At 63.7% G+C, this 56,233-nt stretch carries 51 protein-coding genes (2 of these 51 running past the window's edge); 28 read left to right on the top strand and 23 right to left on the bottom strand.

Translation table 11 applies throughout. The features are described from left to right. Both glmS and AC54AF_RS12330 read left to right on the top strand, forming a co-directional pair. Positions 1-1,596 carry the 3' portion of a glutamine--fructose-6-phosphate transaminase (isomerizing) gene (gene glmS, locus AC54AF_RS12335; protein ID WP_496636772.1) on the top strand. 234 nt of this gene lie to the left of the window's left edge, so the window shows 1,596 of its 1,830 coding nt (coding positions 235-1,830); its start codon lies off the left edge, out of view; the stop codon is at positions 1,594-1,596. 173 nt (positions 1,597-1,769) lie between these two features. Further along, the gene (locus tag AC54AF_RS12330; RefSeq protein WP_496636771.1) at positions 1,770-2,927 is read left to right on the top strand and encodes a serine hydrolase domain-containing protein; all 1,158 of its coding nucleotides are present in this window, start codon (positions 1,770-1,772) and stop codon (positions 2,925-2,927) included. Between the two features lie 33 nt (positions 2,928-2,960). On the opposite strand, the gene AC54AF_RS12325 is transcribed toward AC54AF_RS12330, so the two are convergent. Continuing rightward, the gene (locus AC54AF_RS12325) at positions 2,961-3,896 is read right to left on the bottom strand and encodes a LysR family transcriptional regulator (RefSeq protein ID WP_496636770.1); all 936 of its coding nucleotides are present in this window, start codon (positions 3,894-3,896) and stop codon (positions 2,961-2,963) included. A 128-nt stretch (positions 3,897-4,024) separates the two neighbouring features. On the opposite strand from AC54AF_RS12325, the gene msuE reads away from it, so the two are divergent. The 3 genes from msuE to AC54AF_RS12310 all read left to right on the top strand — a co-directional run bounded on the left by msuE (position 4,025) and on the right by AC54AF_RS12310 (position 6,700). Next, entirely contained in the window at positions 4,025-4,603 is a 579-nt protein-coding gene (gene msuE / locus AC54AF_RS12320; RefSeq protein WP_496636769.1) for an FMN reductase, read from the top strand. A 66-nt stretch (positions 4,604-4,669) separates the two neighbouring features. Continuing rightward, positions 4,670-5,650 (top strand): DUF1852 domain-containing protein, encoded by a 981-nt coding sequence (locus AC54AF_RS12315; RefSeq protein WP_496636768.1) that lies wholly within the window; start codon positions 4,670-4,672, stop codon positions 5,648-5,650. A 24-nt stretch (positions 5,651-5,674) separates the two neighbouring features. Then, on the top strand, positions 5,675-6,700 hold the full coding sequence (locus AC54AF_RS12310) for a methionine synthase (RefSeq protein ID WP_496636767.1): 1,026 nt from the start codon (positions 5,675-5,677) through the stop codon (positions 6,698-6,700). On the opposite strand, the gene AC54AF_RS12305 is transcribed toward AC54AF_RS12310, so the two are convergent. Continuing rightward, positions 6,697-6,981, bottom strand: coding sequence for a hypothetical protein (locus tag AC54AF_RS12305; RefSeq protein WP_496636766.1), 285 nt, complete (start codon positions 6,979-6,981; stop codon positions 6,697-6,699). The two genes, AC54AF_RS12310 and AC54AF_RS12305, sit on opposite strands and share 4 nt — an antisense overlap. Positions 6,982-7,318: 337 nt before the next feature. Here AC54AF_RS12305 and AC54AF_RS12300 point away from each other — a divergent pair, with 337 nt between their 5' ends. Continuing rightward, positions 7,319-9,778, top strand: coding sequence for a DUF3772 domain-containing protein (locus tag AC54AF_RS12300; protein WP_496636765.1), 2,460 nt, complete (start codon positions 7,319-7,321; stop codon positions 9,776-9,778). Here the strand turns inward: AC54AF_RS12300 and AC54AF_RS12295 are convergent, their stop codons facing one another. Then, a complete protein-coding gene (locus tag AC54AF_RS12295) occupies positions 9,779-10,267 on the bottom strand; it encodes a DUF2938 family protein (protein WP_131686906.1) in 489 nt (162 codons plus the stop codon). 63 nt (positions 10,268-10,330) lie between these two features. Here AC54AF_RS12295 and AC54AF_RS12290 point away from each other — a divergent pair, with 63 nt between their 5' ends. From AC54AF_RS12290 to AC54AF_RS12275, 4 genes are all read left to right on the top strand, one after another. Then, complete coding sequence (locus AC54AF_RS12290; protein WP_496636764.1) at positions 10,331-10,975, top strand: ArsR/SmtB family transcription factor; 645 nt, start codon at positions 10,331-10,333, stop codon at positions 10,973-10,975. Next, complete coding sequence (locus AC54AF_RS12285) at positions 10,975-11,487, top strand: ClbS/DfsB family four-helix bundle protein (RefSeq protein ID WP_131686908.1); 513 nt, start codon at positions 10,975-10,977, stop codon at positions 11,485-11,487. The genes AC54AF_RS12290 and AC54AF_RS12285 overlap by 1 nt, the downstream gene beginning before the upstream one ends. Positions 11,488-11,596: 109 nt before the next feature. Beyond that, positions 11,597-13,312, top strand: coding sequence for an NAD+ synthase (locus AC54AF_RS12280; protein WP_496636763.1), 1,716 nt, complete (start codon positions 11,597-11,599; stop codon positions 13,310-13,312). Then, on the top strand, positions 13,309-14,364 hold the full coding sequence (locus AC54AF_RS12275) for a bifunctional nicotinamide-nucleotide adenylyltransferase/Nudix hydroxylase (protein ID WP_496636762.1): 1,056 nt from the start codon (positions 13,309-13,311) through the stop codon (positions 14,362-14,364). The genes AC54AF_RS12280 and AC54AF_RS12275 overlap by 4 nt, the downstream gene beginning before the upstream one ends. Positions 14,365-14,385: 21 nt before the next feature. Here the strand turns inward: AC54AF_RS12275 and AC54AF_RS12270 are convergent, their stop codons facing one another. Together AC54AF_RS12270 and AC54AF_RS12265 are read right to left on the bottom strand one after the other, a co-directional pair. Further along, on the bottom strand, positions 14,386-15,213 hold the full coding sequence (locus AC54AF_RS12270) for a hypothetical protein (RefSeq protein ID WP_131686911.1): 828 nt from the start codon (positions 15,211-15,213) through the stop codon (positions 14,386-14,388). 114 nt (positions 15,214-15,327) lie between these two features. Further along, entirely contained in the window at positions 15,328-16,227 is a 900-nt protein-coding gene (locus AC54AF_RS12265) for a LysR family transcriptional regulator (RefSeq protein WP_496636761.1), read from the bottom strand. Between the two features lie 127 nt (positions 16,228-16,354). On the opposite strand from AC54AF_RS12265, the gene AC54AF_RS12260 reads away from it, so the two are divergent. Both AC54AF_RS12260 and AC54AF_RS12255 read left to right on the top strand, forming a co-directional pair. Continuing rightward, positions 16,355-17,776: an MFS transporter gene (locus AC54AF_RS12260; protein WP_496636760.1), complete on the top strand. Its 1,422-nt coding sequence runs from the start codon at positions 16,355-16,357 to the stop codon at positions 17,774-17,776. Further along, the gene (locus AC54AF_RS12255) at positions 17,773-18,171 is read left to right on the top strand and encodes a DUF4440 domain-containing protein (protein WP_496636759.1); all 399 of its coding nucleotides are present in this window, start codon (positions 17,773-17,775) and stop codon (positions 18,169-18,171) included. The genes AC54AF_RS12260 and AC54AF_RS12255 overlap by 4 nt, the downstream gene beginning before the upstream one ends. A 1-nt stretch (position 18,172) precedes the next feature. On the opposite strand, the gene AC54AF_RS12250 is transcribed toward AC54AF_RS12255, so the two are convergent. The 5 genes from AC54AF_RS12250 to AC54AF_RS12230 form a co-directional block, all read right to left on the bottom strand. Beyond that, on the bottom strand, positions 18,173-18,748 hold the full coding sequence (locus tag AC54AF_RS12250) for a DUF1349 domain-containing protein (RefSeq protein WP_496636758.1): 576 nt from the start codon (positions 18,746-18,748) through the stop codon (positions 18,173-18,175). A gap of 26 nt (positions 18,749-18,774) precedes the next feature. Beyond that, the gene (locus AC54AF_RS12245) at positions 18,775-20,163 is read right to left on the bottom strand and encodes an efflux transporter outer membrane subunit (RefSeq protein WP_496636757.1); all 1,389 of its coding nucleotides are present in this window, start codon (positions 20,161-20,163) and stop codon (positions 18,775-18,777) included. Beyond that, positions 20,160-23,252 (bottom strand): MexW/MexI family multidrug efflux RND transporter permease subunit, encoded by a 3,093-nt coding sequence (locus AC54AF_RS12240; protein WP_496636756.1) that lies wholly within the window; start codon positions 23,250-23,252, stop codon positions 20,160-20,162. The genes AC54AF_RS12245 and AC54AF_RS12240 overlap by 4 nt, the downstream gene beginning before the upstream one ends. A 15-nt stretch (positions 23,253-23,267) precedes the next feature. After that, positions 23,268-24,368: an efflux RND transporter periplasmic adaptor subunit gene (locus AC54AF_RS12235; RefSeq protein ID WP_496636755.1), complete on the bottom strand. Its 1,101-nt coding sequence runs from the start codon at positions 24,366-24,368 to the stop codon at positions 23,268-23,270. A 68-nt stretch (positions 24,369-24,436) separates the two neighbouring features. Continuing rightward, a complete protein-coding gene (locus AC54AF_RS12230) occupies positions 24,437-24,916 on the bottom strand; it encodes a DUF2165 family protein (protein ID WP_496636754.1) in 480 nt (159 codons plus the stop codon). A gap of 123 nt (positions 24,917-25,039) precedes the next feature. On the opposite strand from AC54AF_RS12230, the gene AC54AF_RS12225 reads away from it, so the two are divergent. Then, the gene (locus tag AC54AF_RS12225) at positions 25,040-25,699 is read left to right on the top strand and encodes a helix-turn-helix transcriptional regulator (RefSeq protein ID WP_496636753.1); all 660 of its coding nucleotides are present in this window, start codon (positions 25,040-25,042) and stop codon (positions 25,697-25,699) included. Here the strand turns inward: AC54AF_RS12225 and AC54AF_RS12220 are convergent. Further along, positions 25,696-26,958 (bottom strand): MFS transporter, encoded by a 1,263-nt coding sequence (locus tag AC54AF_RS12220; protein WP_496636781.1) that lies wholly within the window; start codon positions 26,956-26,958, stop codon positions 25,696-25,698. The genes AC54AF_RS12225 and AC54AF_RS12220 overlap by 4 nt on opposite strands. 110 nt (positions 26,959-27,068) lie before the next feature. Between AC54AF_RS12220 and AC54AF_RS12215 the strand changes: the two genes are divergently transcribed. Next, positions 27,069-27,968, top strand: a complete 900-nt coding sequence (locus AC54AF_RS12215) for a LysR substrate-binding domain-containing protein (RefSeq protein WP_496636752.1) — start codon at positions 27,069-27,071, stop codon at positions 27,966-27,968. Here the strand turns inward: AC54AF_RS12215 and AC54AF_RS12210 are convergent. Further along, on the bottom strand, positions 27,965-28,717 hold the full coding sequence (locus AC54AF_RS12210; RefSeq protein WP_496636751.1) for an SDR family oxidoreductase: 753 nt from the start codon (positions 28,715-28,717) through the stop codon (positions 27,965-27,967). The genes AC54AF_RS12215 and AC54AF_RS12210 overlap by 4 nt on opposite strands. Before the next feature lie 117 nt (positions 28,718-28,834). After that, positions 28,835-29,866: a methyltransferase domain-containing protein gene (locus tag AC54AF_RS12205; RefSeq protein ID WP_496636750.1), complete on the bottom strand. Its 1,032-nt coding sequence runs from the start codon at positions 29,864-29,866 to the stop codon at positions 28,835-28,837. A 128-nt stretch (positions 29,867-29,994) separates the two neighbouring features. On the opposite strand from AC54AF_RS12205, the gene AC54AF_RS12200 reads away from it, so the two are divergent. Continuing rightward, complete coding sequence (locus AC54AF_RS12200) at positions 29,995-30,888, top strand: helix-turn-helix transcriptional regulator (RefSeq protein WP_496636749.1); 894 nt, start codon at positions 29,995-29,997, stop codon at positions 30,886-30,888. 55 nt (positions 30,889-30,943) lie between these two features. Continuing rightward, on the top strand, positions 30,944-31,348 hold the full coding sequence (locus AC54AF_RS12195; RefSeq protein ID WP_496636780.1) for a VOC family protein: 405 nt from the start codon (positions 30,944-30,946) through the stop codon (positions 31,346-31,348). A 28-nt stretch (positions 31,349-31,376) separates the two neighbouring features. Here the strand turns inward: AC54AF_RS12195 and AC54AF_RS12190 are convergent, their stop codons facing one another. Next, positions 31,377-34,247: an insulinase family protein gene (locus AC54AF_RS12190; RefSeq protein WP_496636748.1), complete on the bottom strand. Its 2,871-nt coding sequence runs from the start codon at positions 34,245-34,247 to the stop codon at positions 31,377-31,379. Between the two features lie 284 nt (positions 34,248-34,531). Here AC54AF_RS12190 and AC54AF_RS12185 point away from each other — a divergent pair, with 284 nt between their 5' ends. The 9 genes from AC54AF_RS12185 (at position 34,532) to AC54AF_RS12145 (ending at position 42,800) form a co-directional block, all read left to right on the top strand. Further along, on the top strand, positions 34,532-35,944 hold the full coding sequence (locus AC54AF_RS12185; RefSeq protein WP_496636747.1) for a HAMP domain-containing sensor histidine kinase: 1,413 nt from the start codon (positions 34,532-34,534) through the stop codon (positions 35,942-35,944). Next, the gene (locus AC54AF_RS12180; protein ID WP_496636746.1) at positions 35,941-36,486 is read left to right on the top strand and encodes a hypothetical protein; all 546 of its coding nucleotides are present in this window, start codon (positions 35,941-35,943) and stop codon (positions 36,484-36,486) included. Before AC54AF_RS12185 ends, AC54AF_RS12180 begins: the two co-directional genes overlap by 4 nt. Beyond that, a complete protein-coding gene (locus AC54AF_RS12175) occupies positions 36,483-37,850 on the top strand; it encodes a sigma 54-interacting transcriptional regulator (protein WP_496636745.1) in 1,368 nt (455 codons plus the stop codon). Before AC54AF_RS12180 ends, AC54AF_RS12175 begins: the two co-directional genes overlap by 4 nt. A gap of 277 nt (positions 37,851-38,127) precedes the next feature. After that, positions 38,128-38,490, top strand: coding sequence for a BON domain-containing protein (locus AC54AF_RS12170; RefSeq protein WP_070223276.1), 363 nt, complete (start codon positions 38,128-38,130; stop codon positions 38,488-38,490). Between the two features lie 207 nt (positions 38,491-38,697). After that, positions 38,698-39,711: a bile acid:sodium symporter family protein gene (locus tag AC54AF_RS12165; RefSeq protein WP_496636744.1), complete on the top strand. Its 1,014-nt coding sequence runs from the start codon at positions 38,698-38,700 to the stop codon at positions 39,709-39,711. A gap of 107 nt (positions 39,712-39,818) precedes the next feature. Next, positions 39,819-40,586 (top strand): molybdate ABC transporter substrate-binding protein, encoded by a 768-nt coding sequence (gene modA, locus AC54AF_RS12160; RefSeq protein ID WP_496636743.1) that lies wholly within the window; start codon positions 39,819-39,821, stop codon positions 40,584-40,586. A 15-nt stretch (positions 40,587-40,601) separates the two neighbouring features. Continuing rightward, positions 40,602-41,273 carry a molybdate ABC transporter permease subunit gene (modB, locus tag AC54AF_RS12155; protein WP_496636742.1) on the top strand — a complete coding sequence of 224 codons (672 nt, stop codon included), beginning with the start codon at positions 40,602-40,604 and terminating at the stop codon, positions 41,271-41,273. An 8-nt stretch (positions 41,274-41,281) separates the two neighbouring features. Further along, entirely contained in the window at positions 41,282-41,992 is a 711-nt protein-coding gene (locus tag AC54AF_RS12150) for a sulfate/molybdate ABC transporter ATP-binding protein (RefSeq protein WP_496636779.1), read from the top strand. A gap of 40 nt (positions 41,993-42,032) precedes the next feature. Beyond that, entirely contained in the window at positions 42,033-42,800 is a 768-nt protein-coding gene (locus tag AC54AF_RS12145; RefSeq protein ID WP_496636778.1) for a TOBE domain-containing protein, read from the top strand. Between the two features lie 67 nt (positions 42,801-42,867). Here AC54AF_RS12145 and AC54AF_RS12140 read toward each other — a convergent pair whose 3' ends face one another. Beyond that, the gene (locus AC54AF_RS12140) at positions 42,868-45,942 is read right to left on the bottom strand and encodes a response regulator (RefSeq protein WP_496636741.1); all 3,075 of its coding nucleotides are present in this window, start codon (positions 45,940-45,942) and stop codon (positions 42,868-42,870) included. 239 nt (positions 45,943-46,181) lie between these two features. Here AC54AF_RS12140 and fnr point away from each other — a divergent pair, with 239 nt between their 5' ends. After that, positions 46,182-46,940 carry a fumarate/nitrate reduction transcriptional regulator Fnr gene (gene fnr / locus AC54AF_RS12135; RefSeq protein ID WP_046681780.1) on the top strand — a complete coding sequence of 253 codons (759 nt, stop codon included), beginning with the start codon at positions 46,182-46,184 and terminating at the stop codon, positions 46,938-46,940. Between the two features lie 3 nt (positions 46,941-46,943). On the opposite strand, the gene AC54AF_RS12130 is transcribed toward fnr, so the two are convergent. From AC54AF_RS12130 to ccoN, 6 genes are read right to left on the bottom strand one after another with little or no spacing between them, the layout of a single operon-like run. Further along, positions 46,944-47,468 (bottom strand): FixH family protein, encoded by a 525-nt coding sequence (locus AC54AF_RS12130; RefSeq protein ID WP_131686932.1) that lies wholly within the window; start codon positions 47,466-47,468, stop codon positions 46,944-46,946. Between the two features lie 54 nt (positions 47,469-47,522). Further along, complete coding sequence (gene ccoG / locus AC54AF_RS12125; RefSeq protein WP_496636740.1) at positions 47,523-48,905, bottom strand: cytochrome c oxidase accessory protein CcoG; 1,383 nt, start codon at positions 48,903-48,905, stop codon at positions 47,523-47,525. Between the two features lie 4 nt (positions 48,906-48,909). Further along, positions 48,910-49,830 (bottom strand): cytochrome-c oxidase, cbb3-type subunit III, encoded by a 921-nt coding sequence (gene ccoP, locus AC54AF_RS12120; protein WP_131686934.1) that lies wholly within the window; start codon positions 49,828-49,830, stop codon positions 48,910-48,912. Further along, positions 49,823-50,023, bottom strand: a complete 201-nt coding sequence (locus tag AC54AF_RS12115; RefSeq protein ID WP_131686935.1) for a CcoQ/FixQ family Cbb3-type cytochrome c oxidase assembly chaperone — start codon at positions 50,021-50,023, stop codon at positions 49,823-49,825. The genes ccoP and AC54AF_RS12115 overlap by 8 nt, the downstream gene beginning before the upstream one ends. A gap of 1 nt (position 50,024) precedes the next feature. After that, the gene (gene ccoO, locus AC54AF_RS12110; protein WP_436476138.1) at positions 50,025-50,639 is read right to left on the bottom strand and encodes a cytochrome-c oxidase, cbb3-type subunit II; all 615 of its coding nucleotides are present in this window, start codon (positions 50,637-50,639) and stop codon (positions 50,025-50,027) included. A 15-nt stretch (positions 50,640-50,654) separates the two neighbouring features. Next, positions 50,655-52,082: a cytochrome-c oxidase, cbb3-type subunit I gene (gene ccoN / locus AC54AF_RS12105; protein ID WP_096232804.1), complete on the bottom strand. Its 1,428-nt coding sequence runs from the start codon at positions 52,080-52,082 to the stop codon at positions 50,655-50,657. A gap of 297 nt (positions 52,083-52,379) precedes the next feature. On the opposite strand from ccoN, the gene AC54AF_RS12100 reads away from it, so the two are divergent. Together AC54AF_RS12100 and AC54AF_RS12095 are read left to right on the top strand one after the other, a co-directional pair. Next, positions 52,380-54,467 carry a T6SS effector phospholipase Tle3 domain-containing protein gene (locus AC54AF_RS12100; RefSeq protein ID WP_496636739.1) on the top strand — a complete coding sequence of 696 codons (2,088 nt, stop codon included), beginning with the start codon at positions 52,380-52,382 and terminating at the stop codon, positions 54,465-54,467. Between the two features lie 134 nt (positions 54,468-54,601). Further along, positions 54,602-55,936 carry a hypothetical protein gene (locus AC54AF_RS12095; protein ID WP_496636738.1) on the top strand — a complete coding sequence of 445 codons (1,335 nt, stop codon included), beginning with the start codon at positions 54,602-54,604 and terminating at the stop codon, positions 55,934-55,936. On the opposite strand, the gene ccoS is transcribed toward AC54AF_RS12095, so the two are convergent. Beyond that, a complete protein-coding gene (gene ccoS, locus AC54AF_RS12090) occupies positions 55,924-56,109 on the bottom strand; it encodes a cbb3-type cytochrome oxidase assembly protein CcoS (protein ID WP_131686938.1) in 186 nt (61 codons plus the stop codon). The two genes, AC54AF_RS12095 and ccoS, sit on opposite strands and share 13 nt — an antisense overlap. 2 nt (positions 56,110-56,111) lie before the next feature. Continuing rightward, positions 56,112-56,233: the 3' end of a heavy metal translocating P-type ATPase gene (locus AC54AF_RS12085; RefSeq protein ID WP_496636737.1), read on the bottom strand. Its footprint extends 2,305 nt past the window's final position; only the last 122 of its 2,427 coding nucleotides appear in the window; its start codon lies off the right edge, out of view; it ends in the stop codon at positions 56,112-56,114.

Here is a 56,233-nt window from a genome sequence, read left to right as displayed (position 1 = left end):
GCCCCGGTCTCGTTCAATGCCCACCCGCATTTTTCCCCAACGGAAGAGAACGCCAGAGTGGCGCTGGTGCATAACGGCATCATCGAAAACCACGACGAACTGCGCGCCGAACTGACGGCCTTGGGTTACGTCTTCCAGAGCCAGACGGACACGGAAGTGATCGCCCACCTGGTCGAGCACATGTATAACGGCGACCTGTTCGAAACCGTGCAGCAGGCCGTGAAACGCCTCGACGGCGCGTATGCGATCGCCGTCTTCTGCCGCGACGAGCCGCACCGCGTGGTGGCCGCGCGTCAGGGCTCGCCGCTGATCGTCGGCCTGGGCAATGGTGAAAACTTTGTCGCCTCGGACGCCATGGCGCTGGCCGGCACGACGGACCAGATCATCTACCTGGAAGAAGGCGACGTGGTCGACCTGCAATTGTCGCGCTGCTGGATCGTCGACGTCGATGGCAAGCCCGTCGAGCGCGAAGTGAAAACCGTGCACGCCCACACGGGCGCGGCCGAGCTGGGTCCGTACCGCCATTACATGCAGAAGGAAATTTTTGAACAGCCGCGCGCCATCGGCGACACGCTCGAAGGCGTGACGGGCATCATGCCGGAACTGTTCGGCGACAACGCTTATCAGATCTTCAAGCAGATCGACCGCGTGCTGATCCTCGCCTGCGGCACCAGCTCGTATGCAGGCATGACGGCCAAGTACTGGATCGAATCGATCGCCAAGGTGCCCGTCAGCGTGGAAGTGGCCAGCGAATACCGCTACCGCGACAGCGTGCCGCACCCGAACACGCTGGTGGTGACCATTTCGCAAAGCGGCGAAACGGCCGATACCCTGGCCGCCCTGAAACATGCGCGCAGCCTGGGCATGCAGCACACCTTGACCATCTGCAACGTGGCCACCAGCGCCATGGTGCGCGAATGCGCCTTGGCCTACATCACGCGCGCCGGCGTGGAAGTGGGCGTGGCGTCCACCAAGGCCTTCACCACGCAGCTGGCCGGCCTGTTCCTGCTGACCCTGTGCCTGGCGCAAGTCAATGGCCGCCTGTCCGAAGAGCAGGAAGCGGCGCACCTGAAAGCCATGCGCCACCTGCCCGTCGCCATCGCGTCCGTGCTGGCGCTGGAACCGCAGATCATCGCCTGGTCCGAGGAATTCGCGCGCAAGGAAAACGCCCTCTTCCTGGGCCGCGGCATGCACTACCCGATCGCCCTGGAAGGCGCCTTGAAACTGAAGGAAATCTCGTACATCCACGCCGAAGCGTATCCGGCCGGCGAACTGAAGCACGGCCCGCTGGCCCTGGTGACGAATGAAATGCCCGTCGTTACCATCGCGCCAAACGACGCCCTGATCGAAAAGCTCAAATCGAACATGCAGGAAGTGCGCGCCCGCGGCGGCCAGCTGTACGTCTTCGCCGACGTCGACTCGCGCATCAGTTCCGGCGAAGGTCTGCACGTGATCCGCCTGCCCGAGCACTACGGCGATTTGTCGCCGATCCTGCACGTGGTCGCGCTGCAATTGCTGGCCTACCATACGGCGCTGGCGCGCGGCACGGATGTGGACAAGCCACGCAATCTGGCGAAATCGGTGACGGTGGAGTAAGCAGGCCGGGGGCCGCCCCGGGCCGCCAGGAATGGAAAGAAACGCCACCGCCGGGTGGCGTTTTCTTTAATCAAGCACCGCCGTTCACTCTCTGGAAAAACCATGCGCGTGACTTTTTTCTGTCACCGCGGAATCCATTGTGCGAGAATGCCCCTCCCCCCTGGATGGTGCGCATGATGAGCAAACTCGCCGCAATCGTAGCTGGAATGACACTACTGCTGGCAGCTTGTCAGCCCGCCGCCACGGTACCTGCGCATGACATTCCTGCGGCAATGAGGCAGACCGCGACCACCCTGCTGCAGTCAACATTGCTACATGCGACCTCGATTGCTGTCGTTTATCGGGGCAAGGAATTCATTCTGCATCAAGGCGAGCTGGAGACCGGCAAAGCCAATCCGCCGAACGATACAACGCTGTATGAAATCGGCTCAGTCAGCAAAACTTTTGCTGGCCTGCTACTGGCGAACGCCGTGCTCGATGGCAAGGCGGCGCTCGACGATCCCATACAACAGTACCTGGCGGATGCCTACCCGAACCTGCAGTCGCAGGGGCAGCCAGTGCGCTTGCGCCATTTGATCACGCACACCAGCACTATGCCGGGCATGCTGCCATTGCAGGTGAACACCATATTGAAGGATTTCACGGCACACGCCACGCCGGCAAAGCTCAATGCAGCCTATGCCAACTACGGACAACCGCAATTCTGGCAAGACTTGCACACGGTCAGCATCAAGGGGCCGCTTGGTCAGGACTACGCCTATTCAAGCGCCGGTACCGAACTCATTGCGCACACGCTCGAAAAAATTTACGCAATGCCGTATGAAGTGCTGCTCACGCAATTCCTCGCGCGCGCAGCCGGCATGCACGATACCAGGCTGAGAATCACCGCCAAGGATAGCGGCCGGCTGGCGCCCGGCTACCACAGCGACAATCCCGTCATGACGACACCGATGCCACAACTGCCCTGGGGAGCAGCCGGCAATCTGAAGTCGACCATGCCGGATATGGCGAAGTATTTGCGCCTGCAATTGGGCGCCCATCCTGCGGTCGTCGAATCGCACCAGCCTTTGGCGCGCTTTCAGGACGATTTCAGCATCGGCTATTTCTGGAACATCGGCAGCAATCGCCAGTTGGGCACGCATTATGTCCACCATGGCGGCGTGCCACGCGCGCAAAGCTACGCCTACATCGTTCCCAAATATCAGCTTGGCGTCTTCATCATCACCAACCAGAGCGGCGACGCTACCGCCGGCGCCATGGAAAGCGCGCTGGCGCATATTTTCGACACAGTGGAATCGATGGAAAGCGCGAAGCTGGCAGGCCCCAGGTAACAGGCGTGCGTGCTGGCGCTGGCGGGCCCGGGCTTATCGGGATACATCCAGGGTTTTACCTTCTTGGCGTCCATGCGCCATGGCGAAGGCAGGCTGGCGCGCCAGTGCGATGAAGGCGCGCACGTAGTCGATGGCGGTGTCCGTCTCGCGTGCGCCCAGGAAAATCTGCTTGGCGATGCCGCGCGGGCCCAGCCGCACGGGCACCACGTCCATCTTGGCCGCGTATTCCTCGACCAGCCAGCGCGGCAGGGCGGCCACGCCGCGGCCGCTGGCCACCATCTGCAGCATGATATCGGTCGTTTCGATGGCTTTGTGGCGCTTTGGCGTGACACCGGCCGGCAAGAGGAATTGATTGTAAATATCCAGGCGCTCGATGTCCACGGGGTAGCTGATCAGCACTTCCTGGGTCAGTTGCTGGGGCTGCACATAGGCCGCCGCAGCCAGCGCATGGCCCTTGGCCACGACGAGCACCTGCTCGTAGTCGAACACGGGTTCGAATGTCAGCCCCGGCTTGTACAGCGGGTCGGGCGTGACCAGCAGGTCGATCTCGTAGCCGAACAGCGCGCCGATGCCGCCGAACTGGAACTTCTGCTTGACGTCCACGTCCACGTCGGGCCATGCGGCCAGATAGGGGGACACCACCTTGAGCAGCCACTGGTAGCAAGGGTGGCATTCCATGCCGATGCGCAGCGCACCGCGCTCGCCCTGCGCGAACTGGCCCAGGCGCTCTTCGGCCAGGTCCAGTTGCGGCAGCACCCGGTTCGCTACCGCCAGCAAGTACTGGCCGGCCTGCGTCAGGCGCAGGTTGCGCCCTTCGCGCAGCCACACATCGGTGCCCAGCTGCTGCTCCAGCTTCTTCATGCTGTGGCTCAGGGCCGACTGGGTCAGGTGCAGCACGCCCGCTGCAGCCGTCAACGACCCTTGTTTCTCGACCTGCTGGACGATGTTGAGGTGGATGCGTTCAAGCATTGAGATGAGCCATGTTCATGGATGTATGAAATAAGACCATTATACTTCATCGATTCCCGCCGCTATCATCGGTCCCCTTGTTGCCTGCATTTGTCGGCCCTGGCGCATCCATCCCTATGAAAGCAAACATGACACGTCCACTTCGTTTAGTCGCGGTTTCCGGCGGGCTGCAACGCCCTTCCAAGGCTGCCGCCCTGGCAGAGCACCTGATGGATCTGATCGCCGACGAAGTGCTGTGCGAACAGCGCCTGGTCGAACTGGGCCAGCTCGCACCGCATGCCGGCGCGGTCTGGCGCTCCCACCTGCCCGACACGGTGGAGCGGGAACTGGTTGCGGTCGAGCAAGCCGACATCCTGGTGGTGGCGACACCGGTGTATCGCGGCGCGTACACGGGGCTGTTCAAGCACTTCTTCGATTTTATTGATCAGGATGCCCTGATCGACAAGCCGGTCTTGCTGGCGGCCACCGGCGGCAGCGAACGCCATGCCCTGATGATCGATCACCAGTTGCGGCCGCTGTTCAGCTTCTTCCAGGCCCGCACATTGCCGCTGGGCGTGTACGCGACCGACAAGGATTTCGCCGACTACCGCGTGCAGGACGAGGCCTTGCTCCAGCGCGCCATGCTGGCGGTCCAACGGGCATTGCCATTGATCGGCTTGACCCGCCATACGCGCTCCGCCGCCGCAGACGAAACGGTCGCAGCCTGAAACGCATCACGACGGTCAACAATCGCCCCATTCATTTTTCGCAAAAAATCAGGACACCAGATCACCATGAGCAAAGATTTTGTATTCAGCATCAAGAGCATTATTTTCGATGAAAACTATCGTCCGGCAGATAACACGCGCCTGACGACCAACTTTGCCAATCTGGCCAGGGGAACGAGCCGCCAGGAGAACCTGCGCAATACCCTGCGGATGATCAGCAATCGCTTCAACAACCTGGCGCATTGGGACAACCCGAACGGAGATCGCTACTCTGTCGAGCTCGACATCATTTCTGTCGAGTTGAATATTGATGTCGCAGGCAGCAACATCCCATTGATCGAGATCTTACAGCCGAATATCCTCGACAAAAAGACCGATGAACGCATCGCCGGCATTGCAGGGAATAATTTCTCTTCTTACGTGCGCGATTACGACTTCAGCGTGCTGCTGCCAGAGCACAACAATAATAAAGCCACATTCAGCGCTCCAGATGACTTCGGCGATTTTCATGGCAAGCTGTTCAAGCACTTTGTTAATTCAGATACGTACAAGGCGCATTTCAACAAGCCGCCTGTCATCTGTATCAGCGCCTCGAGCAGCAAGACCTATCATCGGACTGAGAATCGGCACCCCATCCTGGGCGTCGAGTATCAACAGAATGAGTTTTCCTCGACGGATGAATATTTCGAGAAGATGGGGATGCGAGTGCGCTATTTCATGCCGCCAGACAGCGCCGCCCCGCTGGCGTTCTATTTTATCGGCGACCTGCTGGGTGACTACACCAATCTTGAGCTGATCGGCACCATCAGCACGATGGAAACCTTTCAAAAGATTTACCGGCCCGAGATTTACAACGCCAATTGTGCGGCGGGAAAAGTTTATCAGCCTAGCCTCAAGCATCAGGACTATTCATTGACGCAAATTGTCTATGACCGGGAAGAGCGCAGCCAGCTGGCTGTCAAGCAGGGAAAATATACGGAAGAGCATTTCATCAAGCCCTACAAGAATAGGCTTGAACAATGGGCCGCCACCACGCTCTCTAACTAAACAAAAGATACGACATCATCGATCATGAAAAAATTATTGCCTACCTCGACCGCCGGCAGCTTGCCCAAACCTTCCTGGCTGGCACAGCCTGAAAAGCTGTGGTCGCCCTGGAAATTGCAGGACGAGGAATTGATTGAAGGAAAACAAGATGCCTTACGCTTGTCCCTGCAGGAACAGCAGCAGGCGGGCATCGATATCGTCAGTGATGGCGAGCAAACGCGCCAGCATTTTGTCACCACGTTTATCGAGCATCTGAGCGGCGTCGATTTTGACAAACGCGAGACCGTCAGAATCCGTGATCGCTACGATGCGAGCGTGCCGACCGTCGTTGGCGCCGTGAGCCGCACTAAGCCCGTTTTTGTGGAGGACGCCAAATTTTTACGCCAGCAAACCACGCAGCCGATCAAATGGGCGCTGCCAGGTCCGATGACGATGATCGATACGCTGTATGACAGCCACTACAAGAGCCGCGAAAAACTGGCCTGGGAATTCGCCAAGATCCTCAACCAGGAAGCCAGAGAACTGGAGGCGGCCGGCGTCGACATCATCCAGTTTGACGAACCCGCATTCAATGTCTTTTTTGATGAGGTCAATGATTGGGGGATCGCCACCCTGGAGCGGGCGATCGAAGGGCTCAAATGCGAAACGGCCGTGCATATTTGCTATGGCTACGGCATCAAGGCCAATACGGACTGGAAAAATACGCTGGGGTCCGAGTGGCGTCAATACGAGGAATCGTTCCCCAAGCTGCAGAAATCAAATATCGACATCATCTCGCTGGAATGCCACAACTCGCGTGTTCCCATCGATTTGATTGAACTCATACGCGGTAAAAAAGTGATGGTCGGGGCCATCGACGTGGCATCCAACACCATTGAAACGCCGGAGGAAGTGGCCAACACCCTGCGCAAGGCGCTGCGCTTTGTCGATGCGGACAAACTCTACCCGAGCACCAACTGCGGCATGGCGCCCTTGTCTCGTCGCGTCGCCAGAGGCAAGCTGCATGCGCTCAGTGCCGGCGCGGACATTATCCGAAGAGAGCTTTCCTAGTCGGTGGGTGAAATGATGCCTGCACCTGAGCCAAGCGCCCCCAGGATAGTCCGCAAGCGCTCCGCCATCCGTGCCCGCAAGGCTCCGTTCAGCAGCGGCGCCACCTGCGCAAAAGCTTCCGCGATGCGCGTCAGCAAGGTATCCATATAGTCTTCCGCCTGCTGGCGCGTGGCGAAGCCGAAACGGGTGTGATTGCGCAGCATGGCGTCGCGCGTGATGTCGCGGCGGCCGGCGCTCACTTGCATGACCAGCGCTTGCGGGTCGTCATCCGTATCCGGCACCACATCGAAGGCGGGCGAGGCGCCAGCGTTGTTCGTCCAGGTCGAACAGGACGGCGTGGTTGCGCGGATATGTTTGTTATTGCTTCATGATAGATGCACATAAAATTGAATTTAATCATACTAAATTCAATTTTATGTTCGCCTATATTCCCTAATTCCTTGCCGCACGAAAATTTCCGCCATCTATCGCAGGAGTGCGCTAGGCTGTCGCTGTTTGCCGTACAGTTAAGCAACTCCCGTAATATCCATCGCCCCGGTGCCGGCCGCTACAGCCGCCGCGCCTGCTGGCGCGATGCTGTCTCGTTTTCCCCTGTATTGACCTGGCCGATAGGACCGCATGATTTCATTCCGTACCCCCCATTTTTCTTCCGCGCGCCCGCACTGGCGCGGTTGGCTATTGCCGCTGCTATTGACCCTGCTGCTGGCATGCTCGCTGGCCGCAGCGCCCGCCTGGTCGCAGCCCGTCGATGACGCCGCCACGGCCGACCAGCGTCTCGATGGCTTGCGCAAGCAAATTACAAGCATTCAGAAGGCGCTCGATGGCGAGGCGGAGCTCGATGATGCGACCCTGTCGCAGATGCGCGCCGATGCGCTGGCCGCCAGCGCCGAGGCCGACAAGGTGGCCGATGCGCTCGCGCCGACCCTGTCGAGCGTGCAGGCGCGCCTGGCCGAGCTGGGCCAGCCGGCGGCGGGCACCAAAGATGCCCCCGACGTGGCGGCGCAGCGTAGCCAGCTGGACCGCACCAGCAGCGCGCTCGATGCGCAAGTAAAACTGGCGCGCCTGCTGGCCGTGGAAGCGACGCAGGCGTCGGAGCAAGTATCGACGGTGCGCCGCGCGCAGTTGCAGGCGCGTCTGGGCGAACGTACGGCCTCGATTCTGGCCGGCTCGTTCTGGAAACAGCTGCATGCGGAATTGCCGCAGAATCTGCAGCGCCTGCGGGCGCTGGAGCTGGAATTGGCGAATGCGGCGCGCGCCACGCCGTGGTCCGCCTGGGGCGGCTTGCTGGCCGCCATCGTGGCCGTGATCGGCGCCAGCATCTGGACTTCGCGCTACTTGCTATTGGTCACGTCCACGCGCGTGCCGCATGGCCGTTTGCGCCGTTCGCTGCATGCGCTGGCCGTGCTGGTGCTGGCGCTGGCCACGCCGGGCCTGGTGGCCGAATTGCTGGCCATGGGCTTGCGCTGGGAGGGCGGCCTGTCCGAAAAGACCTCGACTTTCCTCAGCAGCTTGATCGGCATCATCTGCTTTGCCGGCTTTACGGCGGGACTCGGCCACGCGCTGCTGTCGCCACGGCGCGTGTCGTGGCGTCTGCTGCCCCTGCCCGATGCGCTGGCGCACCGCATGCGCAATTTCCCGTCGATGTTTGCCTTCATCGTCGTGCTCGTGTGGGCCACGGAACGCGTCACCATCGTCATCAATGCGGGGCTGTCGACGGCCGTGGCCGTCAACTGCATCGTCGCCCTCGTGATGAGCACGACCATCGCGTATGGCTTGATGCGCGCCGAGCGCTGCTGGCGCCAATTGCGCGAGGCCGATCCCGCCACCCTGGTGACGCCGCTATGGCTGCGCTGCGTCACGGTGCTGCTGTGGCTGGCGCTGGCGTCCAGCGTCATCAGCTTGCTGATCGGCTATGTGGCGTTCGGCAGTTTTATTGCCAAGCAAATCGCCTGGGTCATCGTGGTGGTGTGCAGCACCTATCTGCTGACGGTGCTGGTCGACGACATCTGCATGCTGCTGGCCTCGACGCCGCCGCCGCCGGACGCCGCCCATCCCGTGCTGGCGACACCCAAGGCGCGCGACCAGGCTGCCGTGCTGCTGTCGGGCATCGGCCGCGCCATCGTCGTGCTGCTGGCCCTGATGCTGCTGCTGGCGCCGTTCGGCGAAGGTCCGGGCGAATTGTTCCAGCGGGTCGGCAAGCTGCAGGATGGCCTGGCCATCGGCGAGGTGGCGATCCGCCCGGCCGCGCTGATCCAGGCCTTGCTGGTATTGCTCGTCGGTTTTGTCGCGCTGGGTCTGTTCAAGCGCTGGCTGCAAAACAGTTATTTGCCGACCACGAATCTCGATACGGGCATGCAAGTGTCGTTCATCACCCTGTTCGGCTACATCGGCGGCGTGCTGGCCGTGGCGCTGGCGCTGTCGGCGGCCGGCATCGGCCTGGAGCGCATCGCGTGGGTGGCGTCGGCCTTGTCGGTGGGTATCGGTTTTGGCTTGCAGGCGGTGGTGCAGAACTTCGTCTCCGGCCTGATTCTCCTGGCCGAGCGCCCCGTCAAGGTAGGCGACTGGGTGTCGCTGGGCGGCGTGGAGGGCGATATTCGCCGCATCAATGTGCGCGCCACGGAAATCCAGCTGGGCGACCGCTCCACGGTGATCGTGCCGAACTCGGAATTCATTACCAAGACGGTGCGCAACGTGACTCTCGCCAATCCGCTGGGCCTGGTGCAGGTCAAGCTGCCGCTGCCGCTGGGCACGGATGCGCAGGCGGCGCGCGCGCTGATCCTGTCCGTCTTTGTCGACAATCCCGACGTGCTCGACACACCGGCGCCCAGCGTGCAGCTCGATGGCATCGACAATGGCCTCTTGTTGTTCAACGCCACCGGCTTTGCCTCGTCGCCGCGCCTGACGTCGGGCATCCGCAGCGCGCTGCTGTTCGAACTGCTCAAGCGCCTGGACGATGCCCACATCGCGATTGCCAAGCCCAGCACGATGGTGCTGAGCACTTTGCCGGCGCAGCCCGAGGCGCCGGCCATCTCAGCCGTTGCGCCGGCACCCGCCCCTGTGCCGCCGCTGACGAGCTGATCAGCGGATAGTCGACCACAGCAGGGCCGCCAGGTACAGGCCGATGCCGAACGCCGTGTGGGCCATCAGGCTGCGCAGGCGGGCGGCCGCCGGATGCGGCGTCTTGCTGGCGGCCAGGCCGGCGCCCATGCCCGGCTGCAAGATGCAAAACGGCGCGGCCACGCTCACCAGGCCCGCCAGCAGGGCTGGCGCGAAGGTCGGCCCTTGCACCCACTCCTGTCCCACCAGCGCCAGCAGCACGGCCGCGAACAGCACGCCGATCACATAGTGGGCCGTCCAGCCCAGGACCGCCTCATCGCGCACGGGCGCCGCCTGGGCGATGTTGATGTGGCTCAAGGTGCCGCGCGGCAGATGGCCGAGCCAGCGCCCCACCATCGCCAAGTTCAGCGAGGGGATGCACCAGAAGCGCTTTAGCGCCACCGCCCACACATCCATCACCGCCGTCGCGCCCACGCCGATCGCCAGGGCATCAAGCCAGAGTATTTGCATCGCTGTCATCCTTTAACATTCAATAGATTGCTTGAATGTTATAAGGGTGCTAGCATCGTGTCAATGAAAAATGCCGATATCGAATTGCTCACCGGTTCCGCCGGCTTTGCCCATATTTTAGGCAGCGCGCCGCGCTTGCGCCTGCTTGAGCAGATCGCGCACGGCGAATATGCGGTGGAGCAACTGGTGGAGTTGACGGGCCTGTCCGTGGCGAACACGTCCCAGCATTTGCAGCAGTTGCGGCGCGCCGGTTTCGTGCAGGCGCGGCGCGACGGCAAGCGCGTGCTGTACCGGCTCGGCAGTGGCCCCATCGTGCAGCTGCTGGCCGCGCTGGACGTGTATGCGCAGCATCAGCGCAGCGAATTGCAGGCGCTGGGACGGGGCGACCACGTGGAAGCGATCACGGGCGACGAATTGCTGGAACGCATGCGCGAGGCCAGCATCACCGTGCTCGACGTGCGGCCCGCGCAGGAATTTGCCGCCGGCCATTTGCCGGGTGCCGTGAATATTCCTTTTGATGACTTGCCGCGCCGCTACGCCGAGCTGCCCGCTCACCAGGACATCGCCGCCTACTGCCGCGGCCCGTATTGCGTGCTGTCCGTGCAAGCGGTGGCGGCCCTGCGCCTGCACGGCTTGCATGTGCGCCGTCTCGGCAGCGGCTACGACGACTGGCAGGCGGCCGGCTTGCCTGTCGTGAAGGCGGCGTGATGGCGATCCCCAACAGCAAGCAGGAACTGGTCGAGGCGATTACCACCACGTATGCGAAACTGGCGCAGGAGCTGGCGCGCGTGCCGCCGGCGCTGGCGCGCGATCCCGTGCTGGAGGGACAAGTGGCGGGCACGCGCATGAGCGTGTGCGATCTGCTCGCCTACCTGGTGGGATGGAACGAGCTGGTCTTGCACTGGCACGCGCAGCTGCGCGACGGCAAACGCATCGAGGACATCGCCTTTCCCGCCGAAGGTTTCACGTGGAACGCTCTGGGAAAACTGGCGCAGCGCTTCTATGCGGACCATGCGGAACTGGGCATGGACGACTTGCTGCAGCGCCTGGAGCAGGCGAAAGACCAGCTGCTGGCGCTGATCGAGGCGCACGACGACGCGCAACTGTATGGCCAGCCCTGGTACACGCATTACACGATGGGGCGCATGATCCAGTTCAATACGGCGTCGCCCTATGCGAATGCGCGCACGCGCTTGCGGGCCTGGCTCAAGACCTTGTAGCACCCGGATCGGCGGGCTTGCACGATTGCATCAGTACGCTCAGAAATTTTTTCTGGCAGGATAGTGGTCTCAAGTGCCACCATGAAGCGTAACCCTCCGAAGGATCACCATGCTGACCATCGCCCTCGCCCAGCTCAACCCCACCGTGGGCGACTTCGACGCCAATTGTGCCGCCATCATCGCGCGCATGCAGCGCGCCAGCAGCGATGGCGCCGACCTGCTGGTGTGCCCGGAACTGTCGCTGTGCGCGTATTATCCGGGCGACCTGTTCGAGGACGCCGCCTTCCTGCGCGGCCTGCAGCAGGCGCTCGATACCCTGCTGCAGGCGTCCACGCGCTGGCCGGCGCTGGTCACCGTCATCGGCACGGCGCGGCCGAACGCTGGCGTCGGCAAGCCCTTGTTTAACGCCTTGCTGGCGATGCGCGACGGGCGCATCGTCGCCGAATACTACAAGCAGCTGCTGCCGACCTACGGCATCTTCGACGAGGGCCGGCATTTCGAAGCGGGGCCGCCCGGCGCCTGCACCCTCGCTATCGCCGGCTGCAAGGTCGGCTTCATGATCTGCGAGGATGGCTGGAACGACGATGGCCGCGCCTACGCCGTCAACCCGTTCGAGTCCCTGCGCGCGGCGCTGCCCGACCTGGTCGTCAGCATCAACGCCAGCCCGTCCGACATCGGCAAGCGCGCGCAGCGCCACGCCGTGTTTGGCGCCGCCTGCGCGCGTGTCAAGCTGCCCCTGCTGTTCGTCAACCAGGTGGGCGGCCAGGATCAACTGGTGTTCGACGGCGCCTCGTTCGCCATCTCGCCTACCCTCGGCCTGCAATTCGAGGCGGCGCGCTTCGTCGAGGATTTCCAGCTGCTGCGCTTTGCCGACGGCCGTTTTGCGCGACCCGATGGATCGGCGTTTCCCGTGCCCGACCCGGAAGGCATCCCTGCCGTGGAGTTTGCGCGGCGCCAGATCGTGCTCGGTTTGCGCGACTACGCGCGCCGCTGCCGCTTTACGAAGGTCGTCGTCGGCTGCTCGGGCGGCATTGATTCGGCGCTGACCCTGGCCCTGGCCGTCGAAGCGCTCGGCGCCGACAACGTGGTGGGCATCACCATGCCGTCCGTGTTTTCCAGCGCCGGCTCCGTTACCGATTCCGTCGCCCTTTGCGCCAACCTCGGCATCGTCCTGCACACGCATCCGATACGCGACATCGTGGCGCAGTACGAAGCCGGCTACGTGGCAGCCTTCGACGGCAAGCTGCAGGGGCTGCCGCTGGAAAACCTGCAGGCGCGCGTGCGCGGCACGATATTGATGGAATACTCGAATGCCTTCGGCGCCCTGCTGCTCACCACCGGCAACAAGAGCGAAATCTCGGTGGGCTACTGCACCCTGTACGGCGACACGAACGGGGGACTGGGCCTGATCGGCGACCTGTATAAAACGGAGGTGTTCGCCCTGGCGCGCCACCTCAACGCCAGCGCCGGGCGCGCACTGATCCCCGCCGCCGTGCTGGACAAACCCCCGTCGGCGGAACTGGCGCCGGGCCAGCGCGACACCGATAGCTTGCCGCCGTATCCCGTGCTCGATGAAATCTTAAAGTGGCATATCGAAGGGCGTCGCCTGCCGGCGCAAGAAAGCGCGCAAGCGCTGACCCTGGTCGACCAGTTGCGCGAGACGGACGAGGGGCGGGCCCTGGTGACGCGCATCCTCGGCATGGTCGCCCGCAACGAATACAAGCGGCGCCAGGCGGCGCCCATCATCCGCGTGCGTTCGCGTGCCTTTGGCAGCGGGCGCCAATTGCCGATCGCCGCCCACTACCCCACCGGAGACGACGCATGACCTCATCCTATTCCGCCGACGCGGCCATCCTGATCGGCCGCTTCCAGCCTTTTCACAATGGCCATGCGGGCTTGCTGCAGAAGGCGCTGACGACGGCCGCCCAGGTAGTGGTGGTGCTCGGTTCCGCCTTCCATGCGCGCAGCCCGAAGAACCCGTTTACGTGGCAGGAGCGGGCCTCCATGATCGCCGCCACCCTGCCCGAGGCGCAGCGCGCGCGCGTGCATTACGTGGCCGTGCGCGATTACTATGACGATGGCTTGTGGGCCGATGCCGTGCGGCGTGCCGTGGCCGCTGCCCTGCCCAAGGCGCAGCGCGTCACGCTGGTGGCCTGCTTCAAGGACGCCACCAGTTACTACCTGCACCACTTCCCGCAGTGGCAGCTGCTCAATCTGGAGATCGATCCCGGTGCGCCCATCGGCGCGACGGCGATTCGTAACGTGCTGTTCGAAGCGGAAGACGTGGATGTGTCGCTGAGCGCCGTGGCGCAGCTGCTGCCGGCGGCCATCGGCCAGTATGTGAAAGCGTGGACCCTGCTGCCGTGGTACGCGCCGCTGGTGCACGAGTACCGCGCCATCGAAGCCTATAAGGCGCGCTGGCGCGTGGCGCCGTATGCGCCCATTTTTACGACCGTCGACGCGCTGGTGCAGACGGGTGGCCACGTGCTGCTCGTGCGCCGCGGCGGCTATCCTGGCAAGGGCTTGTGGGCCTTGCCAGGTGGCTTCCTGGAGCCGCGCGAACGCCTGCTGCAGGGTGCCCTGCGCGAGCTGGCGGAAGAGACGCAGCTGGGCGTGCTGGCGCCCACCCTCGTCGAGGCGCTGGTCGGCGTGGCCGTGTTCGACCACCCTGACCGCAGCCAGCGCGGGCGTACCATCACGCATGCGCATTACTTTGATCTGAAGACGCGCCAGCTGCCGGCCGTGACGGCGGCCGACGATGCGGCGCTGGCCGAGTGGGTACCCGTGGCGTCGCTGCCGGCCATGGAAGAGCAATTCTTCGAAGACCATTTTCACATCCTGAACCACTTCCTCAAGCTCACGCACGAGGGGCGCTGAGGGGCGCTTTAGCCCCCCGCGTCAGGACGTGATGCGTTCCCAGCCATGTTTGACGGCCGCCTTGAAGTTGTCCCACGCCGATTGCGGATACGTGTGTTCCCACGTGGAACGCAGGTCCGCTTCCACGTCGTCCCACGGACGGCCCCGGTAACTGTCGCTGCTGGCCATCGAATGGCCGTAGCGGTAGGCGGGATCGTAGTCTTCGAAGCGCGCGCCGGTGGCGACATAGGTGGCGCTCCAGTGGCTGCGGTAGTACTGCTCGTCGTCGTCGCTGGTGCCTGGCAGGTTGTCGGCGCTGGGGTAGCGGCGCGCGTTGGCGCCCGCGCCCGATGACGGAGGTGCCATGCCGCCCGCAAATTGCTGCGATGCCGCCGCCTCGTTCAGGTTGCCGGCGGATGCGCCCTGCTGCGATGGCGCGCCCGACTGCATGCTGGCGCCGTGGCGCATCGCGCTGTCGTCTTGCGGCGCGCCCTGCCAGCCGCCAGCGCGCCAGTGGTCGGCGTGCGCATCGATGTCGAGCGGCGCGTAGCGCTCGACGAGGTCGGTGGCGCGCTGGATATCGGCGTCGCTCGCGCCTTCCAGTGTCAGCACGACATGCCCGCGCCGCACGGCTTCCGCATAGATGTGGCGGTCGGCGTGGCTGCCAAACAGATCCGTAAAGAAATGCTTGATATTGTCGAGCAGGCTGTCGCTGTCGTCGCGACGGATGTTTTCCGTGGCGGAAAATTCATCACTGCCCGCATCGTGCAGGCGGATGCTGGCGCCGGGAAAGCCAGCCGTGATCAGGTCGTGCCGGGCGCGCTCGGCCATATCGCGCAGGGCGAAAACTGCTGCCAATGTATGTGCCATGATGGTCTCCAATCGGTGAACAACGTCCTTCCAGTGTAGGCCGTGAAAACCGAAAGGGGCGCCCGTTTGCCCACTGGAAACGGTTGTCCTTTCAAATATTGACGAAGTGAAATCTCAGGCGGGCGTGCCCACGAACGCGCGCAAAAAGTCGATAAAGGCGCGCACCTTTTCCGCAATGTGCTGGGTGTTCGGATACACGGCATACACGCCCTGCTCAGGGAAGACGACGTCGGGCAGCAGGCGGCGCAGGCGTCCCGCGCGCACTTCACCCTCTACCTGCCATTGCGGCAGCAGGGCCACGCCGCAGCCGCCCAGGGCAAAGCCCAGCAGGGCCGAGGCAGAGTCGGAATGGATGGCGGCGTCCTGCGCGGTGAAGGCGGCGGGGCCGTCTTGTGTGTGCACGTCCCAGCGCAGCGGCGCGGCCAGGCGGCTGTGCGCCAGCCAGCGCGCGCGCTGCAAGTCGGACAAGGTGGCGATGTCCCTGCCGGGCAGGCTGGCCAGGTAGGCGGGCGAGGCGACGGGCCAGATCGCATACGGCTCGATCAGCGCGGCGCGGTAGCTCGAATCGTTGAGGGAACCCATGCGGATGGCCAGGTCGTAGCCGCCCGAGATCAGGTCTTCGTGCGAGGACGACGACGAGTGCTGGATCTGCAGCTGCGGATGGGCGGCGGCGAAGGCGATCAGCGCTGGGATCACCGTGCGGCTGCCGTATTCGACGGTGGTGGTCAGGCGCAAGGTGCCGCGCAAGCCCTGGTGGCCCTGGCGCGCCGTTTCGATGGCGCCGTGCGCTTCGCTCAGCACGCGCTGGCAATCCTCATAAAAGCGCCGCCCCACGTCGGTCAGCGCCAGGCTGCGCGTGCTGCGCGTGAGCAGCGACACGCCCAGCTCCGCCTCCAGCTGCTTCAGGTTAAAACTGACGACGGCCTTGCTCTGGCCCAGCACGGCGGCGGCGGCCGTCAGCGAACCGGCATCGACGATGGCGATGAAAATACCCAGGCGGTCAAGACTGATCATAAATAAAAATGAGTAAACATGCGGGTTTCCGAGGTTTGTCAAAATTCGTTTGACAGTGTAATCGGGGCTGGCCCGTTACGCAAATGGCGATGAAAGCTTAAGCTGGCCGTTTGCCATTCGGAGCACCATGGACTATCGCAAAAAGGTCGCGGCCATCTATCTGCTGGGTTTTTTCGTCGACCTGATCAACATGTTCATCACCAGCGTCGCCTACCCCGACATCGGCCATGCCCTGCACGCCTCGGTAGCGCAGCTGGCCTGGATCAGCACTGCCTACATCCTCGGCCTGACCATCGTCATCCCGGCCAGCGCCTGGCTGGCTGCCTATTATGGCAGCAAAACCGTGTTCATGGCTTCGTTGCTAACTTTTTTATGCGCCAGCCTCGGCGCCGGCCTGGCGCCCTCGATCGAGACGCTGATCGTCTGGCGCTGCGTGCAAGGCCTGGGCGGCGGCTTGCTCATTCCGCTGGGGCAAAGCATGACCTACCAGCTCTATACGCCCGCCGAGCGCCCTGGCCTGTCGTCCGTCATCATGCTGGTGGGCTTGCTGGCACCGGCCCTGTCGCCCGCGCTGGGTGGCGTCATCGTCGACAGCCTGTCGTGGCGCTGGATTTTTTACCTGAACATGCCGTTTGCCGCGCTGGCGCTGCTGCTGGCCGCCTGCTGGCTGCGCCCCGACCCACCGCGCGCGCAAGTGCCCCGGCTCGATACGGGCGGCCTTGTGGCGGGCAGCACAGCCATCCTTTTGCTGTTGCTGGGCTTGACCATGCTGGGCACGCCGGGCGGGCTGGCCGCCGGCGCCGGCGTGCTGGCGCTGGGCGCCGCCTGCGCGTGGGGCTACGTGCGCGGCGCGCTGCGCAAATCCACGCCGCTGCTCAACCTGCGCCTGGCCGCCGAACCGCTGCTGCGCATTGCCATGCTGATGTATCTGCTGGTGCCCGGTGTCTTCATGGGCGTGAGCCTGCTGGCCATGCTGTACCTGCAGGGCGTGCTGGGCATGTCGGCGTCCAAGGCCGGCGCGCTGATGCTGCCGTGGGCGCTGGCCTCGTTTGCGGCCATTTCGCTGACCGGCAAAAGCTACCGCCGCGTGGGGCCGCAACCGCTGTTCATTGCTGGCGCCCTGCTGCAGGCGGCGGGCATGCTGATGCTGCTGCGGGTGGACTCTGCGGGTCAATTGTTCTGGCTGGCTTGGGCGTATGCCGTGATGGGCTTTGGCGGCGGCTTGTGCAGCAGCACGGCGCAAAGCACGGCCTTCCTGCGCACGCCGGACGCGCAACTGAGCCAGGCAAGCGCCGTGTGGAATATCAACCGCCAGTTGGGCTTTTGCCTGGGTGTCGCGCTGCTCAGCGTACTGCTGAATGGCTTGCTGGCGGCGCAGGGCATCGGCACCCTGGACGACCCCGCCCTGCACCTGCGCGCGGCGCAGGTATTTCACTGGTGCTTTGCGCTGGCCGCCACCTCGTGCGTGCTGCCTTTGGCGCTGTGCCTGCGCATCGACAACCGCGCCGTTCTCGACCTTTTACATCACCATGGAGCAAGCAAAAAATGAACGCAACAAATCCCTATTTTGACGACGTCTTATCCACGCATGTGCTGATCCGCGACTGGCTTTCTGGCGAGGCGGCGGCAGCGGAAAACTGCGCCGCATTGCTGGCGCGTTTCTCGCTTGACTTTACGATGGTGGCGCCTGGAGGAATGCAGCTCGATCACACCGGATTAACACAATTTTTCCGTGCCGCCGGCGGCAGCCGTCCAGGCTTGAAGATGCGCATTTCGGATCTCGTTCTGATCCAGGACAGCGCGGCCGGCGCCACCGTGACTTACCGCGAGTATCAATCGCTGCCCGGCGGCGACAACACGGAGCGCTTGTCGACCGTCGTGTATGAGAAGACACCGGCTGGAACGCTGCTGTGGCGCCATCTGCACGAGACGTGGACCGCATGATCTAACTCAAATCGTGCAAGTCTTTTTGCTGCGCCGGGCCGATGGAAAACCTTGAAAACACCACCTCCAAGCCACCCCGTTCCGGCGTGCAGCACATGGGGCCGACGCGGTAGCTGCTGGCCTCGGGAAATGGCGCCAGGCGCAGCAGCGGCCAGCGCTGGCCATCGGTGGAATACTGCACGCGGATCACGCCCTTTTCAATCGTCACGCGCAGCCAGAAACCATCCGGCATGGCGGGGGCGATGCTGACGGCCCAATCCGATTTGTCCAAGGTCAGTACAGTACTCAACAAGAGCTGGCCGTCGGAAAACTCGACGCCGCACTTGATCCAGTTTTGTTCGTCGATGCGCACCATTAATCCGGCCTGGTCGTACAGCGCAGAATACTGCGCCGCCACATGCAGCTGCGCCGTGAAATCGCCATCGACTGGCGTGCCGAAGAAGTGGCCGCTGTCGCGGATGAAACCGTACGAAGTCTTGCGCCAGAAATCCGTTTTTTCATCGGTCGTCACGCGCAGTTGTACCGCGTCACGGGTGAAATTTTTCGGTGGATTGAGCCAGCTGCCTTGCGTGAACATCGCTTTGCCTTTCCGAGCTAAACAGATCACATAGTGTGCCCCCATCCCAGCGCCTTGTACAGCGCGATCGCATCGATATACGACGCCGTTTCCGCCTGCAGCGCTTCGCGCCGGATCTCGAACAGGGCGCGCTGGTTTTCCAGCACCGCCTGGTAGCTGCCGGCGCCGCCCGCATAGCGCGTGCTGGCGATGCCGAGGGCCGCATTGCCGTGGCGCGCCGATTCGAGCAAGGCGGCCAAGCGCGTCTGGTTCTCCGCCAGTTGCGTGACGGCGTTTTCCACGTCTTCCTGCGCGATTAACAGGGCCTGGGCATAGCGCGCCAGCGCGCCGTGCGCTTCGGCCTGCGTGCCGCGCAGACGTGCGCGCACGCTGCCCAGGCGGAAGGCTGGATAGCTGACGGAGGGCGCCACTTCGAACGCGCGCGCGCCGCCGTCGAACACGCCGCTGCCGCGCAGCGCAAAGAAGCCTAAAAAGCCGCCCAGGCTCAGGCGTGGATACAGGTCGGCCGTGGCGGCCCCCACGTCTTCGCTGGAGGCGGCCAGCAGGCGCTCGGCGCGCACCACGTCGGGACGCTGCTTGATCAGGCGGTTCACGTCGCCCAGCGGCAGCTGGCCCGCCAGCGGCGCTTCCTGGCGCGGCACGGTCGCCAGCGAAATGGCGCCCGGCGCTTGGCCACTCAGCACATCAAGCCGGTACTGCGCCTGGCGCACGCCCGCCTGCAAGGGAGGCAGCATCGCCTCGCTGCGCGCCAGGTTGGCCAGCGCATTGTGGCGCTCTTCCGGCAAGCCGCCGCCGGCGTGGATGCGCGCATCGATCAGGGCCACCGTGTCGCGCCAGCTTTGCACCTGCGCCTGCGTCAGCGCCAGGTCTTGCTGGTAGCCCAGCGCCTCGTAGTAATTGCGCGCCACCTCGGCCGCTATCGTCAGCTGCACTTGCCGCAAGTCCGCCTGCGCCGCGCCTGCGCGCGCCTGCGCCGAGCGGCTGATATGGGCCAGGCGGCCGAACAGGTCGATCTCCCATTGCGCGTCGAAACCCACGCGCGTATGCGTGCTGGCGGCGCGGCTGTCCGGTGTGTCTTGCTGGACGCTGCGCTGCCATCCCGCCTGGCCCGTGACCGTGGGCAGTTCATCGAGGCGGCGCTCGTCGAAGTGGGCGCGCGCGGCCAGCAGGTTTGCCTGCGCCTGCGCGATATCGAGGTTGTGTTCCAGCGCGCTGGCGATCAGCTGCGACAGGCGCGCATCGTCGAAAAACGTCCACCAGGCGGCGTCCCTGGTCGCCGTTTGACCTGGCGCAAACTGCGTCTGCTGCGGGCTGGCGAGGGCGATGGCGGGCGTGCCCGGCGTGACGTAGGCGGGGCTGACGGCGCAGCCGGCCAGCACGGGGAAAAGGGCGACAAGATAATGGTAATTTTTCATGGGGATTCCTTCAGCGCCTGCGACAAATCGCGCGCGCGCGGCGTGGCATGGTCGGCCGTGTGGCGGCGGGCCAAAAAGGTGTACACGGTGGGCAGAACGAACAGCGTGAAGAAGGTGCCGATCAACATGCCGGAAACGATCACCACGCCCAGGCCGAAGCGGCTGTTGGCACCCGCGCCGGAAGCGAACAGCAACGGCACCAGGCCCACCACCATGGCGGCCGTCGTCATCAGGATGGGGCGCAAGCGGATCTGCGCCGCCTTGCGGATGGCCATGATGCGGTCGAGCCGTTCATGCACCTGCAATTCGTTGGCAAACTCCACCATCAAGATGCCATGCTTGCTGATCAAGCCGATCAGGGTCACGAGGCCGATCTGCGTATAGATGTTCACGGTGGCGTAGCCGAGCGCCAGCGGGATCAGCGCGCCGCAAATCGACAGCGGCACCGTGATCAGGATGATCAAAGGGTCGGTCAGGCTTTCATATTGGGCGGCCAGCACCAGGTAGATGACGACGACGGCCGCCAGGAAGGCCAGCAGAAGCGCATTGCCTTCCGTGGCGAACTGGCGCGCATCCGATTGCCAGTCGTAGCTGAAGCCCGGTGGCAGGGTTTTCGCCACGCCATCGAGGAAGGCGACGGCGTCGCCCAGGGTCACGCCCGGCGCCGGCACGCCCTGGAAGGTGGCCGCATTTTGCTGGTTGAATTGCGTCAGCATGTTCGGCTCGATCTGTTCCGTCACCGACACGACGGCCGACAGGGGTAGCAGGCTGCCGTCGTCGGCGCGCACGTACTGCTGCGTCAGGGCTTGCGCCGTGAGTCTCTGTTCGCGCGGGCTTTGCGCGACGACGTCATACGCGCGGCCATCCATGCCGAAGCGGTTCAGGTAATTTTCGCCCACCAGCACGGCCAGCGATTCGCCGATGTCCTGCATGCGGATGCCCAGGCTGTTCGCCTTCGAGCGGTCTACTTGTACCTTCACGACGGGGTTGTTGTAATCGAGGTCGCTGTCGACGACGGCAAACAGGCCGCTTTCCCGCGCGCGCTGCTTGACGTCTTCCATGGTGCGGAACAGGGTGGCGTAATCCTGCGCGCTGCGCAAGACCATCTGCACGGGCAAGCCGCCGCTCGATCCCGGCAAGGGCGCCAGCTGGAAGGCGAAGATGCTGGTGCCTTCCACGTCGCCCACGGCGTGCTGCAATTCAGCCTGGATGACGGCCGCATTGCGCGAGCGTTCTGCCCAAGGCGTGAGGTTGATGCCGCCGATGCTCGACGCCGGCCCTTCGCCGCCGTTGATGATCCAGCGCGAGTCCGTTTCGGGGATATTCTTGTAGATGTCATCGAGCTTGTACGAGAAGCGTTCCACGTAATCGAGGTTGGCGTGTTGTGGCGCCTTGATCGCCGTCAGCACGCTGGCCTGGTCTTCCGCCGGCGCCAGTTCGCGCTGCGGCAGCAGGTACAAAAACGGCAGACTCACCATCACCAGCGCGGCGAAACCGGCACTGAGCCAGCGGTGGTGCAGCGAGCGGTCCAGCAGGCGCGCATAGCGCGAAGTCAAGCCTTCGAAGAAATGCTCGGCGGCGCGCGCCATGCGCCCTTCCGATTGTTTCGGCTGCAGCAGCAATGAGCTCATCACGGGCGACAGGGTCAGCGCCACCACGCCCGAGACCACCACGGCGCCGGCCAGGGTCAGCGCGAATTCCTTGAACAGCGCACCCGTGAGTCCCCCCATCATGCCGATCGGCGCATACACGGCCGCCAGGGTGATGGTCATGGCGATGACGGGACCGGCCACTTCGCGCGCGCCCACCAGCGCAGCCGCTACGGGCGTCTTGCCTTCCTCGATATGCCGGTGCACGTTTTCCACCACGACGATGGCGTCATCAACCACCAGGCCCACGGCCAGCACCATCGCCAGCAAGGTGAGCAAATTGATGCTGAAGCCGAAGGCCAGCATCAGCGCGGCAGCGCCCAGCATCGACAGCGGGATCGTCACGACGGGAATCAGCACCGAGCGCAGGGAACCCATGCACAGGTAGATGACGATGACGACGATGAGCAGCGCTTCGAGCAGGGTGTGCGCCACCTCGTCGATGGACGATTGGATGAAGCGCGCCGTCTCGAATGCCAGCTCGACTTTCACGCCCGGCGGCAGGGTTTTCTGGATCTCGGGCAGCAGCTTCTTGATGCCGTCGACGATCACCAGCGGGTTGCCGCCCGGCGTGGGCGACAGGCCCAGATACACGGCCGGCACGCCATCCATGATGCCGCTCGTCTCCGTGGCGGCCGCGCCCAGTTCCACCGTGCCCACGTCCTTCAAACGCACGAGGGCGGCGCTGTCATCGCCACCCTTGGTGATGACCATGTCGCGAAACTGCGCCACGCTGGTCAGATCCGTGTTGACGCTGATGTTGGAGACGACGAATTGTCCTTTGACCTTGCCGGGCGCCGCCTGGTAGTTATTGCGCCGTACGGCGTCGGCCACGTCGGCCGCCGTCAGGCCCCGCGCCGCCAGTTTTGCCGGGTCGATCCACAAACGCATGGCCAGCTGCTGGCCGCCATACACGTCGACTTTCGCCACGCCGTCGATGGTGGCGAACATCGGCTGCACCACGCGCGCCAGGTAATCGGTCAGCGCGGGCGCCGACACGCTCTCGCTGGCAAAGCCGACATAGGCGACGGCCGAGGAATCGCCGGCCGAGCGCTCGATGACAGGGTCAAAAGCACCTTCGGGCAGTTTGTAGCGCACCTGGTTGACCTTGGCCATGACTTCCGTCAGCGCCTGCGTGGAATCGCGGTTCAGTTCCATGCGCACGGTGACGGTGCTGCTGCCCTGCACCGAGGACGAGGTCAGGTAATCGATGCCTTCCACCGACGATACGGCTTGCGCGATCGGTTGCGTGACAAAGCCCTGCATCAGTTCCGCCGAAGCGCCCGGATACGTGGTTTTCACGGTGATGGTGGACGATTCGAGCATCGGATACTGGCGGATCGGCAGCTGCATAATGGCGATCACGCCCAGCATCAAGATCAATGTGCTGATCACCAGCGCCAGCACGGGGCGGCGTACGAATAGATCGGTAAATTTCATGGTGATGCGCTCCTTTTACGAACCGGCCTTGGGCGCGGCGCGTTTGCCTTCATCCAGGGTATTGGCCACGGCCTGCACGGCCATGCCGTCGGCCAGTTTCAGTTGGCCCGAAGCGACCACGCGCTGGCCCTCGCGCAAGCCGTCCAGGATGGCCACCCTGCCCCCGGCCCGCTCGCCCAACTTGACGCCCACGCGCTTGACGGTGAGCGGCTGCTTGCCCTCCTGCTGCGCCACAAACACGGTGTCGCCATATGCGCTGTAGGTCACGGCCGTTTCCGGCACCGTCAGCTGCTGGCCCGCTTCACGGGCCACGCGCACGTTGGCGTACATGCCCGCCTTCAAGGCGCCGCGCGGATTGCTTAATGCCGCCTGCACCTGCACCATGCGTGAACGGTCGATCAGCGGGTCGATGGCGTTGATCTTCGCCGCGAAGATGTCATCGGGACAGGCGTCCACCGTCACTTGCACGGCCTGCCCCGGTGCCAGCTTCATGCTGCTCTGTTCATCGAGGGCGAAGTTCACCAGCAAGGATTTCGTGTCGATCAAACTGGCGACCGTGTCGGCCGCATTCAGGTACTGGCCCGGGTGCACCTTGCGGATGCCCAGCTGTCCGGCGAACGGCGCGCGGATGGTCTTTTGCGCGATCAGCGCCTCCGTCTGGCGCACGTCGCCCAGGGCCGCGTCGCGCGCCGCCAGCGCGCTATCGAGCTGCTCCTGCGTGGCCGCCTTTTCCTTCACCATCTGCGCCGTGCGGGCAAGGCCGCTTTCCGCGTTTTTCAGCTGCGCGCGCTGGCGCAGCAGCATTGCCTGTTCCTGGGCGTCATTCAGCTGTACCAGCACGGCGCCGGCCGCCACGCTCTGGCCCGATTCGAAGCGGATGTGCGTGACGCGCCCGCCCGTTTCGGCCGCCACCTGCACCTGGCGCGCCGCTTCCAGTTCGCCCACGCCGGCGAAGTAGCGCTCCTGCGTGCCCAGCACGACGGGGACCAGCGCCACCTTGGTGGCGGGGGCGGCGGCGGCATCGGCCGCTTGGGAGTGCGCGCGCGGGTACAGCGCGGCGCCGGCGACGGCCAGGGTGATGGCCAGCGCGGAAGCGCCGACGATTTTCGTATTCATGATGAAGTCCTTTACAGCAGTCACAAGGAAGATGAGGCGCAGCGGAGGCTGATCAGGTCCGCTGCGCGTTAGCAGTGAAAATTAAAGAGTACAAACAGGGCTATGGTCCACAGCAGCAGCACCAGGTGCGTCGTCTGCAAGCCTTCCTGCGCGATCCAGTAGCCGAACCACAGGCCGCCCAGGTGCATCAGCAGCAAGAAGGCGGCCATGGCGGACAAGGCCAGGTTCAGCCAGGGCAAGCCCGCGGCCAGGCCGCCGGCGGCAAACAGCCCCACGCCCGTCCAGGCGGCGATGGCGGCGGCAAGTTGCAGCGCCAGCACCACGCCCAGCGACAGCCGGTGCAGGGTCAAGGACGTGAGGGCGCGGCGTAGCAGCGGCGTCTGGATGGTGGGGTCCAGGCGCAGCGGATCCATGCGCATGGTGTTGCCGATGGCCCAGACGGAGCCGTGGAAGGCGTGCAGGTTGTTGATGGCGGCCAGCGTGAGCCAGAGGGCCAGGCCGGTAGCGAGGATGGCGTGAAACAGCCAGATGGAGTGCTGCAGCTGCATGGTATTCCAGTCGAGAGAGTGTCTTGCCGGCAGGCGGACGTGGAAACTCCTCGACAGCGGGGAGCTACCGGCCTATTATGCAAGAAATTAGTTGGTTAACTGGCCCCATGATAGTTGAGTGAAATGAATTACACAAGTAAACGTTTGGATAATAGCGAGGCGCCGCAAACGACGGAGCGCATCCTGTATTTCATCAAGACCAAGGGACCCGTCTCCACGGCCACCCTGGCCAAGACCCTGGACATGACGGGCGAGGCGGCGCGCCAGCAAGTGCAAAAGCTGGTGGCGGCGGGCTTGATCGAGGGGCGCCAGGAAGCGCAGGCGGGCGCCGGGCGGCCACGCCAGAACTGGGTCTTGACGGAAGCGGGCAATGCGCGCTTTCCCGACACGCATGCGCAGCTGACGATCAAGCTGATCGGCTCGGTGCGCCAGCTGTTCGGTGAAGCGGGGCTGGATAAATTGATCAGCCAGCGCGAAGAGGAAAGCCGCAGCGCGTATGCCTTGGCGTGCTCGGCGCCGGACTTGCCGACGCGTTTGCAGCAGTTGGCGGCCGTGCGCGATGAAGAGGGCTATATGGCGCGCGTGGAAGCGGATGGCAAGGACTGGCTGCTGATCGAGGATCACTGCCCCATCTGCGCCGCCGCGCGCACCTGCCAGGGCTTTTGCCGCTCCGAATTGCAGCTGTTCCAGGAAGTGGTGGGGCCGACAGCCAGCATCGTGCGCGAGCAGCATGTGCTGGCGAACGCCATGCGCTGCGTTTATCGGATCAGGGCGCTGCCCTAGTCTTTCGGAAACAGGGGGCGGGTAGCCAGCGCGACCAGCCCCGCCAGCCACCACACGACGGGCCAGCTGCTGGCCGCCAGCAGGTGCGGGATGGCGATCGGCGTGAGGAACAGGCCCACGTAGACGGCCGTGTTCGCCATGCCCAGGGCCGTGCCCGCGTTGGCGCCGCCCGCTTCCGTGGCCAGTTCCGTGTAGGCCACGCCATGCCAGGCGGACACGGCGATGCCGGCGGCCACCACGGCGGCCATCAGCAGCCAGCCCGGTGCGTCCAGCCAGGCGATGCATCCGAGCAAAATGAACGAGGCCAGCGCCACCAGGGCCGAGCCGCGCAGGTAGGCGGGCCGGTTCGCGTGGCGGTCCGTGTGGCGTCCGCTCCAGATGCGCATCACCATGGCGCCCGCCTGCAGGGCCACCATCACGGCCGTGATGGCCGCCAGGCCCAGGTGGCCATGGTCGTGCAGGAAGACGGTGGCGAAGCTGAGCACGGCGAATTGGGGCACGCACAGCAAGCCGATGGCCGCTACCATGCGCCAGACTTTGCGATTCTGTAGTGGCGGCGGCTTGCCCCCGGACGCGCCCGTGGACGCGTTGTGCGGCCCCGTGGCGGCCTCGGCAGAGAAATCGGGCTCATGCATCCATCGCCACGTAAAAAACGCCGACAGGCCGCATACGAGGGCCAGGGTGCCGAAGACGGGCATGAAGCCATAGCGCGATGCCAGGCTGGGCAGGACGAGGGCGCCGAGACCGCCGCCGAGCGGCACGGCCGTCTGGCGGATGCTCATGGCGAAACCCCGTTCGCCGGCGCCGAACCAGCGCATCACGGCGCGGCCGCTGGCGCCATTCACGCTGCCGCCCAGCACGCCGACCAGCGCCAACCCGGCCGCCAGCGCCCACAGGGGCGGCACCGAGCCGTCAGCGGGCGTAATCCACAGCAACAGGGTCAGCAAGGCCAGCATGGTACCTAGCAAGCCTGTCAGCAGCACGGGGCGGTCGCCCCAGCGGTCGGTAGCCATACCCCATGGCAATTCGGTCAGCGCTACTCCCAGGCCCATGGCGCCCAGCGCCACGCCCAGTTCTGTATTGCTCAGGTGATAGCCGCTGCGCAGCCAGATGGCCGTGGTGGGCATGCCGTTGGCGGCGGCGGAAAAGCTGGCATTGGCCGCCACGCCGACGGCCAGCACTTTCCAGCGGTGGGCGTCGCCCAGCGCGGGCGCGGTGACGGGGACAGGAACAGGTACGGCTGGGCAATTGGTGCTCATGGCATGGAGGGGAAAGTGGTTGACCCTGACAGTGTTGCGCAGTACGATCATTCTGAATATCAGATAATTTTTTCTAAACCATCCCATAAAACCGGACGATTGTGTGCGCCATGAGCCTGCTTAATTTCGATATCGCCTTCTTGCGCAGCTATGTGGCTGGCATCGAGCTGGGCAGCTTTGCCCGCGCGGCGGACAAGGTGGGCCGTTCCACCTCGGCCGTCAGCGCGCAGCTGAAAAAACTCGAGGAGCAGGCCGGTGCGCCCCTGTTCCGCAAGGATGGCCGGGGGCTGGCGCTGACGCCGGCCGGCGAAGTCTTGCTCGGCTATGCGCGCCGCTTGCTGGAACTCAATGACGAGACGGCCGTCGCCCTGCGCGGCGCGGAACTGGAAGGCTGGATCAGGCTCGGCTTGCAGGAGGACTTTGGCGAAGCCTTGCTGCCCGACGTGCTGGGGCGCTTTGCCCGCGCGCATCCGAAAGTGCGCATCGAGGCGCACGTGGCGCGCAACACGGCCTTGATGCAAGGCCTGGCCATGGGCCAGCTGGACCTGGCCCTGGTGTGGGGCGGTGCCTGCATCGCCGACGTGGCCGAGTATCCGCCGCAGCAACGCCAGCAGATTGCCGAACCGGCCATGCGCTGGATCGCTTCGTCCAGCCTGGCCTGGCGGCCAGAATCGGGCGAGCCCTTGCCGCTCATTACATTCGACCGCGACTGCCTGTTCCAGCGCTGCGCCACGCAGGCGCTGGACCGCGCGGGCATCGCCTGGCGCACGGCGTTTACCAGTCCCAGCCTGGCGGGACTGTGGGCGGCGGCGGCCGCCGGGCTGGGCGTGACGGTGCGCACCAGCCTGGGCTTGCCTTCTTCCGTGCGCGCGCTCGATCACGTGGCGGCGGGCTTGCCCGCCCTGCCCCCGCTGTCGCTGGAACTGCTGCGCGCCTCAAGCGTATCCAGGCCGCCCGTCGAGCGTTTGGCCGGCCTGATCATCGAGTCGCTGCAGCAAGATGCGGCTTAAAACTCCTGCACCGTCGGGCGCAGCACGATTTCATTGATGCCCACGTCGTCCGGCTGCCCGATCGCATACGCCACGGCGCGTGCCACGGCGTCGGCGGGAATGGCTTGCTTGTAAAACTCCTTCAAGCCGGCCGCGCTTTCCGCGTGGCTGCTGCCGCCCGGCAGTTCCGTGTCGATGGCGCCCGGCGCAATGACCGTGGTGCGGATGGTGCCGCCGCTGGCCGCCAGCTCCTGGCGCAAGCCTTCCGAAATGGCGCTGACGGCAAACTTGGTGCCGCTGTAGACGGCGCCGCCCGGACTGAAGACTTTTTGCCCTGCCACCGACGAGATGTTGATGAAGTGGCCGCTGTTTTGCGCCTGGAAATAGGGCAAGACGGCGGCGATGCCATTCAACACGCCTTTGATGTTGATATCGATCATGTTGTTCCACTCGTCGACCTTCAAGGCGCTCATCGGCGCGATGGCCATCAGCCCCGCGTTGTTGATCAGCACGTCGACCTTGCCGAATACGGCCAGGGCTGTCTCGACCAGGCGCTGCAGATCCTCTGGCCGGGTGACGTCGGTCTGGGCAATGGCGGCCTGGCCGCCTGCGGCCGTGATTTCCTCGGCGATGGTATTGAGCAAATCCATGCGCCGCGCACCGAGCACGACGGACGCGCCGAGTGCGGCAAGATGGCGCGCCGTGGCTTCGCCCAGGCCGCTGCTGGCACCGGTGATGATGACGACTTTCCCTGCAATAGCTTGACTCATGATGGGTTCCCTGTGGAGGCAGCAGAGTGCTGCGGATGACATCGATCAATGCTGGCATAGCTTAGCGTATTTGTGTCCTTTTTTGCTATAAAAAAGATAATTATTAAATGATAATTATTAGGTACGCGCAATCAGCACTTGCACGGGTGCCATGGGAAAATCGCTGGCGCCGTACTGCTCCACCTGCCGCCAGCCCGTGTCGCGCAGCAGCTGTGCCAATTCACCGTACCGTGTCACCGTGCGGCCCAGCATGCGCATTGGCAAGTAATACGGCAGTACGCGCGCCGCGTCGCCCGGTGCCGGGGCGATTTCCGCCTGCACGCAGACGAGCACGCCACCAGACTTCAAGGCCGCATGCATCTTGCGCAAGGCCGCCGCCATGTCGGGCACGAAATGCAACACGGACGAGCACCAGATGAGGTCGTAGCCGCTGCCGATGTCGTCACTGTCCAGGTCGCCACCCACCGTTTCCAGCCGGTCAGATAGTTGCTCATGGGCGATGTTCGCGGCCGCCACGGCCACCGTTTCCGGCCAGTCGAAAACGCAGCCGTGCAAGCCCGCATGGGCTTGCGCCAGTGCAATGGCCACCCAGCCCGGGCCGCCACCCATGTCGAGCAGGCGCAGTGGCGTGCTGGCGTCTGTAAACGGGGCGATCCGTTGCATCACGGACAGGGCCGCGCGCATGGTAACGGCGCGTTGTTCCTGGCCGATCTGCTGCTGCGCGGCAGCGGCCCAGTTGACCCCATTCGCCGTGCTGTAGGGCGCCGCCTTGCCGCCCTCGCGCACCAGCGTACTGAGCTGCGTGGCGAAATGGCGCAGCGCATGCAGCCGGTACAGCCAGGCGTCGCCGCAAAAGGCCACGGAGTGCCGGCAGAAATACCGCAGGGTGATGGCCGTGCAGCGGTAACGTTGTGCCTCGTCATCGGCCGCGTCGCGTTCCAGCACCTGCATGCTCCAGAGTAATTCCAGCAGCAGGGCCGTGTGCGGCGCATGCAGCGACAGGGTGTCGGCCAGCTGCGCCGGCGTGTGCGGCGTGGCCAGCACCTCGAAAATGCCCAGCTCCAGGGCGGCGGCCAGCCCGTCCGCCTGGACGGGCGCGATGGCCAGATCCCAGTAGGGCTGCAAAGTGTGTTGCGACGTGAATGGCATGGCGCTTCCTTTCTGGTAGTGTGCATGAAAGCCATTTTATGCAATAATGAGAATAATTATCATTTGCATTTGTATGCGGCACGGCGCATTTCGTCTGCGCGACGGCGCGCGGGAAAACAGGAGGAGCGATGGTGAAACAGGACAGGGAAGCGGCAGGCTGGACGCGGCGCCAGCTGGACCCCGGGATGGGCGAGTGCCGCGCCGACCAGCGCCAGGTCGACCAGGGCTTGCTGCTCGTGCATTCCGATTACCACCCGCGCCTGGCGCTCGTCGAGCCATCGCAGCATGACGACGCGGGCGGCATGGTGATTACCATCGGGCTGGAAGGCGCATCCGGCTACGTCACGCGCGATGGGGAACGTCTGTGTTTCCGGGGCGGCCATACGACGGTGACGGCGTTTCGCCACGTCAGCGGCGAGCGCCGTTTCGAGGCGCATCAACGGGCGGCGCAATTGCGCGTGCTCGTCGACGAGCATGCGCTGGCGCGTTACTGGCCGGAAGGCCTGGCATCCCTGCTGCCGCTCGACGGTGGCGCGCGCCAGTTGGCGCATGCGGCCACCACGGCAGCGTGCGCCCAGCACGCGCGCTCGCTGCTGCGCGCGACGGACCCGCTGGCCGTGCATATCGGCGTGCTCAGTGTCCTGGCAGAACAGTTGCGGACACTGCGGCCGATGCCCCCTTCCGTGCCGCGCTGCTCGGAGGCCGACATTGCCAAGCTGGAGCAGGTTTACGCGCTGATGCAGGAGCAGATGGCGCAAGACCTCACGCTCGATTACCTGTGCGCGCAAGTGGGGCTGAGCCTGTTTAAACTCAAGCAGGGATGGCGCTACCGCTACAACGACAGTCCGCAGCGCACCCTGCTGGCGCTGCGCATGCAGCGGGCAAAGTTACTGCTGGAAAATGGTTGCCAGGTGGCGCAAGCGGGCTGGCAAACGGGCTATCGCCATCCGTCCAATTTCAGCACCGCGTTCAGCCGTTATTTCGGCTACGCAGCCAAGACCGTGGCGCGCGCAAAGGGCTGAACAGCCAGTGTAGAATCGGCGGGCAGCATTTTTCATCTCACCTCAAGGAGACATGATGGCCCGCAAAATCTTTGTCAATCTGCCCGTCCAGTCGCTCGAGCGCTCCGTGGCGTTCTTCACTGCGCTGGGCTTCAGTTTCAATGCCCATTTCACGGATGAAACGGCGACGTGCATGATCGTCGCCGACGACATCTTCGTCATGCTGCTGACGCACGACAAATTCCAGCAGTTTACGCCCAAGCAGCTGTGCGATACCAAGGTGGCGACGGAAGTGCTGGTGTGCCTGTCGGCCGAGAGCCGCGGCGAAGTCGATGCGCTGGTGGCGAAGGCCGTCCAGGCGGGCGGCAGCATCTACAAGGAGCCGATGGATTTCGGCTTCATGTATGGCCACAGTTTCCAGGATCCCGATGGGCATCAATGGGAATTGATGTATATGGAAGCGAATTCAATACCGCAATAGTTGCGGTATTGAATTCGGAAAAGCGCTCTTAGCTGGCCAGCGCCAGCAAATCGACCACTTCCAGCCCGGCCAGGTCTTGCGTCGTGTTGCCCGCAAACGCGGCGCGGCTCTGCTGACCGTTTTTCAGCCAGGTGCGCGTGACGTCCTTGATCTGCGCCAGGGTGCAGTTCAGCACGCCGGTGCGGAACTGCTGGCGCACGGCTTCCGTCGTGCCGCGCTGCTGCATGTTCCATGCCGTCAGCGCTTCCGCGTACGGCGAGTGCGGCTTGTCGAGGCCCTTGATGACGCAGATGATGGCTTCTTCCACTTGTTCCTGCGAGAAATCGCCATCGAGGATCTGATCCAGGGTCGTGCCGAAGTCGGCGAACGTGCCGGCCAGGCGCGGATCGCGGTAGGAACTCAACGTGAAGGTACCTGCGCCGGCTGCGTAGCTGGCGCTGCCGCCATACGCGCCGCCTTTTTCGCGCAGGGCCGTATGCAGCACCTGGTTGGTCATCAGTTCGGCGGCGACGGCCAGGGCCGAGGCGTCCGGATTGTGCACGCCAGGCACGGCCCAGGAAACGAAGCAATGGTTGATCTGGCTCGTCGCATGCAGGGCCGTATTGGCCAGCGGCAATGCTGCAGGTGCTGGCGTGTCGCTTGGCGTGGCCGCATCCGTGCCGGCGGCCGGCAACTCCAGCAAACGGGCCAGCGTGATGCCATCGTGCTCCAGGCCGGCGCACAGCACGGTCGGCTGCTGGGCGATGATGTGCGCGTGCAGGGTGTCGAGCTCGCGCGCGATTTCCTGCAAGCCCTCGGACGTCTTGCTCAGCTGCTGCAAACGGCGGTAGAACGGCAGGGCCGCCGGGCCGCCGACGATGTCGTCGAAGCGGCGCGTGGGCGACAGTGGCGCCGCCGAGGCCAGCATGGCGTAGCGGTTGCCCGATTCGGCCAGGCTGCTCAATTTGTCTTGCACCAGGCTTTCGATCAGGAAGGCCAGGCGCTCTTCTTCATCGAAGCGGGGTTTGGCGATCCAGGCCGACAGCACGGCGGCGATCGCCGCGTGTTCTTCGCGCAAGCCGCTGGCCGAGAACGACAATTCCACGCGCATCGCCTGTTGCGGGCGCGGGATGGCTTCCAGGCCGATGTGGAACGACGGCACCATGCTCTGGCGCCAGGCGCTGGCGTCGTCAAACGACATGTCGCCCACGCCCAGTTCCGGCGCCAGGTCCGTGTACAGGCGCAACCAGGGCCACGACGCTTCCGGCAGGCCCGACACGTCGTACAGCACGTTGGCATAGCTGATGCCGTTCGAGGCGATGGAAAACGCCACGGCGCCATCGACGGCGGCCGGGATCGGCAGGGCCGGGCGCGGCGATGCGCTGACGTCGCCAGGGCGGATGCGCGGCAAGACTTCGGAATTCGACGGCAATTGCTGATGCGCTTCCAGCGCGGCCGATTCCGCCACGATGTGTTCGCGCTCGGCATCCGTCAGCGTCGCTTGCAGGGCCGCCAGCTTGGCGTCTTCCTGGGCGGCGCGGTCCGTGAAGTAGGCGCTGTCGGGTACCACATGCGTCGTCAAGCGGGTCGGATTGGCGATCAGTTCGCGCACCAGCTGCTTGAAGAATGCCGGGTCTTCAATTTGCTGTTCCAGGGTTTCCAGAATGGCCGCATTGTCGAACGCGTCCATGACGTTGCCGTCGTACATGGCCAGCGGCAAGGCGTGCAGCAAGCGGCCCAGGCCGTAAGGCATGCGGCCGCTGCTGATTTCGCGCTGGCTGTACTTGATGTCGCGCAAGGCGGCGTGCAGCACGGCGGCGGGAATGCCCTCTTCCGCCGTCTCTTCCAGCGCCGTCCAGATGCGCTGGTGCGCATCGGCGATTTGTTCTTTGGTTAAACCTTCCATGCCGATGTGGAAGACCATCTGGCGGATGCCCGCGTCGCGGCCATTCATGTCCGATGGGCGGCCATAGCCGGCCGATTCCATGGCGCGCATGACGGGCGCCGACGATTCACCGAGCAAGCCGTGCGACAGCAGATGCGCGTGGTAGTACGCGATGGGGTCGCTCGACTCGCCCATCAGCCAGGCGAATTGCAGGCCGAATTCATCGTCGCGCGCTTCCTGCGATGGAATTTTCACCACGTTTTCTTGCGGCGCCGTCCAGGCGGGCGCCAGTTGCGGCAGGCGGCGCGGGCTAAAGCCGCTGAGCTTGGACAACACGCGTTCGGCGACTTGTTCCTGCACGGCCGACGCTTCGATATTGCCGGCGGTCATGATCACGGCTTGCGAAGGGTGATAGTGGCTGGCGTGGAATTCTTTCAGCATGTCATGCGTCAGCTCGGGGATATTCAGCGGATCGCCGCCCGATTCCACTTCATACGTCGTGCCTTTGAGCAAGGCGCTGGCGATGCCGGTGTCGAGCGCGCGCATGGGGCTGTTGAAGGCGCCCTTCATTTCATTGAAGACGATGCCCTGGTACACCAGCTTGTCGCCTTCGAACGCATGGCGCCAGCCTTCCTGGCGGAAATTCAGGTAATCGAGGTTGGGGAAGAAGGCCGCGTCCAGGTACACGTCGAGCAGGTTGAAGAAATCCTTGCGGTCGGTGCTGGCGAACGGGTACACGGTGCGGTCCGGATAGGTCATCGCATTCATGAAGGTGGCCGTCGAGCGGCGCAGCATCGAGAAGAACGGGTCGCGCACCGGGTAGCGGGACGAGCCGCACAAGGCCAGGTGTTCCAGGATGTGCGCGCGCCCGTCGCTCACTTCCGGCACAGTGGGAAAGGCCACCAGGAACACCATCTCAGCCTGCTCGGTATGCATGTGGATATGGCGCATGCCCGTTGCTGGCTCGACATATTGCTCGATGGTTGCCTGCAAGACTGGAATGAAGTTGCTGCTGACTTTTTCAAATGTGCTCATGCGGTATGGGATCTCTGCGGTAGGTGATTCGGAGTGTTGGTGGGGCTGCATCACATCTGGGGGCAAAGTGGCGCAATGCCAGGGCCGACGGCCACTTTGATGCCTGCGTGAAGTTTTTCCCTATTGTACTAGGAGTATTCGTGTGCCGCCGCCGGGGCCTTGCTGGCGGCCGGAAAAGCGACATTCTTGCAAAATAGATCATATTTCGGTGGCTGGCGTCTCCGAATGCACGCTTAGCGTACCATGCGCCTTTTGCTCTCCAGACTGAACCGAAGGCGCCTACCTTGTCCCGACTTTCCTTTCGCCAACTGTTATTTGCCGCCTTCATTTTGACGACGGGCATTTTGACGGCTACCTCCGTGCAAGCCCTGCTGACCCTGGAACACCTGGCGCGGCTGGGGCGCGAGACGGCGGCGCAGGCGATTGCCCTGACGGAACAGTCGCAGCGCCTGTCCGAGCGCACCCTGGCCATGGAGCGCAGCGCGCGCCAATTCCTCGTGCTCGATGATCCCGTGTTCCGCGAGCGCTACGCGGCGGCCCGCGACGAAGCGACGGCGGCGCTGCAAGTGCTGAACCGCGCCACGCCCGAGTTCGCCCCCCAGTTGGCCGACGAATGGACGGTGCAGGCGCAAGCGGCGTGGGAAGTCTTGCAAGCAGGTAAGCGCCGCAAGCGCGATGGCCACGCCGTCGTGTACCGCGCGTTCGCCCGCATGACGCAGATCAATGACAGCCTGGCGCGCGAAAGCAAGACGGAAATCGGCAGCCGCAACGACGCCCTGCTGGCCGAGCTGGAACGCCAGCGCCGCGTGCTGGGCGTGCTGGTGGGCGGCGCCGTGCTGCTGGCGGCCGTGCTGGCCACCTGCTTCGGCTTCTTGTTGTCGCGCCCGCTGCGCCGCATCGAGACGGCCATCGGGCGACTGGGCGAGAAGCGCTACGACCAGCCCATCGTCGTCGGCGGCCCGGCCGACACGCGCCGCCTGGGCCAGCAGCTAGACTGGCTGCGCCAGCGCCTGGCGGACCTCGATGCCGACAAGGAACGTTTTCTGCGCCACATTTCGCATGAGCTGAAAACGCCGCTGGCGGCCCTGCGCGAAGGCGTGGCCTTGCTGGAAGACGAGGTGGCGGGCAAGCTCAGCGATGGCCAGCGCGAAATCGCCGGCATCCTGCAGCAAAACACGGCGTCCCTGCAAACCCAGATCGAAGACTTGCTGCGCTACAATACCGCCGCTTTTGATGCCCAGCACCTGGCGCACAGCAAGGTCGATTTGCTGGTCTTGCTGCAAGATGTGGTGGCCGGGCAGCGCCTGCAATGGCTGGCGCGCCGTCTGACGGTCGAGGTGCAGGGCGCATCGCTGATCGTGCAGGCCGACCGCGACAAGCTGGCCACAGCCTTGGCGAATCTGCTGTCGAATGCCGTGCGCTTCAGCCCGGAAGGCGGCACCGTGCGTTTCACCCTGTCTTGCGATGGTGGTCGCGTGCGCATCGACTGCATCGACGAGGGGGCCGGCGTGGCGCCCGAGGATGCCGCGCGTATTTTTGAACCGTTTTACCAGGGAGTGCGCCAGGCTGCCGGCGCGCGCAACGGCAATGGCATCGGCCTGTCCATCGTGCGCGAATATATCGCCGCCCACGATGGCAGCGTCACTCTTTTACCGCGCCCCGCCGGCGCGCATTTTCGGATAGAACTGCCCTTATGATGACGAGAACTTCCCTGGCCGCCATGGCCGCCTGCGCGCTGCTGTTGGGCGCTTGCGCCGCCAAGCCCCCCCCCACCCAGACGCCCGTGCTGGTGCAAACGCCGCCGCGCGTCGTGGTGGTGGCTGATCCCCAGCTGACCGAACTGCTGGCGTATCAAACTGCCTTGCGCTTGATGACGCCGTCGGAACTGGTGAAGGCGCAGCTGGATCTGGCGAAAGCCGACCATGCGCCGCACAACACCCTACGCCGCGCCATGCTGCAAGCGACCGTGCGCGGCCCCGGCGACCTCGCCCGCGCGCAAGCCTTGCTGGAACCCTTGCTGACGGCCACGGGCAAGGACGCGCAACTGCTGGCGCCGCTGGCACAATTGCTGGCCAGCCAGTATGCGGAACTGCGCCGCCAGGAAGAGGGCATCGACAAGCTCAACACGCAGCTGCGCGACGCCCAGCGCCGCATCGACTTGCTCAATGAAAAACTCGAGGCGCTGAAAAACATCGAACGCAGCCTGTCCGTGCGCCCTGCCGCGGGAGCGCCGAAATGAGCGAGCACGCCCACATCTTGTTGGTCGACGACGATCCCGACCTGCTGCGCCTGCTGACCATCCGTTTGAAGGCGGGCAATTATCGCGTGACGGCCGTGGGCAGCGCGGAAGCGGCGCTGGCGCGCCTGGCCGTGGAATTGCCGGCCCTGGTCATTACCGACGTGCAATTGCCGGGCCGCGACGGCCTGGCCCTGTTCGATGAAATCCGCCGCCAGCATGCGGCCCTGCCCGTCATCTTGCTGACGGCCCACGGCACCATCCCCGACGCCGTCGACGCGACGGCGCGCGGCGCGTTTGCGTATCTGACGAAACCGTTCGATGGCAAGCTGCTCATGGAAAAAGTGGCGTATGCCATCAACTTGTCCACCGTCATGCCGGCGCCAGCATCCGGCGACGAGAGCTGGCGTGCCGAGCTGATCAGCCGCAGTGCGCAGATGGCCGAGCTGCTGGCCGAAGCCAAGCTGGTGGCGGGATCGGACGCCAGCATTTTGATCCGCGGCCCCAGCGGCACGGGCAAGGAATTGCTGGCGCGCGCCCTGCACAACGCCAGCCGCCGCGCCAAGGCGCCGTTCATCGCCGTCAACTGCGGCGCCATTCCCGAGCAGCTGCTGGAATCGGAACTGTTCGGCCACGTCAAAGGCGCGTTTACGGGGGCCGTCGGCAACCGTGAAGGGTTATTTCAGGCGGCCGATGGCGGCACCCTGTTTTTGGATGAGATCGGCGACATGCCGCTGCCGCTGCAGGTGAAACTGCTGCGCGTGCTGCAGGAGCGCGCCGTGCGCCCCGTGGGCGCCGACCAGACGCGTCCGGTGGACGTGCGGCTCCTGTCGGCCACGCACCGCGACCTCGACGTGGCGATGGCGGAAGGCCAGTTCCGCGAGGACCTGTATTACCGCCTCAACGTGGTGACCTTGACCTTGCCGCCGCTGGCCGAGCGCCGCGAAGACATTTCTCTGCTGGCGAACCATTTCCTGCAGAAACTGGCGGCCAAGTATCAAAAACCGCTGAACGGCTTCGCTCCCGATGCCTTGACGGCCCTGGTGGCCGCGCCATGGCCCGGCAATGTGCGTCAGCTGGTCAATGTGGTCGAGCAAGTGTGCGCGCTGGCCACGGCGCCGCTGGTGCCCTTGTCCCTGGTGCAGCGGGCCTTGCGCGTGCCATCGCTGGAAGCGCTCAGCTATAACGAAGCCAAGCAGCGCTTCGAGCGCGACTATTTGATTCAATTGCTGCGCCTGACGGACGGCAACGTGGCCGACGCGGCCCGCCTGGCCGACCGCAACCGCACGGAGTTCTACCGCTTATTGCAGAAATACGAGTTGACACCGGCCCTGTTTCGCACGGATGGCGACCCTGTCGCTGATTAGCGACAAAAATAAAGTTTTAATAATCAATGGCTTACTGGTGAATATTGATTGTCTTGCCACAAGCTGTCGTCGTCTGGCGACAAAAAGCCCTGTTTTTCCGTCCAGATCCGGCGGAAACGCGCTGAAAAAATCGGGTTTGCATGTAAGTCGTTGATTTTGAATGTGATTTAAAAGCTGGCACGGCGCTTGCTGTATGGGTAGATGTGACGCTTCAAAGTGTTGCTGTTTATTGCTATAGCCAAGTAAGAAGCTTTTAACTTCATTGAGAGGAACTACCATGCAAACATCGAAACTGTTCAATACCCTGGTCGCCGCTATCGTACTGTCGGGCGCCTCGATCACCGCTTCGCATGCAGCTGACTCCGCCCCAAAAGCACAAGCTCCTGCTAACACTGTCGTGGCCGCCAACGCCGCCGCTGCCGTCCCTGATGAAACCATCACGTCCTCGGCCAAGGCCGCCCTGAGCGCCGATGCGCAAGCCGCTGCCCTGCCAGTCAAGGTAGCAACCCAGCAAGGTGTCGTCGTCCTGTCGGGCGACGTGCCGAGCGCCGAAGCGGGTGACCGCGTCGTGCAGATCGTCGCTTCCGTGAGCGGCGTGAAAGAAATCAAGAACGAGCTGAAAGTCAAAGCCGCCGGTTAATTCCTCGCGCTGTACTTTACTCCGGGTTGCCCTGTCCGCGGACAGGGCATTTTTTTGTCCGCACGGTTTTACCGGGCCAGCCATGCCGATGCCGCCAGGCAAGGAGTCGGACAATACAGGTAGAATGGCCAGCACTGGCGCCGCTCGCGGCGCTGTTTGTCATCCCCGGCACAGTGTTGCAAGGCTGCGCCACTACCAGGTTACCGCATGTCTTCCTTTTCCCCCGCCGCCCTGTTGCGCAATCTGCAACCCGACAACTTCACCATTGCCCTGCTCGTCACCGTGGCGCTGGCCAGTTTCCTGCCTTGTACGGGTACGACGGCCGTGGTCTTCGGACATATCACCACCGTCGCCATCGGCGCCCTGTTCTTCCTGCATGGCGCCAAACTGTCGCGTGAAGCCGTGGTGGCCGGAGTCATGCACTGGCGCCTGCACCTGCTGGTGCTGGCCAGTACCTTTGTCCTGTTTCCCCTGCTGGGCCTGGCCCTGCGTCCGCTGGCGCTGACCTTCCTCACGCCCGAGTTGTACGTGGGCATTTTGTTCCTGTGCGCCTTGCCATCGACCGTGCAGTCGTCGATCGCCTTGACGGCCATGGCGCGCGGCAATGTGCCTGCCGCCATCTGCAGCGCCTCGGCCTCGAATTTCATCGGCATCTTCCTCGCGCCGATTCTCGTCGGCTTGCTGGTGGCGAAAGGCGGAGCAAGCAAGTCGTCGATGGACGCCGTGCTGTCCATCGTCATGCAGTTGCTGCTGCCCTTCCTGGCCGGCCAGTTCCTGCGCCGCTGGATCGGCCGCTGGGTCGACCGCCATAAAGCCACCCTGAAATATGTCGACCAGGGTTCGATCCTGCTGGTGGTCTACACGGCCTTCAGCGAAGCCGTCAGCGAGGGCCTGTGGCATACGATTTCGGTGGAAACCCTGGTGGCCCTGGGCCTGTTCAGCCTCTTGCTGCTGGCACTGGTGCTGGGCTTGATGACCTTCATCAGCCGCCGCCTGGGTTTTAGCAAGGAAGATGAAATCGCCATCGTTTTCTGCGGCTCGAAGAAAAGCCTGGCCAGCGGTGTGCCCATGGCCAAGGTGCTGTTTGCCACCCACTCGCTGGGCATGGTGATCTTGCCGCTGATGCTGTTCCACCAGATCCAGCTGATGATCTGCGCCGTGATCGCGCAACGCTATGCGCGGCGCAAGGATGACCTGGACAGCGAGAAAGTGGCCGCTTAAGGCTGTCCTTGAAGCAAGTTCAGCTGTCTTGACTTGCGCCATGGCAGAACGCTATATATGGGTGTATATTACGCTCCTTGTCACCGTTCACTTACAAGGATACGATCATGCGCCTCACCTCTCTCGCCCGCCTGCTTGGCGCCGCCCTGCTGGCCACCGCCGCCACCGCCGCCACCTCCGCCGTTGCCGGCGAAGTGGTGGTGTCGGCTGCGGCCAGCCTGACGAATGCGTTCAAGGATGCGGCGCAAGGCTATGAGGCGCAATATCCGGGCAGCAAGGTGTCCTTGAACTTTGCCGCCTCGGGCGTGCTGCTGCAGCAGATCGTCAAGGGCGCGCCCGTGGACGTGTTTGCCTCGGCCGACCAGGAAACCATGGATGCGGCGCAAAAGCAGGGCCTCGTCTTGCCGGCCGACCGCATGGATTTCGTCGGCAACAGCCTGGTGCTGATCGTGCCGCACGATAGCAAGCTGGGCATCAAGGCTTTGGCCGACCTGACGCACAAGGGCGTGACCCGCGTGGCCATCGCCAACCCGGCCAGCGTGCCCGTCGGCCGTTACTCCGAAGGCGCGCTGAAGAAGGCCAAGCTGTGGGACGCCGTGCAAGCCAAGGCCATCGGCACGCAGAACGTGCGCCAGTCGCTCGACTACGTGGCGCGCGGCGAAGTCGATGCGGGCTTCGTCTACGCCACCGACGCGGCCATCATGAAAGACAAGGTCAACGTGGTGCTGGAGGTGCCATTGGACGCGCCCGTGCTGTACCCGATCGCCACCATCAAGGGCAGCGGCAATGCGGCCGAAGCGAAGCGCTTCGTCAGCTACCTGCAGACGGCGCCGGCGCAAGCCATCCTCGCCAAATACGGCTTTAAAAAACCATAACGCAACCGCGCCCGCATGGATATCGCCTGGACCGCGCTGGCCCTGTCGCTCAAAGTGGCGGCATGGGCCACGGCGCTCAATTTGCTGCTCGGCATCGGTACGGGCTATCTGCTGGCGCGCACGCGTTTTCCCGGGCGCGAGCTGCTCGACGCCCTGTTGACCCTGCCGATGGTGATGCCGCCCACCGTGCTCGGCTATTACTTGCTGGTGCTGCTGGGCCGGCGCGGCCCCCTGGGCATCTGGCTGCAGGATAACTTCGGCATCAACCTCATCTTTACCTGGCAGGGCGCCGTGATCGCTTCCACGGTGGTCGCCTTTCCCCTCGTCTTCAAGCCGGCGCGCGCCGCCTTCGAGGCCGTCGACGGCCAGCTGGAGCAGGCGGCCCGCGTGCTGGGCATCTCGGAAATGGCGATTTTCTTCCGCGTCACCTTGCCGCTGGCCTGGCGCGGCATTCTCGCTGGCGTGCTGCTGGGCTTTGTGCGCGCGCTGGGCGAGTTCGGCGCCACCCTGATGGTGGCCGGCAGCATCCCCGGCAAGACGCAGACCCTGTCGGTGGCCGTGTATGAAGCCGTGCAGGCGGGCCAGGACGACGTGGCCAATACGCTGGTCCTGATTATCTCCCTTGTCTGCATCGTGGTGCTGCTGGCGGCTGGCCGCCTGGCGCCCGGGCGCATCGCGCACAAATGAGGCCTATGATGGCACCTATGCAACTCGACCTCGACATCCGCGCCACCTTGCGCTCCGGCAAACGCCGTTTCGACCTGCAGGTGCAATGCACGTCAGGCAGCCAGCGCATCGCCATGTATGGCCCGTCCGGCGCCGGCAAGAGCATGACCCTGAAAGCCATTGCCGGCCTCTTCACGCCTGACGCGGGCCATATCCGCCTGAACGGCCGTACCCTGTTCGATGCCGCCGCCGGCATCAACCTGCCGCCGCAGCAGCGCAACGTCGCCTATCTGTTCCAGGATTACGCCCTGTTCCCGCACCTGACGGTGCGCCAGAACGTGGGTTTTGGCCTGAGCCGCGGCTGGTTCAACCCGCGCGCGCGCGAAAAATTGCAGAAGGTCGAGCATTGGCTGGACGCGTTTCACTTGCAGGAACTGGCGCACCAGTTCCCCGACGAGTTGTCCGGTGGCCAGCGCCAAAGGGTGGCGCTGGCGAGGGCGCTCGTGGCCGAGCCGGCCGCGCTGCTGCTCGACGAGCCGTTTGCCGCCCTCGATCCGGCCCTGCGTGTCAAAATGCGGCTGGAACTGAGCCAGTGGCAGCAACGCCTGGACGTGCCCATGATCCTGATCACACATGATCCGGAAGATGCGCGCATCCTGGGCGAGCATGTGCTGTACTTGCGCGACGGAAAGATCGATAACAGGGAAGAACACATGGCATTGGGTGAACGCATTGGATAAATCAGCGGCAGCGGAAATCGGCCTGCAAGGCTCGGTATGGATGACGGTGGGCGGAGAGCACCTGGGTGGCGCCGGCAGGGTGGAATTGCTGGGCGCCATCGCCGAATGCGGCTCCATCACGCAGGCGGCCAAGCTTGTGAAGATGAGCTACAAGGCGGCCTGGGACGCCATCGACGCCATGAACAACCTGGCCGGCGAGCCGCTGGTCGAGCGCCTGACGGGCGGCAAGGGCGGCGGCGGCACGCGCCTGACGCCACGGGGGCGCCAACTGGTCGACAATTTCCGCATCATCGAGCGCGAGCATGCCCGCTACCTGCGCCAGCTGGGCAGCCAGGCCGAAGGCATCGCCGACGATTTGTTACTCATACGGAGAATGGCCATGAAAACTACGGCGCGCAATCAATTCCTCGGCAAGGTGGCCGAACTGAAACAGGGCGCCGTCAACGACGAAGTCACGCTGGCATTGCCCGGCGGCCAGCACATCGTCGCCATCGTCACGCAGGGCAGCAGCGCCAGCCTGGGCCTGGTGCCAGGCGCGGAAGCGTTCGCGCTGATCAAGGCCTCGTCCATCATCCTCGTGACGGACAGCGAAGGGGCGCGCTTTTCCGCGCGCAACCAGTTGACCGGCAGCGTGACGCGCGTGCAGACGGGCGCCGTCAACACGGAAGTGGTGCTGGACTTGCCACGCGGCGGCACGATCGCCGCCATCATCACCAACCAGAGCTGCACCGAGCTGGGCATCGAGCCAGGCAGCAAGGTGACGGCGATGTTCAAGGCATCCAGCGTGATTCTGGGCGTGCCGGCGTAAACGGCGACGCTGAGCGAAGTTCCGGGGTCAGGCCCGGCGGGTCTGACCCCGGCTTTACGTTGCAGGCCTAATCCTTCAACCGCGACAACCAGTCGGACGCCGCCGCCAGCGCCTGCTCCAGTTCCTGCGCCGTGTGCGCCAGCAGCGCCGGCACCTCGTCCAGGCGGTCCGCATCGATGGCTTCCTCGGTAGCAAACGCGGCGCGGATCAGGCGTTTCGTGCCCAGGGTGCCCACGGAGCCGCGCACGCTGTGCAGGATGCGCGCCACGTCGCTGTGGCGGCCTGCCTGCAACGCCGTTTCGGCGTCGCGCACGGGCGTCATGCCCTTGTTCAGCGCGTCTTCCACCATGCGCCGCAGCACGCCGCGTCCCTTCGCGTCGCGTCCCATCACGCGCATCAGCGGCGCCATGGAAAACACTTCTTCATCGGCGACGCGTGCCGGCCCGGCCGTCTGCACTTGCGGGCGCTTGGGCAGGTGGCGCAGGATGACTTCCATCATCTCCTCCACCACCACGGGCTTGGCGATGAAATCGTTGATGCCGGCCGTCATGCAGCGCTCGCGCTCGGACGCCAGCACGCCTGCCGTCATGGCGATCACGGGCAGGCTCAAACGCAGTTCCGTGCGGATGATGTGGGTGGCGCTGAAACCGTCCATGACGGGCATCTGCATGTCCATCAGCACGATGTCATAGCGCAGCGCTTCCGTGCGCAGCCGCTCCACGGCTTGCAAACCGTCGCCCACCACGTCCAGGGTGGCGCCCATGTGTTCGAGGATGCCGCGCGCCACGGCCTGGTTCAAATGATTGTCTTCCACCAGCAGGAAATGCACGCCGGCCAGTTCCGTGCCCAGCGGCTGGTGCAGGATGCGCTGTTCGCCGCCGTCGTGCTTGGCGATCAGCGCCTGGTGCAGGGCATCGAACAGGCTCGACCCCGTGATCGGCTTCATCAGCACGACGTCGGCTTCGGCCGCGCTGGAAATTTCCTCGAGGTGGTTGCGGGCAAAGGCGTTGACCATCACCACGATGGGCTGGCGCTGGCCGCTGGCCGCCTGGCGGATGGCCTTGGCCGTGGCCAGGCCGTCCATGACGGGCATGTGCCAGTCGGCCAGCACCACGTCGTACGGCTGCTGCTGCGCCAGGCGTTCGCGGTACAGCTCGATGGCGGCAAAGCCGGAGTCCACTTCGTCGGCCAGCCAGCCCCACGCCTCGATCAGCTTGACGATCAGTTCGCGCGTGGTGCGGTTGTCGTCGGCTACCAGCAGGCGCAGCTGGCCCAGGGCCGGCGTGCGCCGCGTTTCGGCCGGCTGCGCCAGCATGTCGAACGGCACGCTGAACCAGAAGCGGCTGCCCTTGCCTTCGCTGCTGGCGACGGCGATGTCGCCGCCCATCATGTGGATCAGCTGCTTGCTGATGGCCAGGCCCAGGCCCGTGCCGCCAAAGCGCCGCGTGATGCTCTGGTCGCCCTGTGAAAACGCGGCGAACAGCTGCTGTTGCTGTAGCTCCGTCATGCCGATGCCCGTGTCGCGCACTTCGAAGCGCAGCCAGGCGCGGCCGTTTTCGCTCTCGGCCAGGCTGACGGCCACCACCACTTCGCCGCTCTCGGTGAACTTGATGGCGTTGCCGGCCAGGTTGACGAGGATTTGCTGCAGGCGCTGGGCGTCGCCCACGAGGCGCCGCGGCACGTCGGGCTCGACGGCGATGGCCAGTTCCAGCTCCTTTTCGCCCGCATTCATCGTCATCGTCGTGGCCAGGGTATTCATGACTTCGTCGAGGTCGAATTCGACGGGCGACAATTCCATGCGGCGCGCCTCGATCTTCGAATAGTCGAGCACGTCGTTGAGGATGCCCAGCAGCGACTGGCCCGCCACGCGCACCATGGTCAGATACTTGCGCTGTTCCGTATCGAGCTTGGTATTACCCAGCAAATACACCATGCCCAGCACGGCATTGAGGGGCGTGCGGATTTCATGGCTCATGTTGGCCACGAAATCGCTCTTCGCGCGGTTGGCCGCCTCGGCCCGGTCGCGCTCCTGCTCCAGCTCCGCCGCGCGCGATTCGAGTTCCTGTTGCAGGCGGTCGCGTTCGCCCATCAGGCCGTTGAACGCTTCCGTCAGTTCGCCGATCTCGTCGCGCTGCTGCACCGGCACGGGGGTGAAACGGCTGCCGCTGGTGCGCAGGGCCAGCAGGGTGTCGCGCAGGCGCACCAGCGGCGACAGCAGGCGCACGGTGACCCAGCCCAGAACGGCAGCGGCCAGCAGCGAGGCGAGGACGCTCCACAGCACCAATCGGTACAGCACGCCGTCGAAGGGTTCGAAGGCATCCTCGAGGGGCAGCGAGGCGGCCAGCAGCCAGTTCACCGATTTCAGTCGCTTGAAGCTGTTGACGGCCGTGATGCCGCGGCTGTTGGTGCTGACCATGCTGCCTTCGCCATCGTCCTTCAGCAGCTGCGTGGTGGTCAGGTTGGCGTTCGGCGCGCGCGGCTGCAGCAGGCGGCTGGTGTCCGGATGCAGCACGTAGCGCGGCACGGCGCTGCGCGTGACGATGAAGTAATAGCCGCTCTTGCCGATCTTTTCCGAGCGCAGGCGGCCCAGCAGGTTATCCTTGTACAGGCGCAGCACGCCAATCACCACGCCCACCACCTGGCCGTCGGCGCCGAGCACGGGCGCCACCATCTGCACGATGGGCATGCCGCTCGCCTTGCCCAGCATCGGTTCGGTGATCATGGGCTGGCGCGTGCGCAGCACGGTCTGGAAGTACTCGCGCTCGGCGACGTTGATGCCGATGCGCCCGGCCACTTGGGGCATGTCGGCCACGATGGCGCCATGCGCATCGAGCACCAGCACGTCATCGAACAGCACCAGCATGGAACGGCGCGAATAATATTCGCGCAATTGGACGGGCTGGCCTATCAATGCGGGCGGCTGCTGCTTGGCCGTCAGGGCGACGACTTGCAGCAGCATGCCCAGCTTATCGTCGAGCTCGGCAGCGGTGCGCGCGATCAGGGACGACTGCTGGCTCAGCAGTACCCGGGTGAAGTCGTCGCGCATGCGCTGCACCTGGATCATGGTGACCAGCGCGATCATGGCGATCGAGGTCAGGCTGGTGGCCAGCGCGACTTTTGCTTTAATGCCGAGAGGCTTCATGATTTCCTTTTCAGTACCGGGCGGCACAGGCGGCAGATAATGCTGTCAGGAATTTTCCTATCAATACATCAACTTGGCAAGCGGCGCCGCGCAAATGGCCCTCTCCGCATGGGCTTTTGACGATGTTGCCATATAATTAAAGTCGGAACGTCGTTTATTCAGCGGAATTGCAGTGAAATTGGCACATGGCAACCCTGTATGCAGTAAACTTGTTATTGCATTTTCTAAAAGGTACCGACATGACTGAAGCGCTACTCACTCCCACCTTGCCCACCGTGAACGTGGAGGCGTTGCGTGCGCGATGCTCGACCTGCAGCATGCATCAATTGTGTCTGCCGATGGGCCTCGATGTGGGCGACATGGACAGGCTGGACCAGATTATCGGCCGCCGCCGCAAGATCGTGCGCGGCGCCTCGCTGTTCCGCATCGGCGACTCGTTCCAGAACCTGTACGCGATCCGCCTGGGCCACTTCAAGACGTACCAGATCAATCCGGGCGGCGAGGAGCAGGTGACGGGTTTCCAGATGGCGGGTGAGCTGCTGGGCATGGATGCCATCAGCGCCGACCGCCACCACTGCAATGCGGTGGCGCTGGAAGACAGCGAAGTATGTGAAATCCCGTTTTCCAGCCTGGAACAATTGCTGGGCAATATGCCGACCCTGCTGCGCCATTTCCACCGCATGATGAGCCAGGAAATCACGCGCGAGCAAAGCGTCATGCTGTTGCTGGGCAATATGCAGGCGACGCAGCGGTTTGCCGCCTTCATCGTCAACCTGGCGTCGCGCTATGAAGCGCGCGGCTATTCGAGCAGCAAATTCCAGCTGCGCATGTCGCGTGAGGAAATCGGCAACTACCTGGGCCTGACTATCGAGAGCGTCAGCCGGTTATTGTCCAAATTCAAGAAGGAAGGCTGGCTGCGCGTCTCCAACCGAGAGATCGAGATCCTGCAGCCGGCAAAACTGAAGGCCATCACGGCCGGCACGGACGTCTGCAAGTAAGACTTACAGTTCTTCATCCGCATGCAGCGCGATGCTGCGCTGCAGCGGCCAGGTCCAGATGCCGGACAGGCGCCACTCGCGTTTGTCGTTTTCCACCAGCACTTGCCAGCGGCTGCGCTCGAGCATCGGCAGCGCCACGGTAAAATTGCCGGCCGCATCGGGCTGCACCAGCAGCTTGATATCCTTTTCCGGCAGCGTCGCATGCGCCAGGTGCAGCTGCAACGGCGCCTGATAGGCCTTGCCGAAGCTGTGCACGGAACCGGTCAGGCGCGCTGACGCCACATCGTAGGACAAGCTCGTGTCCATCGCCAGGTCGCTGGCGACCGTGTCGCGCCGCAGGTCCTGGTTGATCGCCTTGCCCTGCTTGTAGTAATCGCCCACCACCAGCGCATCGGGCTGCGTAAACGCGATATAGCCCATGAAGCTGCCGACGACCACGGACAGGCCGGGACCGATCATCAGCAGCCAAGGCCAGCGATGCTTGTACCAGGGATCGGCGGGCGGTTGCAGTTTCAGACTGTCAGACATGGTATTTCTCCTGTGTAAACGGCCAATCCCCATGCGGGGACTGGCCTTCCTGCATTAGCGCGGCACGATGAATACCGCGCTTTCACGCACATGCAGCGACGGGTCGTCCAGCGAGTGCAATTCGATCGCAATCTTGTTCGAGCCCTTCTCGCCGACGCCGTGCGGCGCGCGCAGGCGGATCGGCCAGCCCAGCGTTTCCGTCGGCTGCAAGGTCACTTCTTCGCGTGTCAGCAAGGTCAGGCCCGGCAAGCCGGAAGCGCTGATTTTAAAATGCTGGGTTTGCTCCGAGGTGTTCATGATCTGCAGGCGGTAGACGTTTTCGATCATGCCCTCTTCCACTTCGCGTCCCATCGAACCGCGGTCGCGGATCACGTCCATTTTCAGGGGCGTGCGCAGGGCCAGCGAAGTACATACGGCGATGATGATCAGAGCCAGGATGGACGTGTAGATCAGCACGCGCGGGCGCATGGCGCGCTGGCGGATCTGCTTCGAATTGAAGTTGTTTTCCATCGCATGGTCGGTACTGTAGCGTATCAGGCCACGCGGCCGCTCGACCTTGTCCATCACGCTGTTGCAGGCATCGACGCAAGCGGCGCAGCCGATGCACTCATACTGCAGGCCTTTGCGGATATCGATACCGGTCGGACATACCTGCACGCACAGGGTGCAATCGATGCAATCGCCCAGCTTGTCGTTGTTGCCGGCCTTCTTGCTCATGGCGCCACGTGGTTCGCCGCGCTTGGTATCGTAGGTGATGATCAGGGTGTCCTGGTCGAACATGGCGCTCTGGAAGCGTGCGTAGGGGCACATGTATTTGCACACCTGCTCGCGCAGCCAGCCCGCGTTGCCGTAGGTTGCCAGGCTGTAGAACAAGACCCAGAACCATTCCCAGGGACCGAAATTGAGGGTGGTCACCGAGTGCGCCAGTTCCTTGATCGGCGTGAAGTAGCCGACAAAGGTAAAGCCCGTCCACAGGGCGATGGCGCCCCATGCCAGGTGCTTGGCCGTCTTCTTGAATGCCTTGCGCACGGAGGGGCCCTGCTTGTCGAGGGCCATGCGCGCGCTGCGCGTGCCCTCGATGCGGCGTTCGACCCACAGGAAAATTTCCGTGTATACCGTTTGCGGGCAAGAGAACCCGCACCACACCCGCCCGGCAATGGCCGTGACGAGGAACAACAAATACGCACAGATGATCAGCAGGGCCGCCAGATAGATGAAATCCTGGGGCCACAGCACGACGCCGAAAATGTAGAACTTGCGCGTGGTCAAATCGAACAGCAGGGCTTGCCTGCCATTCCAGGTCAACCACGGCAAGCCGTAGAACGCCAGCTGGGTAAGCCAGACGCATACCCATCGCCAGGTAGCGTAGCGTCCTTTGGCCTCGCGAGGGTAGATCTGCTCGCGGGCCGCATACATCTTGATGACTTGAGGTTCCATTACGTCATTTCACGGGCGTCTGAGGATTCGACAGGCCCCAGACATACGCCGACAGCACGTGCACCTTGGACTCGCCGAGGAAATCGCTGAAGGCCGGCATGGTGTTGCTGCGTCCCTTGCGTACGGTTTCCATGATGGTATCGGCGCTGCCGCCGTACAGCCAGATCTTGTCCGTCAGGTTCGGTGCACCCAGCATCTGGTTGCCCTTGGCATCGGCGCCGTGACAGGCCATGCAGGCGCCAAACTTGGCCTTGCCCAGCACCGACTTGACGGGATCCGAGGTCGAACCGGACAGGCTCAGCACATAATGGGCCACGTTCTCGACATCCTTTTCGGAGCCCAGGGCGGCGCCCATCGGTGGCATCTGCCCATTGCGGCCGTGCAGGATGGTGGTCTTGATGATGTCGGGTTCGCCGCCATACAGCCAGTCCTTGTCCGTCAGGTTGGGGAAGCCCTTGTTGCCGCGCGCATCCGAACCGTGGCATTGCGCGCAGTAGGTCAGGAACAGACGCTGGCCGATGGCTTGCGCCTGCGGATCGGCGGCCACCGTCTTCAAGTCCTGGCTCAGGTACTTGTTGAACAGGGGACCGTAGTCGGCTTCCGCCTTCTTCAGCTCTTCCTCGTACTGGCCCGTCGATTTCCAGCCCAGGCTGCCGGCATAGGTGCCCAGGCCCGGGTACAGGAACAGGTACGCCAGGGCGAAGACGATGGTGATGTAGAACAACCACATCCACCAGCGCGGCATCGGCGTGTTGAGTTCCTTCAAGTCCTCGTCCCAGACGTGGCCCGTGGTGCCATCGGCAGGGGCGCCGGCGACCACTTTGATTTTCGACTGCGAGTACAGCAGCACGCCGCAGCCGATGATGCCCAGCAGGGACAGCACGATGATGTAGATATTCCAGAAGCCATTGGTAAAATCAGCCATGGTTGCGCTCCCCTTGTGCTGGCGCGGCATCGGCCGCGTAGTCGAGCGCTTCGTCGTCGAACGGCAGGCGCGCCGCCGCGTCGAAGTCGCTATTGCTGCGGCTGAAAGTCCACCACAGGATGCCGATGAACGTCGTAAAGGAAACCACCGTCATGACGCTGCTGGCGCTGTCAAACAGGTTTTCGATTGCCATGCTAATTCCTTGTTTTGATTAATGTACCGAGGCCTTGCAGATAGGCGACCAGGGCGTCTTCTTCCGTCTTGTCCTGCAGCTGGGCCGGCGCGGCGGCGATTTCCGCATCGCTGTACGGATCGCCGAGGCGTTTCAGAGCGCGCATCTTCGGCATGATCTCGTCAGGCACCAGCTTGGTCTTCGCCAGCCATGGGTAGGCCGGCATGTTCGACTCGGGCACCACGTCGCGCGGGTTGTTCAAGTGCGTGCGGTGCCATTCGTCGCTGTAGCGCGCGCCCACGCGGGCCAGGTCCGGCCCCGTGCGCTTGGAACCCCACTGGAACGGACGGTCGTAGACGAACTCGCCAGCGACCGAATAGTGGCCGTAGCGTTCCGTTTCCGCGCGCAGCGGACGCACCATCTGCGAGTGGCAGTTGTAGCAGCCTTCGCGCACGTAAATGTCGCGGCCAGCCAGGCGCAGCGGCGAGTACGGCTTCAGGCCGGCGACCGGCTCCGTCGTGCTCTTCTGGAAGAACAGGGGGACGATCTCGACGGCGCCGCCGATACTGATCACTACCGTGACCAGGGCGATCAGCAGCCAGGGGTTTCTCTCAATCCATGCATGTGAAAATTTCATTTGCTTTCGCTCCTATCAGGCGTGCGCCGCGTTCAGTTCCGGAATGCGGGCGACGGGGAGTTTGCTGCCGCGCAAGGTCATCCAGGTGTTGTAGCCCATGATGCACATACCCGACAGGTACAGCAGGCCACCGGCCACGCGCACCACGTAGTACGGATACGTCGCTTTCACGCTCTCGACAAAGGTGTAGGTCAGGGTGCCGTCCGGATTGACCGCGCGCCACATCAGGCCCTGCATCACGCCGGCGATCCACATTGCGGCGATGTACAGCACGATGCCGATGGTGGCCACCCAGAAGTGCACGTCGACCAGGCGCGTGCTGTGCATCTGCGTGCGGCCCGCCAGGCGCGGCAGCAGGTAGTAGATCGAACCCATGGTGATGAAGCCCACCCAGCCCAGGGCGCCCGCATGCACGTGGGCAACGGTCCAGTCGGTGTAGTGCGACAGCGAGTTGATGGTCTTGATCGACATCATCGGACCTTCGAAGGTGGCGATGCCATAGAACGACAGCGAGACGATCATGAATTTCAGGATCGGGTCGGTGCGCAGCTTGTGCCAGGCGCCCGACAGGGTCATGATGCCGTTGATCATGCCGCCCCAGCTTGGCGCCAGCAGGACCAGCGAGAAGACCATGCCGATCGATTGCGTCCAGTCAGGCAAGGCCGTGTAGTGCAGGTGATGCGGGCCGGCCCACATGTAGGTGAAGATCAGTGCCCAGAAGTGGACGATCGACAGGCGGTACGAGTACACGGGGCGCTCGGCCTGTTTCGGGATGAAGTAGTAGACCATGCCCAGGTAGCCGGCGGTCAGGATGAAACCCACCGCGTTATGGCCGTACCACCACTGGATCATCGCGTCCTGCACGCCGCTGTAGGCGGAGTAGGATTTGGTGGCCGAAGCGGGGCTGACGGCACCGTTGACCACGTGCAAGATCGTCACGGCCAGGATGTAGGCGCCGAAGAACCAGTTGGCCACGTAGATATGCTTGACCTTGCGCTTGATCAGCGTGCCGAAGAAGACGATCGCGTAGGCGATCCAGACGACGGCGATGAGGATGGTGATGGGCCATTCCAGCTCGGCGTATTCCTTGCCGCGCGTCATGCCCATCGGCAGCGTGACCACCGCTGCCAGAATCACTGCTTGCCAGCCCCAGAAGGTGAAGGCGGCCAGCTTGTCGGAAAACAGGCGTACCTGGCAGGTGCGTTGCACCACGTAGTACGAGGTGGCGAACAGGCCGCAGATGCCGAAGGCGAAAATCACCGCATTCGTGTGCAGCGGACGCAAGCGTCCGTATGTCAGCCAAGGTATGTCGAGGTTCAGGGCAGGCCAGGCCAGCTGAGCGGCGATGATAACGCCAACCAGCATGCCGATGATGCCCCATACCACAGTAGCGACCGCGAATTGCTTCACGATCTTGTAGTTATAGTTCAGCGATTGATCCACAAAGACTCTCCCTGGAATTACTATTTATGATGGTGGCCAGAGAGTAAGTGTTTGACCGCGAAAAAACTTTGATGTGGATCAAAATTCCCCGGATGAAATAAGCGTAGCGAACTGGCATCGAAATAAAGTGATATTTCGGTCAAAAAAGCCATGCAAGATCCCTGCAAGCGCTGGCTTGATGTAGCTTAAAACATGTAGATTAGCAACGGTTTACAGTGGACAGTCCAGTCATGATGAGGGCTAGCCATGAGTCATGCCGATAGCGCGCCAGCGGATGGTGAAGATATTAAGTTGGTTGTGGGAAAGCTCAACGGAACGTCCCTGTTCAGCTACAGCCTGCTCGACTGCCTGCAGCAAATGCCGTCGCCGGGCATCGTCATCTTCGTGCATGGCGTCAATTCCGACGGCGAGTGGTACAGCGCGGCCGAAGCAGGCCTGTGCGCCGGCCTGAACACGCGCATGAAGCGCTGCGACGAGCACCTATGCCACGCCACGCCCGAGGCCGGACAATTGACGCCGCTGCGCTACCGGAGCGAGTTGAGCGATGACGGCTATGTCGATCCCGACTATACGGCCAGCACCTTCATCGGGCCGCAAGCGCACTTCTCGCCCGTGATCCAGTTCCGCTGGGGCTACAAGGCCAGCGACAAGGAGTTGCAGGCGTATGGCGATTCGGTCTACCTGAACGAACACGCTTACTGGGGCGGCGGCCCGTTCGCGAATGGCTGCTCCTCGCTGCCGGATCTGTGGGGTGAGGGCTTGTCGGACGCCCTCTTCCTGTTCATCCATATCGAGCATCTCAATCCCGTCAACGACCGCATCGTGTATGCCTGCCCACCGCGCCCCTACTTCGTGCTGGCGGCTTTGCGCCTGGCGCATCTGGTAGCGGCCATCCGCCAGCGGCAGGCCGATGTGCCGATCACGCTGGTTTGTCACAGCCAGGGCAATATGGTGGGCATGGCGGCGGCGTTTCTGGGCAACAAGATGGCTGACGTGAAAGATGCGGCAGGCAAAAGCGGCCGTTGCGTGGCCGATACTTATGTTTTATGTAATCCTCCGTACAGCCTGTTGCGCAGAAACGACACGGAAGGCTGGCTGCAGGGGCAAGTCAGGGATGTCGATGGCAATGTGGGCCGGCAAAGCGGCAAGGCGCGCCGCCAGACCCTGGCGGCATTTTTCGACATCGTGCGCGGCCAGGCGTCGGAACCGGCCATCGATCCCTGCCTGCGCCGCATGGCGGACAACGAGACACATGATTTCAGCCTGGACAAAGACAAGGCCAGCCATGGCTGCGGCCCGCAGAAAGGCACGCGCGGTCGCGTCACCCTGTATTGCAATCCGCACGACCAGGTGATTTCCGCCACGCCCATCCAGGGCATCGGCTGGCTAGGTCTCAGCGCCGAACAGATCAAGGCCACGCGTGGCGACGGCGTGTTTACCCAGCGCGTCTTCGCGCAGGGCTTTCCCGTTGGCCAGCACGGCGATTATGATTATTGGCGCAATCACTATCGCCAGCCCGCGCGGGGCAGCGCCGATTTCTGGCATCCTCATTCGCCGATCTCCAAATACGATCCAGACAAGGGCGTGCGGGCCAGCAGCAGCGCGGCGGGCAAGGCGGCGAGCGTGCGCACGGCCGCCGCCATGTCGGCCCTCATGAAGATGCTGAAGACCCCCATCAATGCCGTGCCGCCCGATGACTGGCGCATCCCCGTGACGGCGCCCGCCTTGCCGGAAGTGTTTACACCGCAGTCCATGCGCTTTGGCCACCCCAGCCCTCAATTCGACCAGGATATCGAGTCGCCCGGCACGCACCGCCATGCGGGCAAGGCACGTCAGAAAGGCGAGCCGTATGCCGATACAAGCGTGGGCGGCACGCCGCAGGGCGACCGCGATACCGAGGCGGCACTGCGCTACGAAGACCATGCCCGCCTGCGCATGAAGGCCCGCCGCGAGAAGCTCGACGGCAATGACGGCAAGGCGATGATGGAAGACGACCTGTCCACCGCCACGCCGGAATACTTGGAATGGCGCAAGCAGGAAATCCAGGGGCAACTGGCGGCCACCTGCGACACGCATGCGACCGACCACTCCACCATCCTGACCAATCCCCGGCACGCGGAAAAGGCGCTGGCGTATGACGTGGCGATTGGGGTGTGTCATATCGGTGAGGAGGCGATGCGGGAATTGAGAGTGATTGCGGATTGGCGATTGTTGAAGGAGCTGGAAAAAAGGGGTAATCCAAACAGAATTTTTCTTGAATATTTCAAGCTTGGTTTGTTTAAGAAAAAGCCGTTATTGGAGTGGGTTAAAAGTGATGGCAGCACAGGGCGCATGCCTTCTGAAATTGTGGATGAGCGCATGTACAAGCGTCCGGAGACATCCTGATGCGCAACTTGATTGCTACCTTACCGCGCAGGCTGGGCTGGAGCATGCTGGTATTTGCGCTCGGCTTTGGGATCGCACTCTGGTCAGTCTTACAAACCGTGCAAGTCGATGTTCCTCTTGAAGAAGGATTGCTGATGAAACGACTATTGTTGATGCCGGCATTGCTGGCGCTTGCCGTGCTTTTTCTGACCTCGGCCTGCGCCAGCAAGGTGCCCGTCGCGGCACCAGTTGCCGCCGTCGCACCCGCTGCGCCAGAATCGCTGTACATGGCGCAGGTGGTCGGTGTGCAATGGCTCAATCCCCTGCAGCGGCGCGACTATCCGACCGAGTGGCAATTGCTGTGGACACTGGGCCTGGCCAAGCCGAACAAGGACGATAGCAAAGTGAAAGAGAATCCTTTGCGTTTTGGCAAGGTGCAATCGATCGGCATGATTGCTTCTGGCAACAAGGGGCGGGAAACATTCAATGGATATCATGAAAAGTATGTGGAGGAATTGATCTATCTTTTCCGGGATATCTACTTTTCCAACAAAGAATATTTTTACAACGCGCACTCACTAACTGACAAATCCACGCGCCGCGAACTGGCGGGCATTCACGTCGAATATGCCTTGCCGGCTGGACGCCTTGATCCAGACGAGGCGGGAAAATATATCGTTGAAACGATTACCGATGCCTTCAGCATCGGCAACCCCTCTTTCCCCGATTCCTGGACCACGGCCACGCCGCCCGACGTGCGCGTCACCATGGGCGGCGCCAATGCGGGCTTTACGTCACTGGCGGCGGGGCTGGCTTATCTGCAGGCCAACCCCGACAAGACCGTGTGGGTGATGAACTGGGATGCGCCCAGCTATCCGCCCAAGGATGAGCAGATCAATGAAAACATGGTCTTGCTGGTGCTGGCCGGCCCGAGCTACAAGACGGAGCGTGCACCGCTGGCCTGGCTGGGTTTTCCCGCCACGCGCAAGGTCGCCGATTTCACCGCCGACAAGGGACAGTTCCCGCGCGCCGTGCAGGCCTGGAGCGCTGCCATCGACGCTGCGGCCCGGAACGCGCAATTGAACGACGACGCCATCGGCTACGTCGTCCACGATGCGGGCAGCACCTATCCGGTCTCGTCAGAACGGCTCGGCCCGCTGGCGCAAAGCCTGACGCAGCAATTGCCCGACTTCGATTTCAACCGGCAGACCTTCAACATGCCGGCGCTGCTGGGCGAGACGGGCGCGGGCACGGCGCTGACGAACGTGGCGCTGGCCATCGCTTATGCCAACCATGTGGGCCGGCCCGTGCTGGTGGCGGGCAGCAGCGACAGCGAGAGCGTGACTGCCGTGGTGGCGCCGCCGGCCGTGGTGCGGCCCATCGACCACGAACAGCCGTGGTTCCGCGCGCGCGGCGGCAATACCGTGTTTTTACCGTGGTGGGGCCGGCGCTTCGATGCGCGGCCGGGGTCGCAAGGCTATTCGCGTTGAGTGGCCGGAGGGGCTGCCGTTTCGGGCGGCGGCGTATCGTCGTCCTGCAGCACGCGCAGGCCCGGTCCGACGAGGTCGTCGAACTGGCCGCTGTCCGAGGCCGTGAAATACACCCACAGGGCGATGAAGACGACCACGACGCTTAAGGGGATGAGGAGGTACAGTGCTTCCATGTTCAGGCTTTCCGCAGGCGCAGGGCGTTGGCGATGACGACCGCCGAGCTGGCAGCCATGCCGACGCCGGACAGCCAGGGGTTTAAAAAACCCAGCGCGGCGGCCGGGATGGCCGTCAGATTGT

It is taken from the genome of Janthinobacterium sp. JF4 (genome assembly GCF_059617925.1).
This window is presented reverse-complemented; position numbering and strand designations above follow the sequence as displayed.

Bases quoted from the DNA above. Each gene is read 5' to 3' on its own strand.
- AC54AF_RS12330 (WP_496636771.1), top strand. From the start codon at position 1,770: ATGATGAGCAAACTCGCCGCAATCGTAGCTGGAATGACACTACTGCTG.
- AC54AF_RS12325 (WP_496636770.1), bottom strand. From the start codon at position 3,896: ATGCTTGAACGCATCCACCTCAACATCGTCCAGCAGGTCGAGAAACAA.
- msuE (WP_496636769.1), top strand. From the start codon at position 4,025: ATGACACGTCCACTTCGTTTAGTCGCGGTTTCCGGCGGGCTGCAACGC.
- AC54AF_RS12315 (WP_496636768.1), top strand. From the start codon at position 4,670: ATGAGCAAAGATTTTGTATTCAGCATCAAGAGCATTATTTTCGATGAA.
- AC54AF_RS12310 (WP_496636767.1), top strand. From the start codon at position 5,675: ATGAAAAAATTATTGCCTACCTCGACCGCCGGCAGCTTGCCCAAACCT.
- AC54AF_RS12300 (WP_496636765.1), top strand. From the start codon at position 7,319: ATGATTTCATTCCGTACCCCCCATTTTTCTTCCGCGCGCCCGCACTGG.
- AC54AF_RS12295 (WP_131686906.1), bottom strand. From the start codon at position 10,267: ATGCAAATACTCTGGCTTGATGCCCTGGCGATCGGCGTGGGCGCGACG.
- AC54AF_RS12290 (WP_496636764.1), top strand. From the start codon at position 10,331: ATGAAAAATGCCGATATCGAATTGCTCACCGGTTCCGCCGGCTTTGCC.
- AC54AF_RS12285 (WP_131686908.1), top strand. From the start codon at position 10,975: ATGGCGATCCCCAACAGCAAGCAGGAACTGGTCGAGGCGATTACCACC.
- AC54AF_RS12280 (WP_496636763.1), top strand. From the start codon at position 11,597: ATGCTGACCATCGCCCTCGCCCAGCTCAACCCCACCGTGGGCGACTTC.
- AC54AF_RS12275 (WP_496636762.1), top strand. From the start codon at position 13,309: ATGACCTCATCCTATTCCGCCGACGCGGCCATCCTGATCGGCCGCTTC.
- AC54AF_RS12270 (WP_131686911.1), bottom strand. From the start codon at position 15,213: ATGGCACATACATTGGCAGCAGTTTTCGCCCTGCGCGATATGGCCGAG.
- AC54AF_RS12265 (WP_496636761.1), bottom strand. From the start codon at position 16,227: ATGATCAGTCTTGACCGCCTGGGTATTTTCATCGCCATCGTCGATGCC.
- AC54AF_RS12260 (WP_496636760.1), top strand. From the start codon at position 16,355: ATGGACTATCGCAAAAAGGTCGCGGCCATCTATCTGCTGGGTTTTTTC.
- AC54AF_RS12255 (WP_496636759.1), top strand. From the start codon at position 17,773: ATGAACGCAACAAATCCCTATTTTGACGACGTCTTATCCACGCATGTG.
- AC54AF_RS12250 (WP_496636758.1), bottom strand. From the start codon at position 18,748: ATGTTCACGCAAGGCAGCTGGCTCAATCCACCGAAAAATTTCACCCGT.
- AC54AF_RS12245 (WP_496636757.1), bottom strand. From the start codon at position 20,163: ATGAAAAATTACCATTATCTTGTCGCCCTTTTCCCCGTGCTGGCCGGC.
- AC54AF_RS12240 (WP_496636756.1), bottom strand. From the start codon at position 23,252: ATGAAATTTACCGATCTATTCGTACGCCGCCCCGTGCTGGCGCTGGTG.
- AC54AF_RS12235 (WP_496636755.1), bottom strand. From the start codon at position 24,368: ATGAATACGAAAATCGTCGGCGCTTCCGCGCTGGCCATCACCCTGGCC.
- AC54AF_RS12230 (WP_496636754.1), bottom strand. From the start codon at position 24,916: ATGCAGCTGCAGCACTCCATCTGGCTGTTTCACGCCATCCTCGCTACC.
- AC54AF_RS12225 (WP_496636753.1), top strand. From the start codon at position 25,040: ATGAATTACACAAGTAAACGTTTGGATAATAGCGAGGCGCCGCAAACG.
- AC54AF_RS12220 (WP_496636781.1), bottom strand. From the start codon at position 26,958: ATGAGCACCAATTGCCCAGCCGTACCTGTTCCTGTCCCCGTCACCGCG.
- AC54AF_RS12215 (WP_496636752.1), top strand. From the start codon at position 27,069: ATGAGCCTGCTTAATTTCGATATCGCCTTCTTGCGCAGCTATGTGGCT.
- AC54AF_RS12210 (WP_496636751.1), bottom strand. From the start codon at position 28,717: ATGAGTCAAGCTATTGCAGGGAAAGTCGTCATCATCACCGGTGCCAGC.
- AC54AF_RS12205 (WP_496636750.1), bottom strand. From the start codon at position 29,866: ATGCCATTCACGTCGCAACACACTTTGCAGCCCTACTGGGATCTGGCC.
- AC54AF_RS12200 (WP_496636749.1), top strand. From the start codon at position 29,995: ATGGTGAAACAGGACAGGGAAGCGGCAGGCTGGACGCGGCGCCAGCTG.
- AC54AF_RS12195 (WP_496636780.1), top strand. From the start codon at position 30,944: ATGGCCCGCAAAATCTTTGTCAATCTGCCCGTCCAGTCGCTCGAGCGC.
- AC54AF_RS12190 (WP_496636748.1), bottom strand. From the start codon at position 34,247: ATGAGCACATTTGAAAAAGTCAGCAGCAACTTCATTCCAGTCTTGCAG.
- AC54AF_RS12180 (WP_496636746.1), top strand. From the start codon at position 35,941: ATGATGACGAGAACTTCCCTGGCCGCCATGGCCGCCTGCGCGCTGCTG.
- AC54AF_RS12175 (WP_496636745.1), top strand. From the start codon at position 36,483: ATGAGCGAGCACGCCCACATCTTGTTGGTCGACGACGATCCCGACCTG.
- AC54AF_RS12170 (WP_070223276.1), top strand. From the start codon at position 38,128: ATGCAAACATCGAAACTGTTCAATACCCTGGTCGCCGCTATCGTACTG.
- AC54AF_RS12165 (WP_496636744.1), top strand. From the start codon at position 38,698: ATGTCTTCCTTTTCCCCCGCCGCCCTGTTGCGCAATCTGCAACCCGAC.
- modA (WP_496636743.1), top strand. From the start codon at position 39,819: ATGCGCCTCACCTCTCTCGCCCGCCTGCTTGGCGCCGCCCTGCTGGCC.
- modB (WP_496636742.1), top strand. From the start codon at position 40,602: ATGGATATCGCCTGGACCGCGCTGGCCCTGTCGCTCAAAGTGGCGGCA.
- AC54AF_RS12150 (WP_496636779.1), top strand. From the start codon at position 41,282: ATGGCACCTATGCAACTCGACCTCGACATCCGCGCCACCTTGCGCTCC.
- AC54AF_RS12145 (WP_496636778.1), top strand. From the start codon at position 42,033: ATGACGGTGGGCGGAGAGCACCTGGGTGGCGCCGGCAGGGTGGAATTG.
- AC54AF_RS12140 (WP_496636741.1), bottom strand. From the start codon at position 45,942: ATGAAGCCTCTCGGCATTAAAGCAAAAGTCGCGCTGGCCACCAGCCTG.
- fnr (WP_046681780.1), top strand. From the start codon at position 46,182: ATGACTGAAGCGCTACTCACTCCCACCTTGCCCACCGTGAACGTGGAG.
- AC54AF_RS12130 (WP_131686932.1), bottom strand. From the start codon at position 47,468: ATGTCTGACAGTCTGAAACTGCAACCGCCCGCCGATCCCTGGTACAAG.
- ccoG (WP_496636740.1), bottom strand. From the start codon at position 48,905: ATGGAACCTCAAGTCATCAAGATGTATGCGGCCCGCGAGCAGATCTAC.
- ccoP (WP_131686934.1), bottom strand. From the start codon at position 49,830: ATGGCTGATTTTACCAATGGCTTCTGGAATATCTACATCATCGTGCTG.
- AC54AF_RS12115 (WP_131686935.1), bottom strand. From the start codon at position 50,023: ATGGCAATCGAAAACCTGTTTGACAGCGCCAGCAGCGTCATGACGGTG.
- ccoO (WP_436476138.1), bottom strand. From the start codon at position 50,639: ATGAAATTTTCACATGCATGGATTGAGAGAAACCCCTGGCTGCTGATC.
- AC54AF_RS12095 (WP_496636738.1), top strand. From the start codon at position 54,602: ATGAAACGACTATTGTTGATGCCGGCATTGCTGGCGCTTGCCGTGCTT.
- ccoS (WP_131686938.1), bottom strand. From the start codon at position 56,109: ATGGAAGCACTGTACCTCCTCATCCCCTTAAGCGTCGTGGTCGTCTTC.